Source organism: Psychrobacter sp. NPDC064578, assembly GCF_044901245.1.
GTDB lineage: Bacteria > Pseudomonadota > Gammaproteobacteria > Pseudomonadales > Moraxellaceae > Psychrobacter > Psychrobacter cibarius_C.
In genome coordinates this window covers 354,591-412,261 of record NZ_JBJDPI010000001.1, presented here as the reverse complement: position 1 = coordinate 412,261, position 57,671 = coordinate 354,591, and the positions used below count along the sequence as shown (strand labels likewise).

General features: G+C 43.0%; 50 protein-coding genes, 2 tRNA genes and 1 riboswitch (2 of these 53 cut by a window edge). Of the genes, 35 read left to right on the top strand and 17 right to left on the bottom strand.

The window, feature by feature from the left end; all coding sequences use genetic code 11:
- Positions 1–1,449, bottom strand: the 5' portion of a protein-coding gene (recN, locus tag ACI2JM_RS01725) for a DNA repair protein RecN (RefSeq protein WP_198330478.1). It extends 231 nt beyond the left edge of the window; the window shows 1,449 of its 1,680 coding nt (coding positions 1–1,449); it begins with the start codon at positions 1,447–1,449; its stop codon lies beyond the left edge, outside the window.
- A gap of 733 nt (positions 1,450–2,182) precedes the next feature.
- On the opposite strand from recN, the gene ACI2JM_RS01720 reads away from it, so the two are divergent.
- Positions 2,183–2,518, top strand: coding sequence for a pyrimidine/purine nucleoside phosphorylase (locus ACI2JM_RS01720; protein ID WP_198330479.1), 336 nt, complete (start codon positions 2,183–2,185; stop codon positions 2,516–2,518).
- 212 nt (positions 2,519–2,730) lie between these two features.
- A complete protein-coding gene (gene rlmB / locus ACI2JM_RS01715; protein ID WP_198330480.1) occupies positions 2,731–3,501 on the top strand; it encodes a 23S rRNA (guanosine(2251)-2'-O)-methyltransferase RlmB in 771 nt (256 codons plus the stop codon).
- Here the strand turns inward: rlmB and coaE are convergent.
- The 4 genes from coaE to pilB all read right to left on the bottom strand — a co-directional run bounded on the left by coaE (position 3,464) and on the right by pilB (position 8,529).
- Positions 3,464–4,150 carry a dephospho-CoA kinase gene (gene coaE, locus ACI2JM_RS01710; RefSeq protein ID WP_404641630.1) on the bottom strand — a complete coding sequence of 229 codons (687 nt, stop codon included), beginning with the start codon at positions 4,148–4,150 and terminating at the stop codon, positions 3,464–3,466. The genes rlmB and coaE overlap by 38 nt on opposite strands.
- A gap of 124 nt (positions 4,151–4,274) precedes the next feature.
- Positions 4,275–5,177, bottom strand: a complete 903-nt coding sequence (locus ACI2JM_RS01705) for an A24 family peptidase (RefSeq protein WP_198330482.1) — start codon at positions 5,175–5,177, stop codon at positions 4,275–4,277.
- Between the two features lie 25 nt (positions 5,178–5,202).
- Positions 5,203–6,426, bottom strand: coding sequence for a type II secretion system F family protein (locus ACI2JM_RS01700; protein WP_045443014.1), 1,224 nt, complete (start codon positions 6,424–6,426; stop codon positions 5,203–5,205).
- 393 nt (positions 6,427–6,819) lie between these two features.
- Positions 6,820–8,529 (bottom strand): type IV-A pilus assembly ATPase PilB, encoded by a 1,710-nt coding sequence (pilB, locus tag ACI2JM_RS01695; protein WP_198330483.1) that lies wholly within the window; start codon positions 8,527–8,529, stop codon positions 6,820–6,822.
- Between the two features lie 628 nt (positions 8,530–9,157).
- On the opposite strand from pilB, the gene tpiA reads away from it, so the two are divergent.
- The 14 genes from tpiA (at position 9,158) to pnp (ending at position 23,071) form a co-directional block, all read left to right on the top strand.
- Entirely contained in the window at positions 9,158–9,970 is an 813-nt protein-coding gene (gene tpiA, locus ACI2JM_RS01690) for a triose-phosphate isomerase (RefSeq protein ID WP_087814885.1), read from the top strand.
- A 214-nt stretch (positions 9,971–10,184) separates the two neighbouring features.
- Positions 10,185–10,493, top strand: coding sequence for a preprotein translocase subunit SecG (gene secG, locus ACI2JM_RS01685; protein ID WP_025652589.1), 309 nt, complete (start codon positions 10,185–10,187; stop codon positions 10,491–10,493).
- Positions 10,494–10,679: 186 nt separating this feature from the next.
- A tRNA-Leu gene (locus ACI2JM_RS01680) sits at positions 10,680–10,763 on the top strand.
- A gap of 125 nt (positions 10,764–10,888) precedes the next feature.
- Positions 10,889–10,965, top strand: a tRNA-Met gene (locus ACI2JM_RS01675).
- Between the two features lie 446 nt (positions 10,966–11,411).
- Entirely contained in the window at positions 11,412–11,912 is a 501-nt protein-coding gene (gene rimP, locus ACI2JM_RS01670; protein WP_045454872.1) for a ribosome maturation factor RimP, read from the top strand.
- A 158-nt stretch (positions 11,913–12,070) separates the two neighbouring features.
- Entirely contained in the window at positions 12,071–13,555 is a 1,485-nt protein-coding gene (gene nusA / locus ACI2JM_RS01665) for a transcription termination factor NusA (RefSeq protein WP_055123697.1), read from the top strand.
- Between the two features lie 151 nt (positions 13,556–13,706).
- Positions 13,707–16,433 carry a translation initiation factor IF-2 gene (gene infB, locus ACI2JM_RS01660; protein ID WP_198330484.1) on the top strand — a complete coding sequence of 909 codons (2,727 nt, stop codon included), beginning with the start codon at positions 13,707–13,709 and terminating at the stop codon, positions 16,431–16,433.
- Between the two features lie 203 nt (positions 16,434–16,636).
- Complete coding sequence (locus ACI2JM_RS01655; RefSeq protein WP_045443024.1) at positions 16,637–17,041, top strand: ribosome-binding factor A; 405 nt, start codon at positions 16,637–16,639, stop codon at positions 17,039–17,041.
- Positions 17,042–17,057: 16 nt separating this feature from the next.
- Positions 17,058–18,137, top strand: a complete 1,080-nt coding sequence (truB, locus tag ACI2JM_RS01650; RefSeq protein ID WP_404641625.1) for a tRNA pseudouridine(55) synthase TruB — start codon at positions 17,058–17,060, stop codon at positions 18,135–18,137.
- A gap of 376 nt (positions 18,138–18,513) precedes the next feature.
- Complete coding sequence (locus ACI2JM_RS01645; RefSeq protein WP_045454877.1) at positions 18,514–19,038, top strand: type 1 glutamine amidotransferase domain-containing protein; 525 nt, start codon at positions 18,514–18,516, stop codon at positions 19,036–19,038.
- Between the two features lie 75 nt (positions 19,039–19,113).
- Positions 19,114–19,275: a hypothetical protein gene (locus tag ACI2JM_RS01640; protein ID WP_157292328.1), complete on the top strand. Its 162-nt coding sequence runs from the start codon at positions 19,114–19,116 to the stop codon at positions 19,273–19,275.
- A 135-nt stretch (positions 19,276–19,410) separates the two neighbouring features.
- Positions 19,411–19,587 carry a hypothetical protein gene (locus tag ACI2JM_RS01635; RefSeq protein ID WP_404641622.1) on the top strand — a complete coding sequence of 59 codons (177 nt, stop codon included), beginning with the start codon at positions 19,411–19,413 and terminating at the stop codon, positions 19,585–19,587.
- Positions 19,588–19,954: 367 nt separating this feature from the next.
- Entirely contained in the window at positions 19,955–20,221 is a 267-nt protein-coding gene (gene rpsO / locus ACI2JM_RS01630) for a 30S ribosomal protein S15 (RefSeq protein ID WP_045443035.1), read from the top strand.
- Positions 20,222–20,968: 747 nt separating this feature from the next.
- The gene (pnp, locus tag ACI2JM_RS01625) at positions 20,969–23,071 is read left to right on the top strand and encodes a polyribonucleotide nucleotidyltransferase (protein ID WP_404641619.1); all 2,103 of its coding nucleotides are present in this window, start codon (positions 20,969–20,971) and stop codon (positions 23,069–23,071) included.
- Positions 23,072–23,200: 129 nt separating this feature from the next.
- On the opposite strand, the gene ACI2JM_RS01620 is transcribed toward pnp, so the two are convergent.
- The 4 genes from ACI2JM_RS01620 to ACI2JM_RS01605 all read right to left on the bottom strand — a co-directional run bounded on the left by ACI2JM_RS01620 (position 23,201) and on the right by ACI2JM_RS01605 (position 26,916).
- On the bottom strand, positions 23,201–23,791 hold the full coding sequence (locus ACI2JM_RS01620; RefSeq protein WP_404641617.1) for a hypothetical protein: 591 nt from the start codon (positions 23,789–23,791) through the stop codon (positions 23,201–23,203).
- Between the two features lie 33 nt (positions 23,792–23,824).
- Entirely contained in the window at positions 23,825–24,349 is a 525-nt protein-coding gene (locus ACI2JM_RS01615) for a hypothetical protein (protein WP_055123692.1), read from the bottom strand.
- Positions 24,350–24,462: 113 nt separating this feature from the next.
- Entirely contained in the window at positions 24,463–24,720 is a 258-nt protein-coding gene (locus ACI2JM_RS01610) for a YheV family putative metal-binding protein (protein ID WP_055123691.1), read from the bottom strand.
- On the bottom strand, positions 24,721–26,916 hold the full coding sequence (locus ACI2JM_RS01605) for a M3 family metallopeptidase (protein ID WP_404641614.1): 2,196 nt from the start codon (positions 26,914–26,916) through the stop codon (positions 24,721–24,723). It abuts the gene before it with no gap.
- Between the two features lie 456 nt (positions 26,917–27,372).
- On the opposite strand from ACI2JM_RS01605, the gene ACI2JM_RS01600 reads away from it, so the two are divergent.
- The 4 genes from ACI2JM_RS01600 to ACI2JM_RS01585 all read left to right on the top strand — a co-directional run bounded on the left by ACI2JM_RS01600 (position 27,373) and on the right by ACI2JM_RS01585 (position 31,257).
- Positions 27,373–28,485 carry a hypothetical protein gene (locus ACI2JM_RS01600; RefSeq protein ID WP_045454884.1) on the top strand — a complete coding sequence of 371 codons (1,113 nt, stop codon included), beginning with the start codon at positions 27,373–27,375 and terminating at the stop codon, positions 28,483–28,485.
- Positions 28,486–28,649: 164 nt separating this feature from the next.
- Positions 28,650–29,402: a M949_RS01915 family surface polysaccharide biosynthesis protein gene (locus ACI2JM_RS01595; RefSeq protein ID WP_404641612.1), complete on the top strand. Its 753-nt coding sequence runs from the start codon at positions 28,650–28,652 to the stop codon at positions 29,400–29,402.
- 4 nt (positions 29,403–29,406) lie between these two features.
- Positions 29,407–30,165 carry an endonuclease/exonuclease/phosphatase family protein gene (locus ACI2JM_RS01590; RefSeq protein WP_045443058.1) on the top strand — a complete coding sequence of 253 codons (759 nt, stop codon included), beginning with the start codon at positions 29,407–29,409 and terminating at the stop codon, positions 30,163–30,165.
- Positions 30,166–30,252: 87 nt separating this feature from the next.
- Complete coding sequence (locus ACI2JM_RS01585; RefSeq protein WP_201602701.1) at positions 30,253–31,257, top strand: NADP-dependent oxidoreductase; 1,005 nt, start codon at positions 30,253–30,255, stop codon at positions 31,255–31,257.
- A gap of 191 nt (positions 31,258–31,448) precedes the next feature.
- On the opposite strand, the gene ACI2JM_RS01580 is transcribed toward ACI2JM_RS01585, so the two are convergent.
- Genes ACI2JM_RS01580 through ACI2JM_RS01570 form a run of 3 tightly spaced genes read right to left on the bottom strand, consistent with a single transcriptional unit; the run spans position 31,449 to position 34,948 of the window.
- On the bottom strand, positions 31,449–32,081 hold the full coding sequence (locus ACI2JM_RS01580) for an alpha-ketoglutarate-dependent dioxygenase AlkB family protein (RefSeq protein ID WP_404641610.1): 633 nt from the start codon (positions 32,079–32,081) through the stop codon (positions 31,449–31,451).
- Positions 32,082–32,098: 17 nt separating this feature from the next.
- On the bottom strand, positions 32,099–32,989 hold the full coding sequence (locus tag ACI2JM_RS01575; RefSeq protein ID WP_404641608.1) for an alpha/beta fold hydrolase: 891 nt from the start codon (positions 32,987–32,989) through the stop codon (positions 32,099–32,101).
- Between the two features lie 51 nt (positions 32,990–33,040).
- Positions 33,041–34,948 (bottom strand): ABC transporter ATP-binding protein, encoded by a 1,908-nt coding sequence (locus tag ACI2JM_RS01570; protein WP_201501767.1) that lies wholly within the window; start codon positions 34,946–34,948, stop codon positions 33,041–33,043.
- 318 nt (positions 34,949–35,266) lie between these two features.
- Here ACI2JM_RS01570 and ACI2JM_RS01565 point away from each other — a divergent pair, with 318 nt between their 5' ends.
- From ACI2JM_RS01565 to ACI2JM_RS01555, 3 genes are all read left to right on the top strand, one after another.
- Positions 35,267–36,115 carry a hypothetical protein gene (locus ACI2JM_RS01565; RefSeq protein ID WP_045454888.1) on the top strand — a complete coding sequence of 283 codons (849 nt, stop codon included), beginning with the start codon at positions 35,267–35,269 and terminating at the stop codon, positions 36,113–36,115.
- Between the two features lie 192 nt (positions 36,116–36,307).
- Positions 36,308–37,210 (top strand): fructose bisphosphate aldolase, encoded by a 903-nt coding sequence (locus tag ACI2JM_RS01560; RefSeq protein ID WP_404641605.1) that lies wholly within the window; start codon positions 36,308–36,310, stop codon positions 37,208–37,210.
- A 94-nt stretch (positions 37,211–37,304) separates the two neighbouring features.
- Positions 37,305–38,057: a hypothetical protein gene (locus ACI2JM_RS01555; protein WP_404641603.1), complete on the top strand. Its 753-nt coding sequence runs from the start codon at positions 37,305–37,307 to the stop codon at positions 38,055–38,057.
- A gap of 85 nt (positions 38,058–38,142) precedes the next feature.
- Here ACI2JM_RS01555 and thiC read toward each other — a convergent pair whose 3' ends face one another.
- Positions 38,143–40,020, bottom strand: a complete 1,878-nt coding sequence (thiC, locus tag ACI2JM_RS01550; protein ID WP_404641601.1) for a phosphomethylpyrimidine synthase ThiC — start codon at positions 40,018–40,020, stop codon at positions 38,143–38,145.
- A gap of 248 nt (positions 40,021–40,268) precedes the next feature.
- A riboswitch (TPP riboswitch) is annotated at positions 40,269–40,411 on the bottom strand.
- Between the two features lie 292 nt (positions 40,412–40,703).
- Between thiC and pstS the strand changes: the two genes are divergently transcribed.
- The 5 genes from pstS (at position 40,704) to phoU (ending at position 45,933) form a co-directional block, all read left to right on the top strand.
- Complete coding sequence (gene pstS / locus ACI2JM_RS01545; RefSeq protein WP_404641599.1) at positions 40,704–41,867, top strand: phosphate ABC transporter substrate-binding protein PstS; 1,164 nt, start codon at positions 40,704–40,706, stop codon at positions 41,865–41,867.
- A 174-nt stretch (positions 41,868–42,041) separates the two neighbouring features.
- Positions 42,042–42,995 (top strand): phosphate ABC transporter permease subunit PstC, encoded by a 954-nt coding sequence (gene pstC, locus ACI2JM_RS01540; RefSeq protein WP_404641598.1) that lies wholly within the window; start codon positions 42,042–42,044, stop codon positions 42,993–42,995.
- A 91-nt stretch (positions 42,996–43,086) separates the two neighbouring features.
- Positions 43,087–43,983 carry a phosphate ABC transporter permease PstA gene (pstA, locus tag ACI2JM_RS01535; protein ID WP_404641596.1) on the top strand — a complete coding sequence of 299 codons (897 nt, stop codon included), beginning with the start codon at positions 43,087–43,089 and terminating at the stop codon, positions 43,981–43,983.
- A gap of 97 nt (positions 43,984–44,080) precedes the next feature.
- Positions 44,081–45,007, top strand: a complete 927-nt coding sequence (gene pstB / locus ACI2JM_RS01530; RefSeq protein ID WP_087814967.1) for a phosphate ABC transporter ATP-binding protein PstB — start codon at positions 44,081–44,083, stop codon at positions 45,005–45,007.
- A 119-nt stretch (positions 45,008–45,126) separates the two neighbouring features.
- The gene (gene phoU, locus ACI2JM_RS01525; RefSeq protein WP_055123676.1) at positions 45,127–45,933 is read left to right on the top strand and encodes a phosphate signaling complex protein PhoU; all 807 of its coding nucleotides are present in this window, start codon (positions 45,127–45,129) and stop codon (positions 45,931–45,933) included.
- A gap of 89 nt (positions 45,934–46,022) precedes the next feature.
- Here the strand turns inward: phoU and ACI2JM_RS01520 are convergent, their stop codons facing one another.
- Both ACI2JM_RS01520 and argH read right to left on the bottom strand, forming a co-directional pair.
- Complete coding sequence (locus ACI2JM_RS01520; protein ID WP_045443086.1) at positions 46,023–46,313, bottom strand: oxidative damage protection protein; 291 nt, start codon at positions 46,311–46,313, stop codon at positions 46,023–46,025.
- A 306-nt stretch (positions 46,314–46,619) separates the two neighbouring features.
- Complete coding sequence (gene argH / locus ACI2JM_RS01515; protein ID WP_404641718.1) at positions 46,620–47,993, bottom strand: argininosuccinate lyase; 1,374 nt, start codon at positions 47,991–47,993, stop codon at positions 46,620–46,622.
- 125 nt (positions 47,994–48,118) lie between these two features.
- Here argH and ACI2JM_RS01510 point away from each other — a divergent pair, with 125 nt between their 5' ends.
- From ACI2JM_RS01510 to ACI2JM_RS01485, 6 genes are all read left to right on the top strand, one after another.
- Positions 48,119–49,270 carry a sensor histidine kinase gene (locus ACI2JM_RS01510; protein ID WP_404641593.1) on the top strand — a complete coding sequence of 384 codons (1,152 nt, stop codon included), beginning with the start codon at positions 48,119–48,121 and terminating at the stop codon, positions 49,268–49,270.
- A 304-nt stretch (positions 49,271–49,574) separates the two neighbouring features.
- A complete protein-coding gene (locus tag ACI2JM_RS01505; protein ID WP_404641591.1) occupies positions 49,575–50,312 on the top strand; it encodes a LytR/AlgR family response regulator transcription factor in 738 nt (245 codons plus the stop codon).
- A gap of 217 nt (positions 50,313–50,529) precedes the next feature.
- Positions 50,530–51,564 (top strand): hydroxymethylbilane synthase, encoded by a 1,035-nt coding sequence (gene hemC, locus ACI2JM_RS01500; RefSeq protein ID WP_404641589.1) that lies wholly within the window; start codon positions 50,530–50,532, stop codon positions 51,562–51,564.
- A gap of 98 nt (positions 51,565–51,662) precedes the next feature.
- Complete coding sequence (locus ACI2JM_RS01495; RefSeq protein WP_404641587.1) at positions 51,663–52,646, top strand: uroporphyrinogen-III synthase; 984 nt, start codon at positions 51,663–51,665, stop codon at positions 52,644–52,646.
- A 101-nt stretch (positions 52,647–52,747) separates the two neighbouring features.
- The gene (locus tag ACI2JM_RS01490) at positions 52,748–53,725 is read left to right on the top strand and encodes a hypothetical protein (RefSeq protein ID WP_404641585.1); all 978 of its coding nucleotides are present in this window, start codon (positions 52,748–52,750) and stop codon (positions 53,723–53,725) included.
- 58 nt (positions 53,726–53,783) lie between these two features.
- Positions 53,784–54,272 carry an acyl-CoA thioesterase gene (locus ACI2JM_RS01485; RefSeq protein ID WP_404641583.1) on the top strand — a complete coding sequence of 163 codons (489 nt, stop codon included), beginning with the start codon at positions 53,784–53,786 and terminating at the stop codon, positions 54,270–54,272.
- A gap of 93 nt (positions 54,273–54,365) precedes the next feature.
- Here the strand turns inward: ACI2JM_RS01485 and ribBA are convergent, their stop codons facing one another.
- Both ribBA and ACI2JM_RS01475 read right to left on the bottom strand, forming a co-directional pair.
- A complete protein-coding gene (gene ribBA / locus ACI2JM_RS01480) occupies positions 54,366–55,478 on the bottom strand; it encodes a bifunctional 3,4-dihydroxy-2-butanone-4-phosphate synthase/GTP cyclohydrolase II (protein ID WP_055123670.1) in 1,113 nt (370 codons plus the stop codon).
- A gap of 329 nt (positions 55,479–55,807) precedes the next feature.
- Positions 55,808–57,097, bottom strand: coding sequence for a replication-associated recombination protein A (locus ACI2JM_RS01475; RefSeq protein WP_404641581.1), 1,290 nt, complete (start codon positions 57,095–57,097; stop codon positions 55,808–55,810).
- A 430-nt stretch (positions 57,098–57,527) separates the two neighbouring features.
- Between ACI2JM_RS01475 and ACI2JM_RS01470 the strand changes: the two genes are divergently transcribed.
- On the top strand, positions 57,528–57,671 hold the beginning of the coding sequence (locus ACI2JM_RS01470; protein WP_404641716.1) for a type IV secretion protein Rhs. Its footprint extends 363 nt past the window's final position; the window shows 144 of its 507 coding nt (coding positions 1–144); it begins with the start codon at positions 57,528–57,530; its stop codon lies off the right edge, out of view.

The following is a 57,671-nucleotide window of genomic DNA, read 5'->3' as shown; positions in this document are numbered from 1 at the left end:
GCGCAGTAGCTCACCGACCACTTGCGCCGTGCCGCCACTGATACCCACGTCGACTTCATCGAATACTAGCATGGGTTTTGCGGCATTATTATCGGCATTGGTTGCTTGCAGTACTTGCATCACCAGTGCCATTCGTGACAGCTCACCGCCTGAGGCAATCTTATGTAGCGGCTGCATCGGCATACCGACATTGGCGCTAAATAATAAATCAATATCATAGCAACCTTGCGCACTATATTGGCTAGCATCGGCTTTTTTGGTAAAGACAAACTCGCAGCGGGCGTTGGGTAGCGCGAGCGGTTGTAGCTGCTGCATTAATTGTTTGCTGACGATCGGCGCGGCTTTCGAGCGCTCTTTATTTAACTGAGTGGCGAATGCAAGATAGTCTTGCCAAGCCTGTTCAATTTGTGCCGCCATCGCATCACTGCTTGGCTCGTTTTCTAGCTGCTCTAATTGCGCTTCCCACCCCTTTGCTTCATCGATTAAGTCGCTCGTTGGCAAGCTATGTTTACGTGATAAGCGATGTCCTAAGCTGATAAGACTGTCTAATGTCTGCAAACGCTCAGGATCAGGCAATTGTTGCTCAGCATAATCTGACAGTAAGCCTGTTACCTCAGTAATTTGTTGCTGTGCTAAATGCAGCTGTTCGGAGGCTTGCTCAAAAGTTTGGCTGACACTCATTTGGTTATCACAAAGCTTGATCGCTTGCCCAAGCAAGGTCATGACGTCTGGCTCATCCGTGTCATTATCAAGAAGATGTAAGCCATGACTGGCCTCGATCATCAAAGCTTCGATATTAGACAGCTCTTCGTGCTCCGCTTCAACTTCTGCATAATCAACCGCCAATAACGGCGCAATATCAGCAAGTTGGCTTTGCAATAGTTGCATACGGTCTTGGCGCTGTGCCTCACGGCTCGCAATGTCGTCAGCACGGCGTTTGAGCTGCTGATAGGTTTGATAGCTACTGGCAGTTTGTAAAGCTAGAGACGTAATTTGCGCCATCTCGTCCAACCATTGCACCACAAACTGCGGCTTGAGGAGCGCTTGCTGAGCGTGCTGACTATGGATATTAACTAACAATGCACCTAAGCTTTTGAGCTCTGCCAAGCTGACAGGCGTGCCATTTAACCACGCTTTTGAGCGTCCGGTATTGCTGAGCTGACGACGAATGAGGACTTCAGGTTCTTCTAGTGCTCTATCATTTTTGGCAAACCAATCAGCAATTACGGTATTGTTTTCTACGTCAAACTGCGCATAAATATCGGCTTGCGCCGCCCCGTGTCTGACCATCGCACTGTCTGCGCGCTCGCCGACACATAAAGACAGCGCATCGAGTAAGAGCGATTTGCCAGCACCGGTCTCACCCGTGATGACATTGAAGCCTTCAGCCACACTCAGCTCATGCTGAGCGATCAACGCAAACTGATGTAAAGTTAATGATACTAGCATCAATGCCTCTCATGACAGACAATAGACTTCATATACATCTCAAGAAGCCATATATAAAATAGGGTAGATAAGGGAATGAAATTATTCATTTAACCGTGTTAATGAGATAAATATTATAGGCAAATAGTATGGTGTTAAACGCGCTTAAATACAAACTTTCAAGCGATGTATAATAGATTTTATTATTGGAAGATTACCATAAAACTGTCGAAAACTGGCTATGAGTCATCATCATAATATTCACAATATCAATCATTAAGATGACTAAGCCTGTCAAAATGATGGCGTTAGACTAAGAATGGTTGCGGATCAAATGTATAAAAAAAGCCCCATTATAGTGATAAGGTGCTGACTCAAAAAAAGATGAGTAAGTAAGTTTAAGATTCGCATCAAACAGCATTTTCCTAGTCGCTTTAACAAACTTTATAGATATAATGTGGTAGCATAATCTCACATAATGATAAACTCTTCTGATTAGATTAGTGCAGTGTAATACACGATAACGAGTCATAATTTTGTAAAATGATAGGCGTATAGTTGGAAGAGTATGCCACTCGGTCATTATTCTAAAGTATTTTCATAGAACCTGTGGCTAGCTCTAGCGCACAGATATCTAGTACAGAAGGATACAGTACGTAGTACAGAAGTGTCGGTTAACGACGCAACTCTGGCGGTACTCTAACCAATTACTTATTTTTTAGTTTCGTAATGATTATTTGATAAGGAAGCCACTATGACAGCGGCGCAATTTACTAATGTAACAGTCAATGCTCAAGCGACGATATCTTATGATGGTCGTTGTTCAAGCCACACTATTATGTTCGAAGATGGTCGACATAAAACATTGGGCGTTATCTTGCCTTGTGATAATTTGGTTGAGCATTATCATTTTAGCACCAATACCTCCGAGCGTATCGAAATCACGGGCGGTGAATGTGAGGTTAAAATTAATGGTGACGAAGAATTCAGCTATTACCGCGCTGGTCAATCATTCGTGGTTGAAGGCAATAGTGGTTTTAATTTGCGAACAGAAGAAATTGTTCAATATATTTGCCACTTAGAAGGGTAAGTTTGCTAAAGCTGTTATTAAGTGATTGATGACAGCAAAGAGCCTTTTACTCAAAAAAAGAAAAACCTTATCGGATTGGTAAGGTTTTTCTTTTTCTGCTGATATTATTTATATGCAGATATCCATTTATTGATACAATTACTGTCATCTCTTTTTATCGCCTAGTTTTTATCATATAGCGCGATACCCACTTTATAATCAATAGGCCTATTATGGCAAAACCTACCTATTTTTATGGCATTCATGCGATTGATGCCTTACTCGAATATCGTCCTTTAGATGGGCTAAGCTTGTTTGTGCAGCAAGGTCGTGAGACTGATAGCCATGTACAAGCGATCATGGCGCAAGCACGTGACAATGGTATCAGTATCCAACCCACGCAAAAAGACAAACTCACGCAATTGTGTGGCAGCCCGCAGCACCAAGGCGTGGTGCTAAATGCGCGTCCTCTAGGCTTTGCTGATGAAGGCTTGCTTGCTACCCTTGCTGGGCGTGACCAATGCTTATTACTGGTCTTGGATCAAATTACTGATGCACATAACTTTGGTGCTTGCTTGCGTACCGCCGTGGCGATGGGTGTGGATGCCGTGGTTTGTCCGAAACATCATGCGGCAAGTCTGACACCAACAGTGGCTAAAGTATCGGTCGGTGCAGCAGAGATGATGCCGATTATTAGTGTTACGAATTTGGCACGTACGCTCACGCAAATCAAAAATGCCGGGGTATTTGTGTTTGGTACGGCTCTTAATGCGGATGCCAAACCTATTCATGCTGCTGATCTGACTGGCAAAACAGCCATTATCATGGGTTCAGAAGGTGAGGGGATGCGTCGCCTGACTATGGAGAGCTGTGATGAGCTGGTGTATATTCCGATGTCAGGAAATGAGCATGGCAACCTTCAAAGTCTAAATGTGAGTGTTGCCACTGGTATGGCGCTGTATGAAGTCAATCGACAGCGTACTTTAGCTGTTGGGCAAGCTTAAGATAGTCTTGGTGTAATGGCGCTAGTTGCACATACAGAGCCGCAAGATCACTTTCGTTGAGCACCACATCATCTGCATGACGATTACGCTCTTCGCGGCTCAGCTGATTCACCATGATGGCCTTGATTTTTTGTATACTTTGTTCGTCGCGCTGACTGGCACGCGCAATCTGCGTTTCCTCGGTGGCATCCATTACTAAGATACGTTGGCATAAATTGGCAAGCCCTGCTTCTGCTGCTTCAATAAGTAGAGGCGCTGACAATATCACGTAAGGCGAAGTACTGGTAGCCAACTGTGCTTTTGCTGCTTCGCGTATCGCTGGGTGGGTGATTGCTTCTAACTCAATCAATGCCTCAGGATGTGAAAAGACGTGCGTTCTTACTGCCACTCGATCCATTGATCCATCACTATTCAACACCCAATCACCAAATTTTTTCTGGATTTTGTGCAGAGTGGTGCTACCTTTAGCGACGATTTCATGGGCAATCACATCCGCATCGATAATATCAATGCCTTGCTCAGCGAACCAAGCACTCGCAGCGGACTTACCACTACCGATACCACCCGTTAAGCCAACTACTAAGGTTTTACTTTTCTTTTGCGGGGTCTGGGGCTTATGAGAATAAGGTGAAGATGCTTGTTTTGACATAATAATGACTTATCTGCTCGATATAATGACAGTGATGGTTATAAGCTAAGAAAGTATTTTGGTGCCTATTTTAAGATTTGGTGTTTGTTTAAAAAGGAGCGACCGAAATACTTTCTAGAACAATTTAGTAAGTATACATGCCGAGATACCAGTTGACGATATCTGAGCCATATAATAAAGCAACAATACCAGCGATAGCGATATAAGGACCAAAGGCAAACGGCTTGCTTTCACCCTGTTTCTTCATCAAAATAATCCCAACAATTGAGCCTAATAGAGAAGACAATAAAATAATCAATGGCAACATCATGGGCCCAAGCCAAGCACCTAATACTGCCAATAATTTGAAATCTCCCTGCCCCATACCATGCTTTTTAGTGATTAGATAAAATATCTTAACCACTATCCACAATGACAAAAATCCTAGCAATAAGCCCCAAATTGACTGGGTAGGTGAGACAAACCAGCCTTGTGAATTCACTGCTAATCCTAAACCCGCTAATGGAAAGGTCAAGCGATCAGGCAGTAATTGGGTATCAAAATCAATACCAGTTAATGCAACCAGCGTCCATACCAAAATCAGGGCTGACAAGCCAGCTGCAGTTACGCCAAACTGATAAATTACTAACATTGATAGTAGGGCTGTTGCTAGCTCAACCAGTGGATAACGTAGTCCAATCGCAGCTTCACATTCTGAGCAACGGCCACGTAGTATTAACCAGCTAATTAATGGTATGTTTTCGTACCACTTTATTTTGTGGGCGCAATGAGGGCAGCGTGAGGCTGGTCGACTCAAAGTAATCGGCTGGTCAGCTGCTACGATATTTGTTAGGGGCAGAGTGTGTTCGCGAGGCATGTCTGCTTGTTCTGACATAAACTGGCTGCACTCTTGTCGCCAGCTATAAACCATCATCAGCGGAATACGGTGGATCACCACATTTAAAAAACTGCCAACACAAAGACCTAATAGGCCGAATATGCCTAAAGCGATAGGCATATTATCTTGTAATAACTCTATAAATTGCATGAACAAGCTGTCCTTTAGTTAGCTTTTAGCCTACTACTGCGCCCATCTGGAAAATCGGTAAATACATGGCAATCACCAGGCCACCGATCAATACGCCTAAGACTGCCATAATCAAAGGTTCCATCAAGCTGGTCAACCCATCAACAGCGTTATCTACTTCATTTTCATAGTAGACGGCAACTTTGTCTAACATCTCTTCCAAACTACCGGATTCTTCACCAATGCCAACCATTTGAATGGCTAAGCTTGGGAAAAGGTTGGTCGAGCGTATTGAAAACTGTAATTGTTGACCAGTAGAAACATCATTTTTGATTTGCTGAGTGGCATTATAAAATACAACATTATTAGTGGCACCAGCTGTAGAGTCGAGGGCATCAATAAGTGGCACGCCCGCAGCAAAGGTCGTCGATAGTGTACGAGCGAAACGTGCGATAATCGCTTGATAGGCAATATTGCCAAATATTGGTGCTTTTAAAACCGCACGGTCTAAGAAGTCACGGAATTTCTTAGAGCGTTTTTTCGTCTCTGAAAAGCCAATGATAGTACCGCCAATAATAATAATTAAAATAAACCACCATGCTTGCATCCACTCAGACATATTGACAACCATTTGGGTAAAAGCAGGCAGCTCTGCACCAAAAGATTCAAATAAACCAGAAAATACAGGTACTACTTTAATTAGCAGGATGATAGTCACAATAATAGCAACGACGATAACCGCGATAGGGTACTTCATTGCTTTCTTAATTTTGGCTTTAAGTAATTCACTTTTTTCTTTATAGGTAGCAACGCGTTCAAGCATGGTTTCCAGTGCACCTGACTGCTCACCAGAATCGATGAGTGAACAAAACAGATCGTCAAAATAACGTGGGTGCTTGCGTAATGCTGAAGCAAAAGTCCCACCCGCTTCAATGTCCGATTTTATTTGTAATACCAGATCTTTCATACTGGGATTATCAAGTGAGTCAGCAACAATCTCAAAGGATTGGGTCAATGGTACGCCCGCTTTCATCATGGTCGCCATTTGCCGAGAAAAAATAGCAATATCAATAGGTTTGATGGATTTCTTGAAAGTGTAAAGCGGCTTCGGTTTTTTCTTAATACCTTTGACACTGATACCTTGTTTGCGTAAAGTCGCTTTTGCCAACTCTAAGCTACGGCTGGTGGTCTCCCCTTTTACTTTTTGTCCGCGTCGATTCACCCCATCATAGACAAAGTCTAACAGCATGTCGGTCTTCGCTTTTGCCATGTTACTACCCTCAAAGTATTGTCTAATATAGATATTGCAAAGATGTACAACGATGCCTGACTCATTACATAAAAAAGGCATACTTTATTTTAACGTAAAAAACCAGTATAACTCTGTTTTATATTTAAGTATATCTGGTAGAGATTATTGCTGATTTATAAAAGTCCGTACAATTAACGCCCATCATCTCAGTCCTCATATAAATAATGGCATTACTCATATAAGGACAGTTTTAAATTTCCAAACACCCTTTTATCAGTGCATTACTAAAAGCTGTTTTTTCGACAATTCAACATTAAAAAGTAGTTGGTTTAGTCACTTCAAACGTTCCTCTTTAGTGATCAGCAGTGTCTGTATTTTTGTGCGTATGCAACATACGCATAGCCAGTATGTTTACTCAGAAGTGACGCGCATCATTTCTTGAATACTGGTTACGCCTTGTAAAACTTTTAAAATCCCAGAGCGACGCAGGTCTCGGAAGCCATTTTTAAGTGCAGCGTCTTTGATATCTATCGCGTTACCGTCTTCCATGATGATGCGTGAGATATCAGGGCTGACTTTCATGACTTCATAGATACCGACTCGTCCTTTATAACCTTCACGGCATTCATTACAGCCTACTGGCTCGTGAATGATGTTGTCTGGATTGTCCAAATCAGCGTCTGTAAAGCCGAGCTCAAGCAGACTTTGCTTAGGGATGTTAATAGGTTTTTTGCAGTTTTTACACAAACGTCGTGCTAGGCGCTGGGCAATGACCAAGTTCACTGAAGTCGCGATATTAAAGGAGGCCACACCCATGTTACGCAGCCGCGTCAGTGTTTCAGGTGCTGAGTTGGTATGTAGGGTTGAGAGCACCATGTGCCCTGTTTGCGCTGCTTTAATTGCAATTTCAGCAGTTTCAAGGTCACGAATCTCACCAACCATGACAATATCAGGATCTTGGCGTAAAAAAGATTTGAGGGCATTTGCGAAAGTTAGACCCACTTTTGGATTGACGTTGACTTGATTGATCCCCTCCAAGTTAATCTCCACTGGATCTTCAGCAGTGGATATGTTGGTCGCGCCAGTATTTAAAATATTAATACCAGTATAAAGCGACACGGTCTTACCAGAACCAGTTGGTCCCGTGATAAGCAACATACCTTGCGGTTTATGCAGTGCCTCTAAAAACATATCTTTCTGATCAGGTTCATAGCCGAGCGCTTCAATACCCAACATTGCTGAAGAGGGATCCAAAATACGAAGTACAAGTTTTTCGCCAAATAGGGTAGGTAGACAGCTTACTCGAAAGTCGATGGCTTTATCTTTAGATATCTTGAGCTTGATACGTCCATCTTGTGGCACACGGCGCTCTGAAATATCCATCTGCGACATGACTTTTAAACGGGCCGCAATTTTCCCAGCCAGTTGTACAGGTGGATTGGCCATTTTTTGCATCACCCCATCGACACGAAAGCGAACGCGATAGGTTTTTTCATAGGGCTCAAAGTGCAAGTCAGAGGCACCCATACGAATGGCATCAACCAGCATTTTATTGACAAATTTTACAACGGGTGCTTCCTCGACACCATCACTAAGCTTGGTCTCGCCTTCCTCTTCTTCACCTTCATCAAAGCCAACATTTAAATCGCTATCAGAGAAGCTATCAAAATTTTGCATAGCATCAGCGTAAAGACTTTCAATACGCTTTTTTAACTTATCTTCTTCGACGACAATAGTTTCAATAGACAGCCGTGAATTAAAAGCAATAGCGTCAATTGCATCCACACGAGTTGGATCACTCAATGCGACGAATAAACGCTGTCCTCGTTTGAATAGTGGCAACGCATTAAATTTACGAACGATTTTTTCATCTACTAAGTCTTTTGGAATGACATCAATATGTAAGGCATCAAGGTCGAAAAGAGGATCACCAAAAGCTTGTGACAACATCTGCGCAAGATGATAAGCATCTGCCAATTTATTGTCGACTAGGTAGGACACTAGTCCTACTTGTTGCTGTTGCGATTCGGTCTGCGCGATTTTCATATTCGCTTCGCTGACGATACCTTCGCTGATTAGCTGGTGCGCTAAACCACCATATTTGCTCGTGGTGATAGACATTACGACTTCTCCTTAATACCCAATATGCTATATATTTGTCTAAAATCCATATACTTCTGAGAGCCACTTACTATTATAATTTTTAACAAATACCTGCTGTAAGTCATTGTTAGCCTTTGGGCTATTTATTAGTAACAGTCAATGCAGAGATGCTCTTATAAGAGATTTAGCAGAGAAAGCGTTTTAATAGTGTAGGTTATCAGTAGCTTGGTCATTAGATTATTGATAATGTTCTGTTATATATAGACACAATACTATAAAACATTACTTGAGTTTAAAGATTTTATATGGACGATTGAGTGTTTGACCCAAAAAATCATAGCTTGAGACAATGTCTAGGGCATATCCTCAATTTAATAGACTATCCTCTAAATAAGCTGAAAATGGCTGAATTTTGCCAAACATCGTTAAACAGCCTATCAATATCTGCGCTACTTTCCTTGTTTGACAGTAATTTATCTCATTTTTATCATTATTTTTTAGAGTGAGGACACGCCCTAGTCAATATTTGCATTGACTGTCTGTTTTTCTGCTGGCGGCAGCATACTATAGCACTTGAGAATTATTTGTTATACTGGCGCGCATATTAGCCAAATTGGCAAGAATAGATGAAACAAGGTAGATGAGTATGCAAGCTTGGGTAATTGGTAATTGGAAACAAAATCCAGCAACGAGTCACGACGTCGATTTATTGTTGAATAATTTGTTGACTACGATTGATGCTAAAGAGCAAGCCGACACAGAACGGTCAAGTAGTCGCTGTCAGTTGATGGTGGCACCAAGCTGTATTCATCTGGCAGCTGTCAGTGCGCGTTTAGCTGGTAGTTCGATATTGAGTGCAGCGCAAGACGTCAGTGCGCATAGTGCCAGTGTTGGCGCTTATACGGGTGATTGCTCAGCACAGCAAATAGCAGACGCTGGGGCAACTTGGACGATACTGGGTCATTCTGAGCGTCGCCAGTATCATAGCGAGTCTCACGATACGTTATTGCAGAAAGTGACTCACGCACTCACCCAAGGTTTGGGCGTGGTATTTTGTATTGGCGAAACTCAGGCTCAATATGATGATAAGCAAACCCTTGACGTAATTGACACTCAGTTATCAGTAATAAAAGAAGTGATTACTATCCAACCAGATCTCATGTCATCACTATCTAATCGACTGATCATTGCTTATGAGCCAGTGTGGGCGATTGGTACTGGCAAAGTCCCAACCGTGAGCGAAGTCAGTCAAACGCATCAGCATATTAAGCAAACCATCACAGGCTTTGCAGAATCACTAAAGATAATGAGTGTGCTATATGGTGGTAGTGTCAATGCGGACAATGCCGATAGCTTCGCTGCAGATCCTATGATTGATGGGGCATTGGTTGGCGGCGCATCATTAAAGGTAGAGAGTTTTTTGGCAATTGCCAATGCCTTTAGTCGAGCTAAAGACTAGTCAATAAAGATAAAACGTGCATTTCATGGCGGTCTCGATTATAAAATGTCTTTATCAGTTGGCAAAAGTAGGTTTAACAGTGCCCTTGCAATCGTGTACAATGCGCCTTATTTATATAATCGATTTGGCAGCATTACCCGTCAATTGCTATTCCTATTAACCGTAAGATTTATTTTCCGTTATCAGTCGTCATTACGCGGCAAAAGAGGCCACCATGTTTACGTTTATATTAGCCCTGCATATTATCGTGGCGATTGCCATGATCGGCTTGATTTTGATACAGCATGGTAAAGGGGCAGACGCTGGAGCTTCTTTTGGCGCTGGCTCGTCAGGTACGGTCTTTGGTGCGGCAGGAACAGCGAACTTTTTAACGCGTGCGACAGCAGTATTAACAGTGATATTTTTTATCACCAGTATGACGCTAGCCGTTCATGCGCGCAAACAGGCTGAAGATCAGTTCCGTTTAGATGCACCTGTGTCAGCACCACAAACGCCGCGTCCATTGACACAGAATCCTCAATAACTGTACTTTAAAGACACTTGCCTTTACTAGCTGTCTTTAGTCATTGCCTTTTAATTGAGGCAGCTCTTGCTATTTTAAGGCGTTAGATTTACAATGCTTTTCTGTTTTAGCAGTCTGATTCTATCGATGCCTACCTTAAGCATCTATTATGATAGATTAGATGGTAATAGTAGAGCAGTGAAAAATGCGATTGTGGTGGAATGGTAGACACGCCATCTTGAGGGGGTGGTGGCGCAAGCTGTGGGGGTTCAAGTCCCCCCAATCGCACCAAGTTTTTAAAGTTGTAACGTATTAAGTACGGCGTTAGTAATATAGGTAAGAAATTTAGTTTAATTTATTTAAAATAAAGATTGACACTTATATAAAACCCCCATATAATACGCACCATAGATTGATGCGGGGTGGAGCAGTCTGGTAGCTCGTCGGGCTCATAACCCGAAGGTCGTTGGTTCAAATCCAGCCCCCGCTACCACTTTTTATACTGATGTTTTGTACACTAAATTTGTCAGTAACGATTAGCCCACCATTATGTTTGTGGGTTTTTTTGTATCTGACGGTCAGTGGTATCGCGGTATCTATCCTACTTATGCTAAGCTCTAGTTCTATAGAGTGCGATATTATTCGTTATTGGTTGTCACCTGCCGCTATCGGCGCGCTGCTTCTTAAGCACACTATCCTTTATTCCTCACTCCTTTATCGATAGTACTGCTTTGTGAATAATAAAAGCATTGTCTGGCTGAGCTTGATGTTTTTTGTGCTCATCCCTATATAAGCGCATATCATATAAAATAATATGTTTGTGATTTAAGATAATATAATGACTGTGTCTCTTACTAATAAATAAATTCCATGAGTGAGCGACAATTACGCGGTTTACTAAGTACGATAGATACGTGAATAGGAAAAGATAAATAGATTATGAAGCTTTCAACCAAAGTTACAGAACTGACCAATATTATTGCTCCTGCCGTCGCGGCTTGCGATGTGGCATTATGGGGTATCGAGTTTGCACCGCAAGGTAATCGCTCTTTATTACGCATTTATATTGAGGCATTGCCAGAAGAGCAGGCCCAAAATAAACAAGTAACCATTGAAAACTGTGCAGCAGTGAACCATCAAGTGAGCGGTATTCTTGAGGTTCATGATCCGATTGCTGGTGAGTTTATCTTAGAAGTCTCTTCACCAGGTTTCGACCGTGCATTCTTTTCAGATGAGCAGATGCATGCCTATGTTGGTCAAACCGTCAGCTTGCGTTTAATACAAGCGATTGGTGAAGGTGATCAAAAACGCCGCAAAGCGACAGGTACTTTAGATAGTATTGATGCAAATGTCTTAAATCTGACATCAAGCGATGGTCAGCAGTTTGAGATTGCGCTGAGTAATATTGATAAAGCCAATTTGATTTATGAAGATGCCTAAGCTTTTGTACAGCTTGGTTTGATTTGAAAACTTGAAGTAACAAATCATCCATCAGCATTTTAATATCCAAACAGCTTATATAGCTTACGGTGAAAATATAATAGCAATACATAAATTATAAAATTTAAGTCAATTAAAAATGATAGGACAGGTATAGCATGAGTCGTGAAATCTTAACGGTAGTAGAAACTGTCAGTAATGAAAAGGGCTTAAATCCTGAAGATATCTTTGAAGCGATAGAAGACGCTTTGGTGGTATCGACTAAGAAAAAAGTATACACCGAACAGCCAGAAGTGGCAGTACGGGTTGCTATCGACCGTACAACGGGCGATTATGATACTTATCGTTACTGGACAGTGGTTGCAGATGAAGACCATGAAATGCCTGCTTGTCAGCTAGCCATCAGCGATCTTGATCCAGAAGAATGGTCAATCGGCGATGTCAAAGAAGAACAGATTGAATCGATTGAGTTTGGTCGTATTGCTGCGACGCAAGCCAAACAAGTCATCATCCAAAAGATTCGTGAAGCTGAGCGTAATTTAGTAGCAGATGCTTTTGAGCCACGTGTTGGCGAGATGATGTATGGCGAAGTCAAGAAGCAGACCCGTGATGGCTATATCATTGATCTAGGTGACAATGCCGAAGGCTATTTGTCACGTGATCAGATGCTGCCGCGTGAGCAATTACGTGCAAAATCACGTATCAATGCCATTTTGTATCATGTCAACCGTGAAAACCGCGGCGCTCAGTTGTTACTGTCTCGTACTCATCCTGAAATGCTTTCAGCATTGATGCAAAAAGAAGTGCCTGAGATTGCCGAACAAATTATTGAAATCCGCAACGTCGCGCGCTTGCCGGGTACTCGTGCTAAAATAGCTGTGAAAACCAACGATCATCGTATCGATCCAGTTGGCGCTTGTATTGGTATGCGTGGTACACGTATCCAAGCCGTACAGCAGGAGCTTGATGGCGAACGCATTGATGTGGTGGTGTGGTCAGACGATCCAGCACAGTTCATTATCAGTGCTTTAGAGCCAGCTGACGTCAGTAGCATCATCTTGGATGAAGATACGCAAACGGCTGATATTATCTTTAGCACCAATGATCAGTTGGCGCGTGCGATCGGTTCACAAGGTCAAAACGTACGTTTAGCGTCTGAGCTAACGGGTTATAAGCTTAATATGATGCTAGAAGAAGAATATCAGCAGCGTCAACAAAACGAATCTAAAGCCTTTATCGAATTATTCTATGAACGTTTAGAAGTAGATAAAGACTTAGCGCAAGCACTTGTCGATATTGGTTTTACCAGTATTGAAGAAGTGGCTTACGTACCAGTTGAAACCTTTTATGATATTGAAGGTCTAGATGATGAAGCGATTGAGATGATTCAAGAGCGTGCAAAAGAAGTCGTCATCGCTGATGAGCTGGTCAAACAACAGAACATGAAAGAGCCAAGTCAAGAGCTACAAGAGCTTGAAGGTATGACAGTCAATTGGGCCTATAAAATGGCACAAAAAGACATTATTACCGTTGATGATTTGGCAGAACAAGCAGTCTTCGATCTCGAAGATATCGAAGGTTTAGACTCTGAAACCGCAGGAAAACTCATCATGAAAGCTCGGGAATCTTGGTTCAATGAATAAGCGGTAACTGCATATCGCTGTCTTTTAGTGATATGCTATCGATAATAAAGTGCTGGTATGAACGCAGTACCAATACCAGCCTTACCCCAATCATTTGTAGCCAACAACTGAATTGAACATATAGCAAATAATAGACAGTAGGTGATAATAAATGGCAGATAAGACCGTCAAAGAACTGGCAGATATGGTAGGCAAAACCGCAAGTGCTGTACAACAGCAATTGGTAGATGCTGGACTGCCTGCTCGTGCAGAGGGTGACCTAGTCACTGAGCTTGAGCAAGAGAAGTTGGTGACGTATTTAAAGCAAAGTCATGGTCAGCAAGAAAAGCGTCGTATTAGTCTTAAATCTAAGACAACTAGCACTGCGCGCGTGACCGGCTCTTCAGGTAAATCTAAGAGCGTCAATGTGGAAGTGCGTAAAAAGAAAGTATTTGAAAAGCCTGATCCAGAAAAAATGGCTGAAGAGTTGGCTGCGCGTGAGCAAGCGATGATTGAGTCGCAAGAACGTGCTGCTAAAGATGCTGAAGAGCGTGCTGCTACCAAGAAGAAATCTGAAGAACGTCAAGCTGCAACCTTGGCGGCAATGCGTGCAAGCTTAGGCTCTAGCAAAAAGTCAGATGATAAAAACGACGATATCTCAACCTCAGTGGTTGTGAAAAAAGGTGGCAAAACCACTGTCGAAGTAAAACCTAAAGACCAACCGAAGAAAAAAATTGCAGCGACGAAACCGAAAGTTGAAACGGCGGTTGAGCGTAAAGCGCGCGAAATGCGTGAGAAAGAAGAAGCTCGTTTACGTGAAATCGAAACAGAAACACGCCGCGCTCAAGCTGAAGAAGCACAGAAACGTACGCTTGAACAAATGCGTAAAATGGCTGGAAAATATACAGATCAGCCTGCATCTGAAGTTCGTAAAGATGAGCCACTAGCAGAAGGTTTGGTTGGTGATGCCTTAGAAGAATCGTTTGAAAAAGAACGTCGTGAAATCAAGCGTGGCACCAGTAGTACTAGTGCTCGTGGCCGTGGTCGTCGTAAGAATCAAGATGAGCGTGAAATCAAAAACCGTAAAAACGGTTTGCGTTCAACGCAAGCATCACAGCATAAGTTCGAAAAACCTGTTGAAAAAATTGTTTACGATGTTGAGATTAGTGAACAAATTACAGTTGCAGATCTTGCTCAACGTATGGCAGTTAAAGCGCGCGAAGTCACCAAATTGCTTATGAAAATGGGTGAGATGGCTCGTGAGTCAGATACGATTGATCAAGCGACAGCAAGTTTACTCGTCGAAGAGATGGGTCACAATCCAGTACTGGTCAGTGATACTAAGGTTGAAGACGATCTACAAGACGCCGTTGATGAGCGTAGCAGTAACGTTCAAACTCGTCCGCCAGTAGTCACGATCATGGGTCACGTCGATCACGGTAAGACATCATTACTTGATAAAATTCGTGAAACAAAAGTGGCAACTGGTGAAGCGGGTGGTATTACTCAGCATATCGGTGCTTATCACGTTAAAACCGATCGTGGTGTGATTACCTTCCTTGATACTCCAGGTCACGCGGCCTTTAGTGCTATGCGTTCACGCGGTGCACAGGCGACTGATATTGTTGTGTTAGTTGTTGCCGCTGATGATGGTATGATGCCGCAAACAGCAGAAGCTATTGATCATGCTCGTGCTGCTGGTACGCCAATTATCGTTGCAATTAATAAAATGGATAAGCCAAGCGCTGATCCAGATCGCGTCCTTAATGAATTGACTGCTAAAGAAGTCGTTTCAGAAGAGTGGGGCGGCGATACCCCAATGGCTCGCATCTCAGCCAAAACCGGCGATGGTATTGATGAGCTGCTAGAACTTATTAGCCTACAAGCTGAACTAATGGAGCTAGAAGCACCGTTAGATGGCGCTGCTCAAGGTGTGGTCATTGAATCAAGACTTGAAAAAGGGCGCGGTCCGGTTGTTAGTGTCTTGGTTAAAAAAGGCACATTGAAGCAAGGTGACTTGGTCTTGGCTGGCGAGCATTATGGTAAAGTTCGTGCGATGACTGATGAACATGGTAAGCGTATTCAATCAGCGGGTCCTTCTATCCCTGTGGAAATTTTAGGCCTACCTGAAACGCCAGCAGCTGGCAGCGAGTTCTTAGTCTTAACCGACGAGAAAAAAGCTCGCGAAGTGGCAGAGTTTAGAAGTAACCGTGAGCGTGAGCGTCAACTTGAACGTCAGAATGCCATGCGTTTAGAAAGCATGTTTGATCAGATGGAACAAGGTGATGTGTCATTCTTGAATATCGTATTGAAAACGGATGTTCGTGGTTCGCTTGAAGCACTGCTTTCTGCATTGAATGAGCTATCAACTGATGAAGTTAAAGTCAGAGTAATTAGCTCAGGCGTCGGTCCTATCTCTGAATCTGATGTGACACTTGCAGAATCTAGCGAAGCGGTATTGTTAGGTTTCAACGTTCGTGCTGATGCGACCGCACGTCGCAAAGCGGACGCCGCCAATATGGATATCCGTTATTACAGCGTTATCTATGGTTTGATTGATGATGTGAAAGCAGCTATGAGTGGTATGCTTGCGCCAGAACATCGTGAGAAAATCCTTGGTGTTGCAGACGTTCGTGAAGTATTCCGTTCTAGTAAGTTCGGTGCTGCTGCTGGTTGTATGGTGGTTGAAGGTACAATTTATCGCAACAAACCTATCCGCGTATTGCGTGATGACCAAGTTATCTTTACCGGTCAATTGCAATCATTGCGTCGCTATAAAGAAGACGTTAATGAAGTACGTACTGGCATGGAATGCGGTATGGCTGTTCGTGGCTATGATGTCGAAGCTGGCGATAAGATCGAAGTCTTTGAAATCCAAGAGTTTGCACGTACTATCTAACGTTACAGTTCGATAGCAGGATATCTAATCATGCAATATGCTTAATCAGCTGAGCAGATTAGTATCTTCTTAATATCTAGCTGTACTTAGGCCTAACAGGTACATCCTGCTAGGCCTTTTTTACCAACTATTAGTCCTAAACTTTGTTAATAAGCCAATATATCAATCAGTGAAAATAAGCCATATTAAAGTAAGGTAACAATATGAACCAACGTCTACAACGCTTAGCCGACCAAATTCAACGTGAGCTTGCTGTTCTCATCCGTGATGCAGTCAATGACCCTCGTTTAACTGGTTTTGTCACTATTTCCAGTGTCAAGGTTAGTCCTGACTTAGGATATGCTGATGTCTATGTCACCATCATGGAGCCTGAGCTTAATGATTCCATGAATAAGACCAATCATGAAGAGAGTATCAAAGTACTTAATAAAGCGGCGGGCTTTTTGCGTACTGAATTGAGCCATAGTCTCAAAACACGTACCACACCACGCTTACGTTTTCATTATGACGAAGTGACTGCTCGTGGTAATTACATGATGGATTTAATCAGTAAAGCAGTTATTAAGACTGAAGAAAATGAGTCTGACGAGCAAGAAAACGAAGAGTAGAAGGGTAAAAGTCGTTATGTCTATCGCATCTACGCAAGCGGATAAAAAGTCTAGTAATCACCCTAACAAGATTAAAGTCTCGGGTGTTATTTTAGTTGATAAACCCAAAGGCATGACTTCTCAGCAAGTGGTGTCAAAGGTGAAGTATCTTTTTAAGTCGCCAAATCATGACAGTAAAAAAGCGGGGCATACAGGGACACTTGATCCAATGGCAACCGGTCTATTGCCGATTTGTATGGGTGAAGCGACGAAATTTAGTCATTATCAGCTAGATGCGGACAAATCCTATCAAGCAACTATTTTACTTGGTGGTCAAACTGATACTGGTGATGCCGATGGACGAATAACTGCTAAGGCACCCATTCCAAAATTTGATGATGTACTTTTAGACAAAGTCGCCCAGCAGTTTTTAGGTGCCCAGCAGCAGATACCGCCGATGTATTCTGCACTAAAAAAAGATGGCAAAAAACTCTATGAGTATGCTCGTGCGGGGATCGAGGTAGAACGAGCACCTAGAGATATTGTAATCAAGGCCATTGATTTAAAAGCGCTTGATCATGAGCAAATTCAATTGACAGTGACCTGTACTAAAGGTACTTATGTGCGTGTACTCGGTGAAGACATCGCCAAAGCGATGGGTACATTAGGGCATTTGACTGCATTACGCCGTACGCAGGTTGGTGATTTTAAAATCAATGATGCGATTACTTTGTCAGACTTGGAAGCATTAGCGTTTGATAACAGGCAAGAGCAATTGATGCCGGTAGATGCTTGCATTAATATTGAAGCTGAGATGGTATTGACGGTTGAGCAGTGTGAGCGTATACACATGGGTCAACGTTTGAATGTATTTGAGCAACTGACAGACAGTCTGCGCGACTATATTTCAACTAGTATCAGCCATCAGTCGTCTGTGTCAGAAAACAACGATATTCAACTAGATAGTGATATGGTTAGTAGTGAAGATGACCAACAACCCCTGATCCATGAGATTCCAGCTGATATTCGTTTGATAAATCAGCAAGGTCAGTTTCTTGGATTGGGTGCCGTAAGTCTCAACGGTAGATTGCAGCCTAAAAAATTGATCCAGCGTTAATGTTACGGTTCTTATATAACCCTCGTTTAAACACGATTTAGCTTACTAATAGTTTACACTAATCACATATCCTCACATTTTATTGCAGGTTTCACCTATGGTGGAACCTGTTTTTTTTGTACTTTAGATCTACCGGATAGGAAGTCTGGATAGAAAAATAAATCGAACTAAGACTCTAAGAATAAGAACATAAAAAAATAATAAGATAAAAAGTCATATATCAAAAATAAAAACTAGGTTCGAAAGAGAATATTTAATATGAACAAGATGGGTCAGAGGAAGACTATACAGCCAATAATAACAACAACTCATAAAAATAAAGTATGAATAATAAAACAACTAAAAGAAAATCACTCATAACGAAAAAAGGAATATCATGAAAACCATCGCTTTTTTACTACACAATAACTTCGAGCAAGCAGAATACGAAGAGGTTAATAACCAACTCAAAGATAAAGGTTACAAGACACTTCTTATAACCACAAATAAAGAAAAAGAAGTGCAAGCCATGCAGCAAGATGTAGACAAAGGCGACACCTTTATTGCTGATATTTTTGCAAAAGACGCAAGCATTTCTGATTATGATGCGTTGGTACTACCAGGTGGTACTGTCAATGCGGATACGATTCGTGGCAATGAAGAGGCTCATAGTATTATCAATGCTATCAATGATGCAGGCAAGCCATTAGCTGTCATTTGCCATGCTCCTTGGGCACTTATCAATACAGGTATTGCCAAAGGTAAAACGCTCACTGCTTATCATACGCTGCAGATAGATTTAGAAAACGCTGGTGCAAAATTTGTAGATCAAACAGTACAGGTAGACGGTAATTTGATTACCTCACGTAATCCAGATGATATCAGCAATTTCGTTGATGCTATTGATAAGGCATTATCTTAATTTTTCTACCCACTTACTGAGTAATTAATTACTTATATTTCTTAAATATTCACAACCGTAACTGAGGAAAATATTATGTCAAACTCTAATCCAAACGATACCAAGCTTGAGCAACAACGTTCTGAATCAGCAACTGCAGCGCTTAAAAGCCAAACTGAGAACAATCATACTGAAGATAGTGAAGCGGCAGCAGATCGTATTGCGGACAACCTAGGAAATGCTAAAGAAGACAAGTAGAGTATGTAAAATGTCATCCATAATAGGGTGACACTGATATATTTGCTTATCATCTCAATATCAATGATGACATTTGCATCTCAATGTAAAAAGTATAAAACAGCTACTTCAAAAAATAATAATTCAGGAGCTAATATGAGTAATTCATTGAATAACATGAATGAGCAAGAAAAAGAGATTGAAAGGCTTGCAGAAGATATCAATCCTAGCGAGCATGCTACTTCTGCTAGTTTAGCAGAAGTTACCACAGCTGCACCGCTTGAAGATGATGAGCTAGGCGGTAACGCGACGGAAGATGACGTCAAGAAATAAGCAAATTCTATTGCCTATTGACGGATGATTTAACTATAAAAAATAAATCTGACTTTACAAGTATTATGAAAAACTGCTGCTAGTTCAGCAGTTTTTTGTTATAATCACCGTCACATTTACATTAGGTTGAGATCAGACATTGTGCTTCATATGCTGTCCAAAACGGATAGTTATATTAAGTGGTCTCTCATCGCAGCTTATTCTAAATGGTCGTTATGACTCATTAGCTTGTCGTACACTAGGTCAACTCTAGTAATGCAGGGTTGTCCTGAATGATGTGCAGGCTATTTTATTTACTATTCTACTGCTTTAGATCTTACTCAAATTCGAGAATGTCTTAAAGCTTTTAGCATTGCCGGAGATATTTATGCTAACTAATACCGATCGCGAACAAATCATTGCTCAATACCAACGTGGCGAAAATGACACTGGCTCTCCAGAAGTTCAAGTAGCACTATTGAGTGCTCGTATCAACGATTTGCAGAACCATTTTAAAGCACATAAAGCTGATCATCATAGCCGTCGCGGTCTTATCCGTATGGTTAACACGCGTCGTAAATTGCTTGATTACCTAAAAGGTAAAGATCTTGGTCGTTACACCACGCTTATCAGCCAGTTAGGTCTACGTCGTTAATCTAACGACAATAGTACGAGTGGATGCTAAAATAAAAGAAGCCATCATATGGTGCTATTTTAGAATTTTTGCTGAATCGCTTGGAACTTGCTTGTTGTTATCGATAAAATAGATTTTTCTAAAAACGGTGTGGAATAGTTTCACGCCGTTTTTTTATGCTTATTCATTTTCAAGATTGACTTTGGATAGCATTGGTTATAAAGACCAATTCAAAGTAGGTAATAGAAGTTTTCGTAAAAACAGTAAGACTAGAGCATAGAGCTAAGTGTTTTCTATCGATAATTGCTGTGTTCCGCAATTCATTGGTCAATGGCTATAAATCACTGTAAAATAATGCCTTGTGAGTTTGATAGTATATCTACTACATATATGGTGACTATTTATAAAATACCCGTTTCTTAGCTTATAGAATAGCTAGCTGCGCTAATATCCAACTCTCAAAAGCGCAGAAAAATAGCCTATAGGGTTTTTAGCACCGAAGTCTTTTGACTTAAGGTCTTTTTGATAGTATTTATAGTAAAGCCAAAATTGAATGACCAAATATACACAATAGTACGATGTTTAGCACCGATAGGCATATGGAATAACTAGGTAATGTTATTGGCACTGGTTGAGATGATTTCTGAGAGAAAGACTGTCAATTATTAGTCATATACACTAGTAGTCACATACACAGAATTTTAATGAAAAATATCAGCTTTTTATAATGCTGATATTACTTTCGTCAGTCAACATTAGGAAGATTATATGACAATGTTTAACACCATTAAGCGTGAATTTCAGTATGGCAACCAACAGGTTGTGATCGAGACAGGTCGTATTGCTCGTCAAGCAAACTCTATCTTAGTACACATGGGCGGCGTTACGGTACTTGTCGCAGCAGTAGTAAAATCAGAGGCTAAAGAAGGTCAAAACTTCTTTCCGCTAACGGTCAACTATCAAGAAAAAATGTATGCAGCGGGCAAAATCCCAGGTGCCTATGGCAAACGTGAAGGTCGTGCAAGCGAGTTCGAAACCCTAACCTCACGCTTGATTGACCGCCCGATTCGTCCGCTATTCCCTGAAGGTTATGTTAACGAAATTCAAATTACGGCAACGGTTGTTTCATCAGATAAAACTCAGTCTGCAGATATTGCTGCCCTAATCGGTGCTTCAGCGGCATTGGCCATCTCTGATGCGCCATTCAATGGTCCTGTCGCAGCGGCACGTGTTGGCTTTATCAACGGCGAGTACATCCTGAACCCAACGATTGAGCAGCTTAAAGAGAGCGATCTTGACTTGGTTGTGGCTGGTACGAAGTCTGCGGTACTAATGGTTGAATCTGAAGCAGCAGAGCTGTCAGAAGATCAGATGCTAGGCGCGGTACTATATGGTCATCAGCAACAGCAAATCGTTATTGATAACATTGCTTCAATGGCAGAAGAAATCGGTACTGCTAAGCAGCAGTATACTGCCCCTGAGCGTGATCAAGCGCTTACTAGCAGCATGAAAGAGCAGTTTGGCGAGCAAGTTGCTGACGCTTATACGATTACTGATAAGCAAGCTCGTTATACTAAGCTTGATGAAATCAAGCAATCAATTATCGATACGCTCGCTGGTGATGCTGAGTCGGAAACTTACGCTGATACGGTATCTGAGCTTAAAGAAATTTATAACGATCTTAAATATCGTACGGTTCGTGACAATATCTTGTCAGGCAAGCCGCGTATTGATGGTCGTGATCTTGAGACTGTTCGTGCCCTTGACGTACAAGTTGGTGTATTGCCATACACGCATGGTTCAGCATTGTTCACACGCGGTGAAACGCAAGCATTGGTTACGACCACGCTTGGTAACAGCCGTGATGTCAACATGATTGACTCACTAGGTGGTACGATTCGTGACCATTTTATGCTGCATTACAACTTCCCGCATTTCTCAGTTGGCGAAACAGGTCGTGAAGGTATTCCAAAACGTCGTGAAATCGGTCATGGTCGTCTAGCTCGCCGCGGTGTACAAGCGATGCTACCGGATAGCGAACGCTTCCCGTATGTCATCCGTGTGGTATCAGAGATTACTGAGTCAAACGGTTCATCTTCTATGGCGTCTGTTTGTGGTGCAAGTTTGGCATTGATGGATGCTGGTGTTCCAATAAAAGCACCAGTTGCTGGTATCGCCATGGGTTTGGTTAAAGAAGGCGAGCGTTTCGCTGTACTGTCAGACATCTTAGGTGATGAAGATCATCTTGGCGATATGGATTTTAAAGTTGCTGGTTCTAAAGATGGTATTACTGCGCTGCAGATGGACATCAAAATCGAAGGTATTACGCCTGACATCATGGAACAAGCGCTTAAGCAAGCCCATGCTGGTCGTATCCATATTTTGGACGCGATGAATAAAGTATTGCCTGAGAGCCGTACTGAAATCAATGCTCATGCACCAAACTATGCGGTTATCGAAATCAATCCGGATAAAATCCGTGACGTAATCGGTAAAGGCGGCGCGATGATTCGTCAGTTAACTGAAGAGACTGGTGCAGTTATCGATATCGATGATGGCGGCACGATTCGTATCTTTGGTGAAAACAAAGCGGCAACTAAAGCAGCTATCGGTAGAATCGAAGCGTTGACTGCAGAAGTTGAAGTGGGCAAAACTTATGAAGGTACGGTTGCTCGTATCGTTGATTTTGGCGCGTTTATTAACGTCTTGCCAAACACTGATGGCTTGGTACACATCTCACAAATCGCTGAAGAGCGCGTTGAGAATGTTTCTGACTACCTAAAAGAAGGTCAAATCGTTAAAGTCTTCGTCCAAGACGTCGATAACCGTGGTCGTATTAAATTGACTATGAAAGGTATCGAGCAAAGCTAATCGATATCTAATGTAGTCAACATATAAAAACTGCTTTAAGTCTCTCGTCATGAGTGCTTAAGGCGGTTTTTTTTATGGGTGTAAAATCTTGTTTTCAGTAGAATATCTTATTAAAGTAACTGGCCTATATCAAAGTGATTGGTCTATATTAAAGTCTTTAGGAAGGTGAATATCGATTCGAACTTTAGGCAAATCTTGTAGGTGCTGTAAGAGTAACGGTAAGATATCAGCGTGCCAGTCTAACGCAAGTGAGCCTGTGTTTGCTAAATTAGCTGCGTTAGAAACGTTGGCTGTCTCATTTCGTGAGTGGTTATGAATAAGTGGACGTGCCAGTAGGGCAATTCTACGAATACCTTGATAACGGATGAGCGGGATAAGCTGCTCAGATAAATCATTCAACGCGGCAATCAACCATTGTGACCGTGTGGGGTGGTAAGGATGATTTGATACCACAAGATTAGCGATATAACTGGGCTGATTGCCATTACTGCTGATGCTTAAACCAGCTTGCTCAAGCGCACGTTTATGCAGTAAGCAACTACCTACACGTAAACTGCCATCACGGCATGCGCGATAGTAACGTTGATAATTATCAGCAAATAAAGTCTTAGCTTTTGTGAGAACAGGGTCTAAAAGAATCCCTGCAGTATTGACTGGTAGAATAAGCAGCTGCGCGCTACTATTTAAGATAGGGGCGTGGGTAAGTTGCAAAGTCGCCATTGTCAGCCCCTTGATAAAAGTCTAAATAATGAGCTACTGTTTGTCGCCGTTTGTCTCGGCTTCTAATTGCGCTATTTGTTGTTCAAGTAGGGTGATTTGCTCTGCTTTCATATCAGTTAATTGCTTGTTCATCGTCAGTTGTTCAGCAGCCAGTTTTTCTTGTTCGGCTAAGCGCTTACGCTCGTCTTCTAAGCGATCTATTTCTTCTTTAGCAAGACTATCTGTTTCTGGCAAAGCCGCATTTAAGATCGCATCAGCATTAGGTATTTGATTAACTGTAGTTGTCTCATTAGTATTTGACGTTAAGTCACTATTGTTTAAACTATTGTCATTATTACCTAAGGACGTAGCATCTAATTGAGTAGCGCTATCTTGTTCGGTCGTCGATGGTGTACTTTCGATAGGCGCAGTATTAGTGTCTATCGAATTGTTTTTCCAGACCAAGTAGCCAATCAGTAATGCCGCTAATATAATAATTGACCACCATTTCTGGCGTGACTTAGTGGGCTTTTTTTTCAGTGATTTGGTTGACAGAGGACGCATTTTTTGGCTTTTCATACTATAGTCGATTTATGTTAGAAATATAAGTAGCCATACTATAGCAAACTCAAAATAAAAAGCCTATCTATTGCTAGATAGGCTGGTAGCTATTAAGACTTAACGCTTAATATTTAAGGTTTGAATTTTACTGTGCCGCTGGTACCAGTAGCCATAGCATCACGTATAAGCTGATCTTCGGCATGGTTTTTGGCACTGATGGCATCAGGGTCAGGGCGATGTTCGCTATGTCCACATAATGTGCATTCAATATACTCATCAGGTTCTGGAGTGACGACGTTGATTTGTACCACCGCATCCATCGCTTGACACTTAGGGCAGCGAACACCAGATAAAAACTGCCGCTTTGGTCGCGTTGATTGATAGCGCATTTAGATAACCTCGTGCGTCGTTTGGGCATTGCTTTCAATATTGGCAGCATCGTCATTTTTAGCGTTATCAAAACCGCTATGACGTAATAAAGCATCGATGCTAGCACTACGACCACGGAAATTTTCAAAGTTGGTCTTGGCAGGGAAACTACCACCGACTGATAAGATGGTTTCACGGAAGGCTTTACCAGTGACTGGGTTAAAAATACCTTCTTCTTCAAACTTGCTAAAGGCATCTGCCGATAGCAACTCTGCCCACTTATACGAGTAATAACCTGCCGCATAGCCGCCTGCAAAGATATGACTAAAGCCGTTGGCAAAACGGTTGTAGTCAGGTGTCTGCATGATAGCAATGTCGTCTCGAACGGTATTTAGCGTGGCTAATATACCGTCATAATCTAGCGCTGGCGTCTGCGCATGAATCAATAAGTCAAACAGTGCGAATTCGATTTGACGTAGGGTTTGCATGCCGCTTTGGAAATTCTTCACCGCCAATAACGCTGCAAGTTTGTCTTTTGGTAATGGCGCGCTGGTTTCGACATGACTGCTAATCAGCGCTATACCTTCGGCATCCCATGCCCAGTTTTCCATAAATTGACTGGGCAACTCGACTGCGTCCCACTCAACGCCATTGACACCAGCGACATCACCGACTGTCACTTGGGTTAATAAATGATGTAGGCCGTGACCAAACTCATGGAATAGAGTCAATACTTCATCATGCGTCAATAAGCTTGGTTTGCCATCGAGGGCAGGGGTAAAGTTACCCACCATAAAGCAAACGGGTAGCTGCTGATGATTTTTTTCATCGTAGGTATAACGCGACTGAAAACCACTCATCCAAGCGCCGCCGCGTTTACCACTACGAGCAAATAAGTCAAAGTAAAAGCCACCAAGCACGTTATCATCAGCATCAAACAACTGATAAAAGCTGACATCGTCGTGCCAGCGTGATACGGATTCACTTTGCTCTTGGACTTTGATACCGTACAAACGCTCAACGATGGCAAATAATCCGCTAATTACTTTTGGTAAGGGAAAGTACGGGCGAATCTCTTCTTGCGATAAGCTGAACTCGCTTTGTTTTACTTTTTCGGCGATATAAGCACTGTCCCACGCCTGTAACTCCTCAATACCATAATCCTGCGCATACTTTTGCAACTGGGCCAAGTCTTGATTAGCCGCTGGAGTTGCTTGCGTGGCCAAACTCCGTAAAAAGGTTTCTACTTCTGCCACGTTATCTGCCATTTTAGTCGATAGTGAGACTTCTGCATAATTGTCAAAACCTAATAGCTTGGCTTTTTGCTCACGTAATTGCAGGATTTGACTCATGATATCGGCGTTATTTAGCGACTCACCTTTGGCATTGGTATGCGCATCAAACTCAGAAGCACGCGTGACATAAGCGCGGTATAGGGTCTCGCGTAGTTCGCGGTCATCCGCATGGGTCATGATGGCAAGATAAACAGGGATGTTTAAGCTTGCAACGTAGTAAGGACTTGGCAACGCATCGACTTCTACTTGCGTAAGAGTACCGTTGGCAAGCGCCCGAGCTTTATACTGTTCGCCAGCATCTGCGAGTAGCGCCAGTCCACTTTCTGTTAGACCTGCTAATTGCTCTTGCTGCAGCGGTAAGGCATAAGCTTGGGTGGCGTCTAATACATTGTCTGAAAAGGTCGCTGATAAGGTAGAAAGCTGACTTTGAATAGCCGCAAATTTTTCTTGTTCATCTTTTGGTAATGCGACACCTGACAGCTCAAAACTGCGTAGCGCAAGCTCAATAGCCCGCGCTCGTGCAGGCTCAAGCGCCGCAAAAAATGCTGTGTCATTGACGATAGTTTGATAACGATTAAATAGCGGCTGATGCTGTCCCACACGTGTGCCATAAGCCGATAGTGTGGGTAGCAGTTCATGATGGACATGACGAATGTCATCATTGCTCATGACGCTATTCAGGTGCGATAAAATGCCCCAACTGCGATCCAATGCCAGATTAATATGATCAAAAGTCATAATATCAGCCAGCGCTTGCTCAGCACTGATATTAGCAGCGCTGTTATGGTTATCAGCATCTGCGCTCATCTCATCTAAAAATGTATTGGCTGCATCGATGGCACTGATGACATGGCTTTGTAAGGTACTTGGCGAAACGTTGTCAAAATCGACAAGGCGTAAATCTGCAGGAAGGGTTTTCATAAAAGTATCCGATATCTGATCGTAGTGAATGAATTATTATTGAGTAAACGTCGCTTTATATAAGAGATTGGCTTGCCGTGACATTTAGAACATTATTAGCTTTGTGTTATTTTTCTTTTTTTGCTGTCTTATCGATAAGCTATATAAAAGATGGGTTCGTTTGACGAAAATACAACCTAATTATTGACTATATAAAGTATGAGGCGAGAAGATAGTGACTATTAAACGGGTTTAAAGTCGATCCGTCAGGCTTTTAGAACAATACAGAGTGTTCTACTTACAAAGCGCTATCATTTGCTTGCAAATTAACCCTACAGCGAGTGAGGTTTTACTGCTAGCATCAAGGCAATGGAATAGAAAGATTAAGCACTATTGATAGCAAAAACTATGAATCAGTTGATTAACAGTAAAAATCATAATGTTAAAAGTAAATGATAATAAAACAAGGAGCAATAAATGAAAGCGACTCTCAAAAGTTTACGTGAAACCAAAGCCAATCCTGCGGTTAGTATCTTTGTTAAGACTCATCGCGAGCATCCTGCTAATGATCAAGATCCCATTGCCCTGAAGAACCAATTAAAAGTGGCTGAAGAACGCTTAACCAACGAATACGATAAGCGCACAGCGACTACCATACTCGATAAGATTCATGATAAAACCAAAGAGCTAAATCACAACTTAAATCTTGATACCTTGGCTATTTTTGCTAGTACTGAGGATGTGCAAGTTATCCGTATGCCGATTGACACCACGGAGCGTGTGGTGATTTCACATCGTTTTGCGACTCGAGATTTGGTGCGTGATATGGCAAGCGCGGTGCATTATTACACCTTGGTGCTCACTCGTGATAATGCCCGCTTGATTGAAGCGTCTAATGATCGCGTGGTGAGAGAGTTCGATAAGGACGATGACTTGCAAAAAAACATGGATAATATTCCATTTCCTATTGAAAACAACGGTCTATATACGACAGGCGATGGTGGATCGGATCGCTCGTCTAATAATGAAAGCAGCTATCTAAAAGAGTTTTTTAATCAGGTTGATAAAAGCGTACAAGAGTTGTGGGGTGAGCATAAAATGCCTTTGGTAGTAGTTGGCGATGCTAAAAATATCGGCTACTATAAAGAAGTTTGTGATCGTCCAGACAACATCATTGCCACAGTGTCAAATGCGACCAATCTAGAAGATGGTAGTGCTCAGCATATTATCAATAGTGTGCAAGAGGCGGTGGAAGGCTATCGTACATCATTGCATCAAGCTGCCATGGGTGAGATTGATAAAGCACGCGGTGCCAATATGTTGCAAACAGATCTACAAGAAGTCTACCGCAGTGCCTTCCAAGGTGCAGGCGAGACGCTTTATGTCCGTCGTGGTTATATACAATCAGCCAAAATTGATGAAAAGGCACAGACTTTGAGTCTTGCAGATGATGCGGCTTCAGAAGGCGTTACTGATGATGCCATTGGTGAAATCATTGAGCATGTCATTCATAATGGTGGCGAAGCAGTATTTATGCCACAAGATATTATGGGTGAAGATCAACCAATTGCTTTGGTGACACGCTATTAATTGCTAGATAGTGGCTATTGATGACAATCCTTTGCGAATTCGCCATTGATAGAAGATAGGTATAGTATGGGAGCATTGGTTCGATAAGAATCAATGCTCTTTTTACATTGATGATATATTAAGCCTTTATCTAAAACTTATACTTGATTGCCTTAGGTTGTTAAATGATGCTAAATAACATACCAAATACTCTTATGCAATTTAGCGTCACAGCAATGATAGCCTTTAGCTCCAGTCTCAGTATGGCAGAGACAGATGTGAATAATATATCTGTGAGCCATCTATCATGGGGTCAATTGCCGCCTTCTATTCAAAACTATTATCAAATAAACTCTAAAAAAAATAAAATGAGGTTCAAGACCAAAGATATTGTTGCTATTCGTTCTTGGATTGGCACAGTAGGAGAACAATATTTAGTTCAATTACAGCGTTTCAATTCAACCAATAGCCCTGACGAGCCAGCAGGAGAGGTCTTCACGCATTTATATGTTATAGATGAACAAGAGGCTTTACGAGTATGGCAAATATATGACTATGTACCCTGCGATGGGTTAGATGTAATCGCAGAATTCGCTAAAAACACCGCCGTAGTGACTGATATTAATAATAACGGTATTGTCGAAGTGAGTGTGCCTTATTATCTCGGTTGTCGTGGTGACGTAAGTTATGATGAGATGAAAGTAATCATGTACGAAGGGCAGCAAAAATTCGCCATCCGTGGTAACTCTGCAATTTGTAACGCCAAGATAGGTCAGCCAGTAGACGCTACTGGTTATTATGGTGGCGACTATAAGGTTGATGAAAAATTACTACAGCAATCAGCGCTATCAGCTTCTCAAAAATCAGTATTTAGGCGTCACTTGCAATCAGTGTGGCGAGATAATCAATGTTCCATTTATTTTAAGTATGATGACTAATTTTATGACTACCACAACCTCTTTTGTGCTAACCAGCTATAACATTCATAAAGGCATGTCGCCGATGAATCGCCAAGTTAAAATACAAGGTATCGCCCAAGCGCTTGATATTATTGGCTCCGATGTACTGTGTCTCCAAGAAGTGCAAGGTCAGAATCTTAAGCGCAATATGCAATACAACGAATATCCTGATCAATCGCAACATGAATGGTTTGGGGAGTATTTACAGCTGCAAAATAGCTATGGTAAAAACTCAGAGTATGAAAATGGTCATCATGGCAATGCGGTATTGAGCCGTTTTCCATTGGATCCTAAGCATAACGTCAATATCACCGTTAATAAGCTTGAGCAGCGTGGCGTCTTGCACTGCGAAGTACAACCAGTTGGATGGGATGTACCAGTCGTTGTATTGTGTGCACACCTAAATTTGTTTGAGCGTGATCGCATCAAGCAATATGAAGCCATTGCCAACTATGTTCGTAATGAGATTGCACCTGATCAACCACTAATTTTGGCAGGAGATTTTAATGATTGGAAAAAAATGTCTTGTGATAAGCTGGCTACTAGCTTGGGTATGACCGAAGCTTTCAAGCACTGTCATGGCAAACTGCTGCCAACTTTCCCAGCCAAGCTTCCTGTGCTGAGCTTAGATCGTATTTATGTGCGTAATCTAAGAGTGAAAAATGCCTGGGTGCATACGGGCAAACCATGGTCGACACTGTCTGATCATCTGCCGCTCAGTGCGGAATTGGCACATTTATAAATGATTATTAAATAAGCTTAAGTTATTCACTAAAAATAAAATTGAATGCAAATATAAAGTAATAGATACCTATAAGGATATATAACGATGTCTACTCTTTCTCATAATGTGCTACCAACGACCCAACATGCTGTACTCATACGTGAGTTTGGCGAACCTGAAGTGATGAGCTATCAAGAGGATGTGGCCATTCCTGTGTTAACAGACAATCAGGTGTTGGTCAAAGTTGCTTACGCGGGTATCAATCCTGTCGATTACAAAACGCGTCAAGGCAAAGGCTGGGGCGCTGATGCCATTCAAAAAGACAAGTTTGATAAAAATGAGCCTGCAATTTTGGGGTTTGATATGTCAGGCACTGTGGTCGATAGTCGTAGTGAGCAATTTACTATCGGTACACAGGTCGCTGCCCTGACTTTTCATGGTGGCTGTTATGCAGAGTATGTAGCAGTCGATGCTGACATGCTGGCAAAAGTACCGGATTCTGTCACATTAGAGCAAGCAGGTGCGCTGCCTTGTATTGGACAGACGGCGATACAGTTTGTAGAGTTTGCAGATATTCAAGATGGTGAGCATGTGGTGATAAACGCGCCAGCAGGCGGCGTGGGTCACTTGTTGATTCAGCTGCTCATGGATAAAGTGGCTAAAAACAATATCAAGGTGACCGTCATTTGCTCACCAGAGAAATATGCCAAGCTTGATGAAATAATAGATACCAATCAGCTTACAGGTTGGATTGATTATACCAAAGATGGTGAATTCCCTGAATTAAAGGCAGATGTGCTACTGGATTTGGTCGGTAATGAGGCAGGCGTGCGAGCGCTTAGCGTGCTCAAATCAGGCGGACGCGTGAATGTATTACCAACCATTTGGGTGGATAAACTCAAAGAAGCGGGTAGCCAGAAACAGTTAAAGGTAGCAGGTTATAAGGCGCAGCGTAGTGGTGAAGATATGGCCCGAGTTTTACAGCTCGTTGCAGATGGTAAGCTAACGCTACGTATTCAGCAAACCTATCCACTGTCTGAAGTGGTCGCGGCTCATCATGAGCTGCAAAAAGGTGCTGCTTTTGGCAAGATCGTTTTAAAAGTGAGCTAGAGTATGTGCTTAATCTGAAGGCATGCGACTAAATGGGCTAAAAGTGGTTAAATCTTGCCAGATTGCATCAAATAGCTGGTTAATATTCCGATATTAACCAGCTATTTTTCTTATTTGGCTACCGTTTATCTCATTTTTATCACCATTTTCAAAACGAGGACGCGCTCTAGCTTATATTAAGTTACATTAATTTAATGCGGTAGCACTTTTCGAAACGTGAGGCTGATTCGCCCTGATGTGACAGTTTTAGTTTTTGTAATGGTATGCATCCAAAAATCCTGCGTATCGCCATGCATAACGATAAGCTGACCGGACTCAAGATATAGCTCAACTTTGACGGGCTTGTTCTTTTGTCTAATAGTTTTATGCTTAAAAACAAATTTTCGCCTAGCACCGAGCGATAAAGAAGCAATAATCGGCTGCGCGCCCAGCTCTTTTTCATCGTCGGCATGATAGCCCATACCATCCTCACCAGAGGGATAGTAATTAAGCAAGCAAGAATTAAAATCAACGTTGATGCCACTGCTTGATAACTGCTGCTCAATATGTCGTTTTACGTGCAACATCTGCTTTGTCCATGGAATGGCTCGACGCGTCTGTCCAGAGTAATAATAACTGACATCGTGGTCACCCATCCAGACGATTTGGCGAGTGGTAACATGCGTTTTACCAAACAACGTCACGATGTCAGACTGCCAAGGTAGCTCGGTTAGTAAATTATTATACAGGGCGTTAGCATCATTGATAACTACCCCTAAGTCATTGACCTGACCATCGTAAGGCAACAGATTGTCAGTCGGTGTAGGCGCAAAAAGGTCAGTCATCACTTAGACGGCTCAGCTTATTTATGACTATGATAATGCTCATTGATAACTTGAGCACATAATTCAGGTGCTTCCATCGGCAGTAGATGACCGTAATCTAACAAAGATATCATGCTGTCATCAGGGACGAATTTTTGCCATTGTTGTCGCACTTTATGGTTGATAAACAACGTCGGCTTACCAGTGATAAGTGTATAAGGACAGCTCAATTGCTTGAGGGCGGTATCGATATGTGGCGCGCCGAAATAGTTGGCGAGCTCCTGCTCAGGCGCAAATATCAGCGTGTAACTGCCATTGATATCTTTGGATAAACTTTGCTCTGCAAATACCCGCAAATGCGCATCACTCATTCGTCTATAAGCACGTTGAGCGCGTAAGTTCTCATAATAATCATCGATGCTTGCCCAAGTAGATTGTTTGGTGAGGGTGCTTTTAAACGGTTCGCGGCTGAGCAGAAGCTTACGCGGCAATAGATTATAGAGTCGGGCTTGTGGTTTGGTAAACGTCACAGGCTCTATTAAATAGAGCTGTGAAAACAGATCTGGGCGCTGGGCTGCAGCGATGGCAGTGGCAGTGGCTCCTTGCGAATGACCAATACCAACGATGGGTTTGTCTTGCGTTTTTTCTAAAAATTCAATAAGTATCTCAGCATCCTGCTCGCGCGTAAGACGACGGCGCTGCGGCTTGTCATACCAATAGCCACGAAGCGCAAGCGAGCTGATTTTAAAGTCAGTTGCCAGCGCATTTAATAAGGGACTATAAGTACCAACGGTAAAACTATTGCCACCATAAAAGTGTGCTGGCACGCGAGAGGCAGTATTTGATTGTATCGATGGTGTAAGCTGGCTAAGGTTATAGTAGCGCGCTTGTTTTCCACTAATATTAATATTTTTTGCAAATGCTTTCATAATGTACACACCTCCTTGTGTCTGATTTTTAATGAAAATTAAGGGTTGTACTTAGCTGTCTTCACCTAAAAAACCACCACTTTGACGGTGCCACAAGCGAGCATAAACACCGTGTAGATTTAATAATTCATCATGGCTGCCTTGTTCGATAATTTGACCTTTATCCATGACCACCAATCGATCAAGTGCGGCAATGGTAGAGAGACGATGGGCAATCGCAATGACCGTTTTACCTGTCATAATGTCATTCAGGCTTTCGGTAATGGCAAATTCAATCTCAGAGTCAAGGGCGCTGGTCGCTTCGTCCAATAGTAAGATGGGCGCATTTTTCAGCATAACACGTGAGATGGCGATACGCTGACGTTGACCGCCAGATAGTTTGACGCCGCGCTCACCGACTTGGGTATCAAGTCCTGTATTGCCTTTATCATCATATAAGTCTTTAATAAAGTCCCATGCTTGCGCTTGCTTGGCAGCGGTAATAATTTCTTCATCGGTTGCGTCAGGACGACCGTAAGCGATATTTTCACGTACTGTCCGATGTAGCAAAGACGTATCTTGCGTCACCATACCTATCTGCTGGCGCAAAGACTCTTGGGTGACTTCATCAATTGCTTGTCCATCGATAAGGATTTTACCGCTATCAACATCAAAGAAGCGTAACAATAAATTAACTAAGGTAGATTTGCCGGCACCTGAGCGCCCAACCAAGCCTATCTTTTCGCCGGGTTTAATGTCCAAATAAAAGTTATCGAGCAGTTTAGTCTTCGTAGTAGGCGTTGCTGATGTTTTCACTGTATCTAAGATATCGCCTTCGACAGCGTCGCTATCATTCTCATAACTGAAATCAACATGATCAAAAACGATACGACCTTCGGTGACTTTCAAGGCGGGTGCATTGGGCTTATCAACGATTTTTTGCGGCGCTGATAAGGTACGCATGCCATCTTGTACGGTTCCGATACTTTCAAATAGACTGGCAGTTTGCCACATGATCCAACGAGTCAAACCGTTCAAACGTAGTGCCATGGCTGTCGCGGCAGCAATCGCACCGACACCGACCGCGCCTTGTTGCCATAAATATAAGCCAATAGCTGCAGTGCCACTAACCAAAATCACACTGATTAGATGGGTTGATACTTCTAAGTAACTGACCCAGCGCATCTGTGCATGGACGGTACCTAAAAATTGCCCCATGGCATTTTTGGCATAACTCAGCTCACGGCGTGAATGGCTAAACAGCTTGACGGTCATGATATTGGCATAAGCATCGGTAATGCGGCCAGTCATCAAGGCACGGGCATCGGCTTGCACAATGGCAGTTTGTTTGAGCTTAGGAATAAAGTACCAAATGGTCAGCGCAACCAAGACTAGCCAAACGATAAACGGGATTAATAATAGGCTGTCCAGATTAAATAAAATGACACCTGACGTAATAAAATAAACGGTGACATACATAAACATGTCGGTGACGGTCATGACTGTATCACGTACGGCCAGTGCGGTTTGCATTACTTTGGCTGAGACACGTCCAGAGAATTCATCTTGATAAAACTGCATCGATTGCCCAAGCATCCGCTGGTGAAAGCGCCAGCGCATTTGCATAGGAAAGACGCCTTGCAAGGTCTGAAAATGGATGAATGATGACAATGCAATCCATAGCGGACTCATGATCATGACGGCTAGCATGAGCAGTAGCATATCGCCTTTTTCTAACCACAGATTCTGCGGTGTATAGACGCCTAGCCAGTCAACAATATTCCCAATCCAAGCAAATAGCATCGCTTCATAGATGCCAATGCCCGCAGACAAAATCATAAATATCAATAGCCAGCCACGTAAACCGTTGGTACACGCCCACAAGAACTTTAGCATGCCCTCACGGGGTGAAGGTAGCGGCATAGGGGTTTCAGGAAAGGCAGGGAGGCGAGTTTCAAAAAATCGAAATAGAGCATTCATAGGCAGTCATAAAACATCAATAGCAGTACGCCAAAATCAACGACATTACTCGTTATTTTGAATCTTTACTTTTGTTATTAGGATTGAGTACTATTTTAGCAAACTTCCCAATCAGACCTGCATGCTAATTGTAAATTGAAGGCTAAAGAGCTACTTGTCAGCAGTCGAATAAAAGCCAATAAATAGATTGCTGTGTAAGAAATACTTTGTTACATTCTATGGCTTTATCCTAATTGGCGGTTCGCGCTTTATCTTCAGTATATGAATGATGAGCGAATAATGTCCCCATAAAGCGGCAGTTTAACAAGGTAATAGCTCATGATATATTTGACGATAGCGGTGCTTTGTAGTGTCGCCGTTTCAGTATTGCTAAAAGTGTTACGACAGAAAAATATAGACATACGGCAGACTATCGTCGCAGGCTATCCGGTGGCTTTTCTGCTGACGTGGTTTTTATTGAAGCCAGACGTCAGTGGACTCGGTACGCTTGGCAGTGCATGGGGCATTATTATCGCGCTTGGTATCCTGCTTCCCGCCGTGTTTATTGTCCTTGGAAGGGCGATTGAATCTGTGGGAATGGTAGCAACCGATGCGGCTCAGCGGCTATCGTTGATTATTCCTATCGTCGCGGCTTTTTTATTGTTTGGTGAAATACTGACCAGCACGCGAATATTTGGACTGTTATTGGGCTTTCTAGCACTCGGAGCGTTGATTTATCGTCCACAGCAGGGTCAGATTAGCAGACAATCGAAGCATACACCGCTATGGTTGTTTGGCGTCTGGGCAGGCTATGGCATTATTGATATCTTGTTCAAGCAAGTTGCCAAGCAGGGCGCTGCTTTTCCTCTTACATTATTTGTCAGTTTTGGCTTAGCAGGATTATTGCTGTTTATTTATTTGCTGATTACGCGGGTGCGCTGGCAGGGGAATGCGCTCGCAGCAGGATTGTTATTAGGTGCGCTCAATATGGGCAATATTTATGCTTATGTACGTGCGCATCAATTATTATCCGAGTCGCCTAGCATCGTCTTTACCGGTATGAATGTCGGTGTCATTGCAGTGGCAACCTTGATAGGGGTTGGTGTGTTTAAGGAGTCGCTTAACCGTATTAATGTATTGGGTTTATTATTAGCCATTTGCTGTGTGGCAGTGCTGTTTTTAGCATAAACGTTTAGCCTAGTGAGTTTGCTTATAGGATAGGTGATAATTATTTTATCAACGCGTTAACTTATCAGATATAGGCACAAAGAGCGTCCTATGATAAGGTTGTCTACAAACAGTAAGGCTGATATTAGCCAATAAAAAGCGATTTACTTTGTGACACTTGACCTTAACAAATAACAATAGGACGCACTCTCAATGGAATATCAAAACCAATATAACAAACAACTACAACGTATCAAAAATGGTTCAGGGTTCATTGCAGCACTTGATCAAAGTGGTGGCAGTACACCAAAAGCGTTAGAGAATTATGGTGTCACAGGCGATGATTATGACAACGATGAAGCCATGTTCGACCAAGTGCATGAGATGCGCGCGCGTATCATGACTTGTGAGGCTTTTGATAATGAGCGTGTGCTTGGGGCGATTTTGTTCGAAGATACTATGGAACGTGAGGTCAATGGCAAACCGACGGCCAATTACCTATGGGAAGAGAAAAATATTGTGCCATTTTTAAAAGTGGATAAGGGTTTGGCTGAGCAAATGAATGGTGTCCAAGTGATGCGTCCTATGCCAAATTTAGATTTGCTACTCGATAAAGCCAAAAACTATCCAGTATTTGGTACCAAAATGCGCTCAGTAATTTATGAGCCGAATGTCGATGGCATTGAGCTGGTCGTGCAACAGCAATTCGATGTGGCAAAACAGATACTCTCAAAAGGCCTGATGCCAATCGTAGAGCCTGAAGTCGATATCAACAGTAGCAAAAAACATGAATGTGAAGTCATACTAAAGACCAGCATTTTGCACAACCTAGATCGTTTGACTAACAACCAGCAAGTCATGCTAAAACTGACCTTGCCAGAAGAAGCGGGTTTTTACCAAGAGCTAATCGATCATCCAAAAGTGCTAAAAGTTGTGGCGTTATCGGGCGGCTATAGCCGTGGCGATGCTTGTGCCAAGCTTAAGCAAAACCCCGGTATGATAGCCAGCTTCTCACGTGCCTTTACCGAAGGATTGAGCAAACAGCAAAGTGATGATGAGTTTGCTAATACTATCAACACATCTATCGAAGAGATTTATGAGGCGTCGAAAGTGTAGGTTGTCCCGAATGCTATTAGCTTATAAGTTATTATTTAACCTCAGAAAGCGCTAAGCTTGCTGAGGTTTTTTATTATAAAAGACTAGGATTATCATGGATAAGGTGATAGAAAAAATTAGAACCCTAAGTAAAGACATTGATTTAGAGCAGAGGTTTACTGATAATTTTAATACTAATGTTAGTATTTTCGACTCTTTAAACTTAGAAAAGATTGACAATGCGATCACTATATTTGAGAAAAATATAGAGCTTAAAAATGAATTGGAATATCAATATCAATATCAATATCAGTCTAAAGGAGACAGTTCAGAGTTAGATTTTTGGATTATTAATCATTGGGGCGGTATTCATGGATTTAAAAACACTGAAAATAATATTGATAAAACTAAAAAGTTCAAACAACAGCTAAATGTAGGTAAGTTAACAAAAGACAGCTTTAGTACTATTTCCTCTCTTTCTAAAATTGCATCCTTCATGTATCCAGAAGAGTTTTTCATCTATGATTCTAGAGTGATATATGCGTTAAACTGGTTAATTCTAACTTGTGAAAACAGGGACGAGTTATGCTATTCATACTTTCCTATACCAACCAGTAGAAATAAAATTCTAGTAAACTTTGACATACAAACTATTCTAAATATATATCATTCAGGACAATACACTGATTTTTCAGCCATGTATTATGACCAACAGATAGCATATTTCACCTACTGCAACTTTATAAAAAAAGCGGCTCAAAGCATATATGGAGAATCTGAAAAACCATATCTCATTGAAATGCTGTTGTTTGTTTTAGCTGATAAAGAGATATTTAGTGAGATAAAAAAGGTAAAATTAGTATTTTAATAATTATCTGTATTTACTTGATAAAAAAAGGGGCTCATCTGATGAGTCCCTTTTTTATATCTTAAAAGCTATTGTCTATAAAGTTTTAAGCTTCTTTACTTTTCAGCCCTGCCGCATAATCCCGCACGTTCTGAGTGATCTTCATTGAGCAAAACTTAGGTCCACACATCGAGCAAAAGTGCGCCGTCTTATGCGCGTCTTTGGGTAAGGTTTCATCATGAAATTCGCGTGCGGTATCTGGGTCGAGCGCCAGATTGAACTGGTCGTCCCAGCGGAATTCAAATCGGGCTTTAGATAACGCATTATCACGAGCTTGTGCGCCCGGATGTCCTTTGGCAAGGTCGGCGGCATGAGCAGCGATTTTATAGGTGATGATACCGTCTTTAACATCTTTTTTATTAGGCAGACCTAAATGCTCTTTTGGCGTGACATAGCACAGCATGGCCGTACCGAACCAGCCAATCATTGCCGCGCCAATCGCACTGGTGATGTGGTCATAACCGGGTGCGATATCAGTCGTTAATGGTCCCAAGGTATAAAAAGGCGCGTCGGCACAAACTTCTAACTGCAAGTCCATATTTTCTTTAATACGGTTCATTGCTACGTGACCGGGACCTTCAATCATGACCTGTACGTCATGCTTCCACGCCACTTGGGTCAACTCGCCAAGAGTACGCAGCTCACCAAATTGCGCCTCGTCATTGGCATCTTGCAAACAACCTGGACGTAAGCCATCGCCTAGACTAAACGCCACATCGTACTGCTTCATGATTTCACAAATGTCTTCAAAATGAGTATATAAAAAGCTCTCTTTATTATGAAACATGCACCACTGCGCCATGATAGATCCGCCACGCGAGACGATGCCCGTTAAGCGTCCAGCAGTTAGCGGCACATACCGCAGCAGCACACCGGCGTGAATTGTAAAGTAATCGACACCTTGCTCTGCTTGCTCAATCAGCGTATCACGGAATATCTCCCACGTTAAATCTTCAGCCACGCCATCGACTTTTTCTAGCGCTTGATAAATTGGCACCGTACCAATTGGTACGGGCGAGTTACGAATCAGCCATTCACGCGTTTCATGAATATGATTGCCCGTAGATAAATCCATAATGTTATCCGCACCCCAACGTGTGGCCCATGTCATTTTAGACACTTCTTCATCGATAGACGAACCCAGCGCTGAGTTACCAATATTGGCGTTAATTTTAACCAAAAAGTTGCGCCCAATAATCATTGGCTCAGATTCTGGATGGTTAATGTTATTTGGGATAATGGCGCGCCCAGCAGCCACTTCACTGCGGACAAATTCAGGGGTGATAATCGCAGGCGTATTAGCGCCAAAGTTCTCACCGTCATGCTGACGCATATCGGTCAGCTCATGCTGCTTTTGCGTTTCGCGAATGGCGATATATTCCATTTCTGGGGTGATGATGCCGCGGCGTGCATAGTACATCTGCGTGACGTTGCCAGCTTTGCCATCGACATCTTTGGCGCGGCGAGGTTTGTCGATATGAGCAAATCGTAAATTGGCAGTACTGATATCGCGGGCGCGTGCCATTCCGTAAGAGCTAGACAGTCCGCTTAACTGTTCGGTATCACCGCGCTCAGCAATCCAACCTTCACGAAGCTTTGGTAAGCCTTTGGTCAAATCAATCTCGACGTTGGGATCGGTATAAACGCCTGATGTGTCATAAACATAAAATGGTGGGTTCTGTTCCCATTCGTTCTCAGAAACGCCTTGTACAGGGGTAGGATCAAGCGTGATTTCACGCATGGGTACTTGAATATCGGATCTAGAGCCTTCGATATAGACTTTACGGGAGGCGGGGAGTATGCGGTGTAAATCGCGAGCGTCTTCTTCGAAACGAGCATCACTAGCACTGCGGTGAGCAGGGGTCTTTAACGCGTCTGTCTTAGAAGGTTTTTGAGAAGGAGAAGTGGCTAATAAAGTTGTCATATGCTGTCCTAGCGTGTTGGTTTTTGAATAAAAGCAACACCGCCAGTAGCTGCGGGGGTAGCATCTGTGATCCAGACAAATTCAGCTCATGAGCATCAGCCTACGACCAAAAAACATAGTCGCGGATGATGCTCATCAAACGTTGGACGCAGCTTTATATCAGTCTTCACTACTTAATAGTACATCACGCATATTAAGGTAGTAATGAGGATAAAAAAGGCATTTCTGCACGTCCTTTGCCATAAATAACAAAGTGCTTAAGACTTCCCTGCGTCGGTACTAACCGCATCAGGTTCGGCGGGTGATCTCTCAGCGAATGTATAAAGGCGACTACTTTAATAAAGAAAGCTTAAAAGTGAGTCGATAATACACCGCACCCCGAGTCTGTCAGTGTTGTAAATCAACTCAATACTAACAAAGTTCTGCAATGAGGGCTAATGATATTTAGATGAAAATATCAGGCGTTGATTTTGAGGTTCGATGTTTTTATGAGAACGACTCTAGAGTACCAGTGATTGAAATCACTTGATATTACTGAGCTGTAGATAGCTTATCTAAATATTATGTAAAGCGAATGAAAGATTCTGGAGGTTGTCATTAAACTGTCATAAAGATTTGGCAAGATAGCACGCATGTCACAAACAATACTTTTTTGTATCGTTGTTAAACTTTAGGAGTCCTACATGCGTTATTCGTTATTAGCAGTGGCCGTTAGTTGTACATTAGTGCTTACGGCATGTAATAAATCGACTGAAACGACAGAGCCAGCTACGGATAGCAGTAGCGCTGTCACCACCACTGAAGCAACCACTCAGACAACCTCTGCTTCTGCAGCAGGTTTTAAATCTGCTGAGAATATCGCTATGAATATCACGGGTGCAGGGGCATCGTTCCCGCAGCCTATCTATGCTAAATGGTCTTACGACTACAACGCTGCTACCGGTGGTCAAGTCAATTACCAGTCGATTGGCTCTTCTGGTGGTATCAAACAAATCGAATCAAAGACAGTCGATTTTGGGGCGTCTGACGCGCCGATGACGCCTGAAGAGCTAGATGCAGCAGGCTTGATTCAGTTTCCGACGGTTATCGGTGGCGTCGTGCCAATCGTTAACATTGACGGTGTCGAGCCGGGCGCGTTGAAATTAGACGGTGCAATGTTGGCAGAAATCTATTTGGGTAAGATTAGCAATTGGAATGACCCAGCCATCAAAGCCATGAACCCAGATTTGACCTTGCCAGATGCCGCTATTACGACAGTATTCCGCTCAGACGGTTCAGGGACAACGTTTAACTTTACGGATTATCTAGCCAAAGTTTCACCAGACTGGAAAGACACAGTTGGTGTTGATAAAACAGTCAAATGGCCAACGTCTGCGACTGGTGCTGGCGGTAAAGGTAACGAAGGGGTTTCAAGCTACGTCAACCGTATGAAAAACTCTATCGGCTACGTTGAGTATGCTTATGCCAAGCAAAACAACATGTCACATACTGCATTGAAAAACGCTGCTGGCAACGTCGTTCAGCCATCTGCTGAGACATTTGCTGCGGCAGGTGATATCGACTGGTCAAAACAAGCAGGCTTTTATAAAGTCATCACCAACTCTGAGACTGAGCAAGCATGGCCGATCGCTGCTGCGACCTTTATCTTGGTACATAAGCAACCAGAGAATCCTCAGCAAGTGGCTGGCGTGTTGAACTTCTTTGATTGGGCTTATACCCAAGGCGACGATGATGCCATGGCACTCGATTACGTACCATTCTCTGATGCAGCGGTTGCCTTATTCAAGGAAAAATGGAACGAGGTAAAAGGCAGTGATGGACAGCCTGTTTATAAACCTGCTCAGTAACCTATCCATGCTAATCATGAGTCAATAATTTTCTAACTATCCTCTCGAAAAACTATTCTCCGGTAGTTATTTGAGAGGTTTTATCACAGCAAATTTGATGACAAGTTTGTTGTGATAAAACCGAATGAATGCTTCTACTATTTTGACTTGATTCTATTTAATGCTGAGACACTTATGAATGATTTAAGGTCCCAACTGGCTAAACAAAAGCGCTATGACTTATTGTTTGTGAATGCTACTAAGGCTTTTGCCATATTAGTACTCTTATCGTTGGGCGGCATTTTAGTCTCCTTGATCATTGGAGCGTGGCCGAGCATTCAAACATTTGGTCTTGGATTTTATACCAGTAATAATTGGGATACGGTCGCCAATGAATACGGTGCTCTTGCCCCTATTTATGGCACGCTAGTAACGTCATTTATAGCTATTCTCATTGCAGTACCAATCAGTTTTGGCATTGCCATATTTTTGACCGAGATGTGCCCAACATTCCTCAAAAAACCACTTGGTATTGCCATTGAGTTATTAGCGGGTATCCCTTCTATCATTTACGGTATGTGGGGTTTGTTTGTCTTTGCGCCTTTCTTCGGTGATCACATTCAGCCATGGTTTATCGAGCATATAGGGCCATTGCCTATCATCGGTAAGCTATTTACGGGTGCACCAATGGGACTGGGTATGTTTACGGCATCCCTTGTACTCGCCATTATGATTATTCCATTTATCGCCGCCACCATGCGAGATGTTTTTTCGGTCGTGCCAGACCTGCTTAAAGAATCAGCATATGGTATGGGCGCGACGACGTGGGAAGTGATGTTTAAGATTATCCTGCCGTATACCAAAGCTGGCGTGGTTGGTGGCGTTATCTTAGGACTGGGTCGGGCATTGGGTGAGACGATGGCAGTGACTTTCTTGATTGGTAATGCCTTTAACATCAGTCCGAGTCTGTTTACCTCAGGTGTCACTATTACCTCAGCATTGGCTAACGAGTTTGCCGAAGCGTCGAGTGAGCTACATTTGGCTTCTTTATTACATTTAGGCTTAATCTTATTTGTCATCACCTTCATTGTACTATCTCTAGCAAAACTCATGCTCATGAGCATGGATCACAAGGCAGGCAATCGGTAGTCGTTTGACAATCTCGATAGGTCTTTTACGGATTTATTGGACGTCGATAAACATTGATGGATATTGATAAAAGATATGGGAAATAAATAGTATGGCTGCGATCAATGCACCACTACCGACTCAGCCAAACAGCGCTAACCGCTACAACCAAAGTCTTTATAACAAGCGCCGTTTGACCAACAAATTAGGTCTAGGCTTTGCCATGTCGGCGATGGTTTTTGGACTGTTTTGGTTGTTTTGGATTTTGTTGACGTTATTTGTTGAAGGCTTTCAAGGTATTGTGCAGCTGCCTATTTTTACTGCTGACACACCGCCACCGATGAGTGCGGGCGGGCTGCGTAACGCCATTGTCGGTTCAGTAATGCTCGCGTTTTCAGGATTGTTTATCGGTGCCCCTATTGGTCTTATGACCGGTATTTATTTATCCGAGTTCGCTCAAGGCAGTATGCTTGGCAAGGTAACGCGTTTCTTAAATGATATTTTGTTATCCGCACCCTCGATTGTGATTGGTCTTTTTATTTATGCATTGATGGTAAAAGGTCAAAGTTTCTCTGGTTGGGCAGGCGCGTTGGCATTGGCATTAATCGTTATTCCTGTGGTCGTACGTACCACTGAGAATATGCTCAATCTGGTTCCTAATAGCATTCGTGAAGCGGCTTACGCACTTGGCACACCCAAGTGGAAAATGGTGACTCAAGTAACGATTAAGGCCGCGAGAGCAGGACTGACCACTGGCGTGTTACTGGCATTTGCTCGAATCACCGGTGAGACAGCACCGTTGCTATTTACGGCGCTTAACAACCAGTATTTCAGTACCGATATGGGTCAGCCTATTGCCAACTTGCCCAATACCATCTATCAGTTTGCGATGAGTCCTTATGATAACTGGCATACCTTAGCGTGGGCGGCAGCGTTGCTAATCACGACCTCTGTCTTGGTATTAAATATTTTGGCAAGGTTTATCGGTAGTAGAGGTCAGGCTAAATAAAGGCTGATGGTAAATTAAGGCTTGTCCTAGATTACCTCGAGCATTTACTTCCATTTATATTCATTGAGCTGGATTGGAACATATTATGAATGACGTCATGAGCAAAATCCGTACAAAAAAGCCTGTCGATAAATTCAATGCGGCAGATAAATTTAATCCAACAACAGACAGTTTATTAAACAGACCGATGTCGACAGCAGCACAAATGGAGCAGCCAGATATTGCCAGCCTAACCAAACAGACGCTTCATGATATTCCCAAAAACATGCCTGCAGCAAAAATGCAAATTCGGGATCTGAATTTTTATTATGGTGACTTTCAGGCGCTAAAAAATATCAATATCGATATTCCTGATAAAAAAGTCACTGCTTTCATTGGTCCTTCAGGTTGCGGCAAATCGACGCTGTTGCGTACCTTTAATCGGATGTATGATTTATATCCAGGGATGCGGGCAGAAGGCAATATTAATCTTGATGGCAACAATATCTTGGGCAAAGATGTCGATGTTAATTTGCTACGCGCCCAAGTCGGTATGGTCTTTCAGAAACCAACCCCGTTCCCGATGTCAATCTATGACAATGTCGCCTTTGGAGTACGCCTTTATGAAAAGTTGAGCAAGGCTGAGCTAGACAATCGGGTAGAGTGGGCACTCAAAAAATCTGCATTATGGCCAGAAGTAAAAGACAAGCTCAAAGCATCAGGGCTTTCGTTATCAGGCGGTCAGCAGCAACGCTTGTGTATTGCGCGTAGCGTCGCGACCAAGCCTGAAGTATTGCTGCTTGATGAGCCGACATCAGCGCTTGACCCTATCTCGACAGGTGCTATCGAAGATTTGATTGAAGACTTAAAACAGGATTACACCATTGCCATCGTTACGCATAATATGCAACAGGCTGCACGAGTGTCAGATTACACCGTCTATATGTACTTAGGCGATATGATTGAGATGGGCGAGACCGACCAGATATTTACCAAGCCTGCCCAAACCGCCACGGAAGATTATATTACCGGTCGTTATGGCTAACATCGCGGTCTGAGCAAGGACGACGTGCTCGATACGTTCAATAAGATATCGTGAGCCAATCTGTTCGACTCAACAGCCACACCGCGCTACCAAAATATGGATTTTAGGGAATACCTCTTATGCAAAGCGATAAGCATATCTCCAAAAGTTTTGACCAAGATCTTGATGAAGCTATCCGTTTGTTTTTATACATGGGCGATAGCGCGGCCAACCAAGTGGCGAAAGCGATCCATGCGCTTATCGATAAAAATGAGACACTGGCGCAAGAGGTGATTGATATGGACTTTGATATCAATCGAATGGAAGTCGAGTTGGATGAGCATATCTTGCTATTGGTCGCCAAACGTCAGCCCGCCGCCAGTGATTTACGCTTGGTCATGTCCATCAGTAAAGGCGTGGTTGATTTAGAACGCATCGGTGATGAAGCCGTCAAAATTGCTCAGATGGCCAAAAAAATTGCGGCACAAGGTAAACTGTCGTATGGTTATGCAGAAGTTCAACATCTTAGCAATCAAGTGCGTCTCATGCTACACAATGCACTAGAGGCATTTAGCCAATCGAATGCTGAGCAAGCGTTTGAGGTCATGCGTAACGATAGCATGGTCAATGATGAGTATCAGTCAGCCATCCGTGCTTTGATGACCTATATTATGGAAGATTCACGGCACGTTTCAAAAGTCATTAATATTATGTGGGTATTGCGCGCGCTTGAGCGGGTAGGCGATCATGCACAAAATATTGCAGAACTGGTGATTAACTATATTAGTGGGCAAGATGTGCGTCATTCCGACTATGCGCTGGTAGAAAAAGCGGTGCAAGAAGCCAATGACCGTATGGCGGCGCGCCAAGTCAGCACCCTGTCTGCCACTAAACCTGCCGTCAAGTCAGCCACGGATTTTGTAGACTCAAACGGTGATGAGGGCTGAAAAAAACAGTTCATCGTAAATTTTACATCCAAAAAAACGCGCGATATTAAATAGCGCGTTTTTTATATTGTGGCAATAATAAAAAATAACTAGCTCTCTGGCGTCCAACCTTGTGCACGCTCATAATCTTCATTATCTAAAAATTTATCTCGTTGTTCGGTGAGGAATTTTTTGGCAGCAGGATCTAACATACTTAGATGATTTTCGTTAATCAGCATCGTTTGCTGTTCAAGCCATTCTTTCCACGCTTTGTCAGATACGGTTTCTTGTAGCTCCTGACCTTTTTTATTAGGGAAAGGCGGGTGCGGCATTTTTGGCAATTCTTGCTGATATTTACGGCAAAATACCGTATTGGCTTGTGGATTAAAAGTCTCAGTCATAAGGCGTTCCTTATTATGGTTTGGTTATTATAAAAATATGTTATTGAATCACTCATGAGAATAGTTATACCAAACCCAAAAAGTAAGATTAGCTGTGTCAAACTCGCTTAGCCTACAAGACGTAGTACTTTCACTCGTTTTCCTTGCTACTCTAATTTCTGTGAATGGTATTAGTTAGCACTTATTCAGCATAAGTGACTTAAATATTATTAGCTGAATTGACTTTACCTCATCATGGTATCAAAAACACCCGCAGCAGGGGCGGGTGTTTTTTATGGTAGAAGCTGTCTGGTCAACAATGCGCTTTTACGCGAATACCTCTAAACGGCTACGACCGCGAGCAACGGCTTGCTTAACTTGATTTGGCGCTGTACCACCTAAGTGGTCACGGGCTGCTAATGAGCCTTCTAACGTTAAATATTCAAAGACATCATCACCGATTGCATCGCTAAATTGTTTGAGCTGTGCCAATGATAAATCACTCAAATCAACGCCCTCGGCAATACCCAAAGCAACGGCATTACCGACCACTTCATGCGCATCACGGAAAGCCACACCATTACGTACCAAATAATCTGCAAGGTCAGTGGCAGTAGCATAGCCTTTCATTGTGGCAGCGCGCATGTTTTCTTTATTTGGGGTGATATTCGGTAGCATATCAGCAAAAGCCAATAAACAGCCGGTGAGGGTATCGACGCAATCAAACAGTGGCTCTTTGTCTTCTTGGTTGTCTTTATTATAAGCCAGTGGCTGACTCTTCATTAGACTTAATAGTGTCATTAATTGCCCAAAGACACGTGCCGCTTTACCGCGCACCAACTCTGGTACATCAGGATTTTTCTTTTGCGGCATGATAGAGGAGCCAGTACAAAAGCGATCAGGGATTTGCACAAAGTTAAACTGCGCTGACATCCATAGGATAATCTCTTCGCTCATCCGTGACATATGCATCATCAAGATAGAAGCGGCTGAGGTAAATTCAATCGCAAAGTCACGATCTGAGACGGCATCAAGCGAGTTTTGGCAAATACCTTCGAAACCTAACAGCTCAGCAGTAATGGTACGATCGATGGGGAATGTCGTGCCAGCAAGGGCAGCACTACCAAGTGGCATCTGATTAATACGGCGGCGCGCATCGACCAGACGTTCGGTATCGCGGTATAACATCTCAAACCACGCCATGACGTGATGACCAAAGCTCACTGGCTGCGCCGTTTGTAAATGCGTAAAGCCGGGCATAATAGTGTCCGTATGCTGCTCAGCCAAATCAAGCAAACCACTTTGCAAGCGTACTAATAAGGCAATGATATTATCAGTCTCTTCGCGTAGCCAAAGACGAATATCGGTGGCAACCTGATCGTTACGGCTACGACCTGTATGCAGTTTTTTACCAACTGCACCGATGATGTCAGTCAAGCGCGACTCAACATTCATGTGCACGTCTTCTAGCGCGATTGACCATTTAAACTCGCCAGCCTCAATCTCGCGCAGTACCTGATGCAGACCATAAATAATGGTGGCTACTTCGTCAGCGGTCAAAATGTCACATTCTTTAAGCATGGTCGCGTGGGCGATTGAGCCTTGAATATCGTGACGCGCAAAGCGTTGGTCAAAGCCAACAGAGGCGGTGAAGGCAGCGACAAAGCTGTCCGTCGCTTCACTGAAGCGTCCGCCCCACATCTGCTGGCCTTGGCTGTTTGAAGGGCTGCTTACAGGGTTGTTTTGTGCAGCGTTATTTGTTATCGGAGCATCTGTGCTAGAATCAGAGACAGATGGGTTTACATTTGATTCGGGACTACTAGGTTTTGAAGAATTGGCGTTCATATCGGTACAAGACAAGTCAGCAGAATAAGAGCTCAAGTATAGCAAAGGATGAGGTTGCCTTACTAGCGGAGCGCTTAGAGTTTTTTATTCCTAAGCTCATGGAAGTCATGAAGCCTTGGCAGTGGTTCATTTATATCTTTTTTTGGTCGCTATTTGTCACGGTGACGAATCGCTATGATATTGCCACGTGGTCAGATTTTTTGATTCAGCTGTTCAGCAGAGTCCTGCAAAACACCTTAAACATTATTCCTGCGTTATACATCATTGATTATTTGCGCCCCATTTTTAAGGGCATGAGCATACCTAAAGCCAGCATGTATGTGCTTGCCTTACTAATGATTACCTCCATCATATCCATGATCTTAGTCATGCTGGTGATGATTAATGTTGGTTGGTTTGAATATGATCGTCAAACTTTTATTCTAAATATATTGTTTGATGTAATGATTAGTGGTGGCTTTACCTTAGTGTTCTTACTGTATTTTTTACGTCGTTATCGTGAGACGAATGCGCTCAAACAATCTTTTGAGCAGAAATTGAGTGCACAAAACGATGTGATCAAAGCACGAATCGCTCCGCATTTTTTCTTTAATACCATTAATACCCTTGTGTCACTGATAGAGTCCAATCCAGCAAGAGCTTCCGCTTTATTACAGCACGTTTCTGCCTTATTCCGCGCCAGTTTCAATGGGGCACGAGAGATTAGCTTTGAAGAAGAAATTGCTCTTTGTGAGCACTATCTAGCGATTGAGTCTAGCCGCTTAGCGGATAAGCTTGAAGTGAGTTGGCAATTGCCTGACGAAGATGTCATGTATGACATGGTGATTACCGCCTTGACCTTACAGAGCGTGCTAGAAAAAATGCTGCTGAATGTGGTGGAGATGACCACTGAAACCATTTATATCAATATTAGAGTCACTTGGCAGCAGCATCGGGTTGTGATTACGATTGGTGTCGAGCTGCCGAAAAAAACCATGATTATTAACCATGATTTACGTCAGCACATGAATTTTTATATTCAAGCGGAACGCTTACGGGCTTATTTCGGCCAAAGTGCGGATATTAAAAGTAGCGTTACCAGTAGTCAAATTATTACTGTCATCGACTATCCGCTGCAAGATGTTAGTTTATGACCATTTTTTTTTGGCTTAATTTTGTATTTTATTTCTCAATAAATAGGTATGGCATACTTATTGCACCATCTTTATAGCTAATGGGTTGTTTTACTTTATATTTAGCCATGATTCCCCATAAAAATTATTATCGATAAATGCATCGCAATAAAACTCAATGCATAAGACTATCAACGTCAATATAGCCAGTTATTGTTTTATGAAATAATTAAAGGTTTTTATGCTAAGTGATTGGTAATGAGTGCTAATATGTTGGTAAGGCCATTGAAAAAAATACTAAGTTTATCCTGGGATTGGAGTTTGCATGCGTATCGTAGTTTGTGATGATGAGCCACTAGCACGTGAGCGTTTGGTTAGAATTGTACAGGAGTCAGGTCATCAAGTCGTTGCTCAAGCAACCACGGGTGCAGAAGCCATTATCGCTGTCAAAACTCAGCAGCCAGACATCATATTATTAGATATTCGTATGCCTGAGATGGATGGGGTGCGCTGTGCGCAAGAGCTTGCCAAGCTTGAGCATCCGCCAGCTATTATATTTGTCACCGCTTATGATCATTATGCCATTGCCGCGCTAAAAGCCAATGCGATTGGTTATTTATTAAAGCCTGCCAATAAAGATGAGTTGCTAGAAGCACTAGATAAAGCGAAAAATTTGAACGCGGCGCAGTTAAATGAGATTCGTAAACTCGAAGACCCAACAGCGCGTCCAGTACGTGAGCATATCGCTGCTCGTACTCACCGAGGCGTTGAGCTCATCAAGCTCAAAGATATCTATTATCTTACCGCCGATCAAAAGTACGTCAAAGTCCGTCACAAAGATGGCATTGTCCTGATTGATGAGACGCTAAAAGAGCTTGAACAAGAATTTGAGGATCGGCTGTTTCGAGTACACCGTAATGCCATCATCAACCTTAGCTTTTTGGACTTTTTAGAAACGTTGGATGCAGGACAATATCAAATACGCTTTAAAGGCATTGATGAGACACTCGCGGTTAGCCGCCGTCACTTACCTGCATTACGTGACAAGATTCAAAGTATGTAAGCTGCGGTTTGCATAGTGAAATAACAGCAAAATAACCGTGAAATAATCATCCCATATCATCAAACCCTTATTTATGCTTAAATAGGGGTATTTTTTTGCGTCAGCATTGACTATATATGGTTTATATCGCCCATTTTTTGTGGAAAATTTGCAGTATTGTCTAATACTGACCTGCATAGTACTGACGTAAACAGTATCGAATTTATTGAGGCCCTTTATGAGCAATCCGCAGCAAACTGCTTTGACTACCTTGAATATCGCCACGCGTCAGAGCCCTTTAGCATTATGGCAAGCTGAGCATATCCGTGCTCGTCTACTAGATTTGTATCCTGAATTGACGATTAACTTGCTAAAAATTGTCACTAAGGGTGACAAGATTTTGGACACACCTTTGGCTAAAATTGGCGGTAAAGGTTTGTTTGTCAAAGAGCTTGAGCAAGCGCTATACGACAAACAAGCGGACATCGCGGTACATTCATTAAAAGACGTACCGATGCAGCTTCCTGAAGGCTTGATGCTGGGCGTCTATTGCAAACGCGCCTCACCGACTGATGCTTTTGTGTCTAACACCTATAATAGTATTGATGAATTGCCGCAAGGGGCAGTCGTTGGCACGTCAAGTTTGCGTCGTCAGTGTCAGCTTAAAGCCTATCGCCCAGACCTACAAATCAAAACCTTACGCGGTAACGTCGGTACACGTTTGGGCAAGCTGGATGCTGGCGAGTATGATGCGATTATTTTAGCAACCAGTGGTTTGCAGCGTATCGAGCTGGATGAGCGCATACGCGGCGAGCTTGATATCAATGCCTGCCTGCCTGCGGTTGGTCAAGGCGCCTTAGCGATTGAATGCCGTGAAGGTGATGATGAGGTGTTAAAATTACTGGCACCACTGAATGATGATAAAGCTCGTATCCGCCTCATTGCTGAGCGCGCGCTGAACCATCACTTAGAGGGTGGCTGCCAAGTGCCGATCGCCGCTTATGCCGTGTTACAAATGGCGGATGAAACGAGCAGCAACAATGATGATAACAGTGACAATGGCAATAACGACAACGGCAATGTGTTATGGCTACGTGGCCGCGTCGGTCAAGCGGATGGCAGCGAGCTGCTAAAAGCAGAAAAACGCGTCACGTTGATTGGCACACAAGCCGAGCAAGAAGTACAGGCTAATCAGCTTGGTATTGATGTTGCCAATATACTGCTTGCCGATGGCGCGGGTGATATCTTATCCGCGATTTATCATCCTGAATAACAGGCCAGTATTTTGATTATCTTAGTCATAGCCCCAGTATTATTGATGCTAGGGCTATCGTTAAGCCAATTCTATCAGTCTTTTGTCATGGTACGTCTATGTCATCAACATTAAATCACGCCCAGCTTATTGCTAACAGTCAATCAAATAATGAGTCATCACCCACGCAAGTAGTCATCAATACTCGCCCAGTGGAGCGTGCCGCTGCATTGACAGATCATCTACAAGCAGCAGGGCTGACGGTGGTAGAGATACCGATGTTGACGTTACAATCGCGCCCAACGACTGAGCAAGACATGACGCTGATGCGCCAGTGGCTAGCAGGCGATTATAAGGCGCTTGTGATTGTTAGCCCAACGGCGGCCGCTTCAGGACTGGCTGTTTGGCAAGCGCTTGAAGATAAGCGTCAAGCTCAAAACCATGACGATGATAATGACGGTGAGCGAAAAGATATAGCAATTAATGCTCTGCAAGCTCCGAGCTACTTGATTGCCGTGGGTGAAGCGACTGCGTCAGTATTAAATCATGCCAAAATCGAGGCAACGAATTACCAAGTGCTTCAGCCTCACATTGCCAATAACGAAGGTATGCTAGCGATGCCTGAGATTGAGCGTTTGCAAGCAGGTGACAAGTTGCTCGTGTGGCGCGGATTGGGTGGTAGGCGATTATTGGTCGATACGTTGCTGGCACGCGGTGTGCATATCGATAGCATTGCTTGGTATGAGCGCATAATGCCAGTCGAGGCGATGACTCAATACGAGCAGTGGCTACAAGGGGTTTTAGCTCGCAATGGTATGCAAGATACATCAGCTAGTCAGCCAAAGCCAATCGTTGTGGTCAGTAGCGGTACAGCCTTTGAGCATTGGGAAAGCGTCGTTCGGGCTGTAGCAGAAAAGGCATTAAAGCAAGAAACAGCCAGAGAAACCCCCGCTATTTTGCCCTATAAATTGTCAGACTTTTCTTATGTGGTGTTGGGTGAGCGTTTAGCCAATATGGTCGCTGAGCAGCAGTTAAGTTATTGGCGTGTAGAAGATTTGGCGCCAGAAACCATTCTTGCTGCTATCCATGCTAAAGCCTCTTGAATGTATAAATGTACCAACCGATGACCTGTCCTTATCTATTACGTTTCACTTTTTATTTATTCGCTTTAAACCTGTTTTAACCAAAATAACGGTGCTGCCTTATGTCAATCAATTCTGAATCGTTATCTCAGGAACCTTCTGCTACTCAGCAGCGCCGACAAGCAAATGTGTTTTTGTTGCGCCTGCAGTGGCTGGTTATCTTGTTGCTTATCGCCGCTCTATTGTGGCTCTACATCAGCCAGCAGCGTTTCCAGCATAGTGTTAATGAGCGTTTGCAAAGCAACGAGCAAGTCGTCAGCCGTTTGAATGAGATGGATGACCGTCTATTTGCGATGAGTCAGCAGACGCTGCCAGAGCCTCGATCTGCCGCCAGTAGCCAAGCGCAAAACCAGTTAGATTTATTGCGTATTCAGATACAAGCCGCTGATAGATTGTTGGCAGACAATAACGACAGTGCAGCGATTGATTTGTTGCGTGGTCTACACTGGCAGCTTTCGCAAAGCAGCAATGAGATTGCTCCAGCGCTAACGGTTGTGATCAAACAAAGCTTGATGAAAGACATCGAACGTTTGCAGGCGAGCAGCACTCAGCCCAGTCCTTGGCAGCTACAAAACCTCGCCATCCAAAATATTCAAGAGTTTTTGCACAGCTATGAGCGTGTGAGTAGCGAGGCGACACCGCACAATAGCGCTGATAATAATATGAGCCTCTCGCGCAAACAACTGACCATTCACGAAGTGATTATGACCTTAAATCTGGCCAGTCAAGCCAGTAATATGCGCGAACAAGAGCAGCTGATTGGTTATCTGCGTCAAGCACGAAATCAACTACAAACCTTGGTGCCGAAGTCTGCTATTCCTCAAGAGTCAGCGCCAAAGGCAGCCATGACTAATACTGAAAGTACCTCTAATGCTGCGTCCGTAGACAAAAAGCAAACCTCTACCGACAAGAACCTACAAACCAGATCCTCTCCGACAAATATCGCAGAAGTCATAGATTGGTTAGATAAATTGATTGCCAATGCACCGAAACCAACGCCATTGTTGACCACTCAGATTTTGGATAAATCTCAGCGTTAGTGGTTCAGTGGATGTTGATGGATAGATTTATGAATATAAAAATAAGAGAAATGACGTTATGAACAGTTTGAATCAAGCAGCACATGCAGCCTCTAATATCGCAGATAATCATCCTGACGAATTGTCTCATTATCCCATTATTCATCACCAGCCCATTCACTGGGGCGAGATGGATGCGTTTAACCATTTAAATAACGTGATTTATTACCGTTACGCTGAATCAGCACGAATTGGCTATTTGCAGGCGCTAGGTATGTTTGATGGCAGTATGGTGACGGTATTGGCACAATCTAGCTGCCAGTATTTACGCCCAGTGACTTATCCTGATACTTTGCTATTAGGAGTGCGCTGTCAGCGTTTAGGGAATACGAGTATCGTGATGGAATACAGCTACTATAGCACCGCGCAAGCGGCCATCGTCGCGACGGCTGAGGCAGTCGTGGTACGGCTCGATAGTGAGGGAAAGCGTAAGTTAGCTTGGACAGAGGAAGAGCGCGCTCGGCTATTGGCATTAGAAGCAAAAGTTGGTCATATACCAAAGCTTTAGCACTGAATATTAAATAAATGAAAAAAAGGCACGCTAACGTAACGTTAGCGTGCCTTTTACTATTTGACTGGTATCTAATCAAACAGTCAAACACTAATCTTGCTTTGGCGCATGTACGAAATCGATGACGTTCAAGTCAAAGCCTGATAATGCGTAAAACTTCATGGGTGATGATAATAAACGCATATCACGAACGCCTAAATGACGCAAAATCTGTGCGCCAACACCAATGCTGCGATACGGCTGCTGAGTAATGGTCGATTGCGACTCATTGTCTGCCGCTTTGTCTAACGCCTCTCCTAAATCTATTGGCTGGTTGCTACCAATCCAAACTAATACGCCGCGATCTGAATTACTGATTTCCTCCAGTGCTGAGCGCACGCTCCAGCCACTACGACCCGTCATATCATTTTTGGCAGCAAACAAGTCGCGTAGTGGGTGAAAACCATGGACACGGACGGTGCTGACGCCTTCGCTCACATCGCCTTTTACCAAAGCCAAATGCGTTTCATCAGCGCCAAATTCGCGGAAGCGATGTAGCGTAAAGGTGCCGTATTCCGTTTCAAAAGGACGCGACTCAATTTCTTCTACCGTTTGCTCGTTCGCGATGCGGTAGTTGATGAGGTCAGCAATTGTACCCATCTTGATGCCATGCTCTTCGGCAAATATCTCAAGGTCATCACGGCGCGCCATCGTACCATCAGCATTAATGATTTCGACAATCACTGCTGCGGGCTCAAGCCCTGCTAGGCGTGCTAAATCACAACCAGCTTCTGTATGCCCAGCGCGATGCAAGACGCCACCATTTTGAGCCATGATTGGGAAGATATGTCCAGGCTGGACGATGTCTTCAGGTTTTGCCGAAGAAGAAACCGCGGCTTGAATCGTACGAGCGCGATCAGCAGCAGAGATACCTGTCGTAACGCCTTCAGCGGCTTCGATAGAAACCGTAAAGTTGGTACTAAATTTTGCCTCGTTACGATCAGACATCAGCGGCAATGCTAACTGTTGACAGCGTGCTTGTGACAAGGTCAAGCAGACCAAACCACGTGCATGAGTAATCATAAAGTTAATATCTTCAGGGCGCACATGGGTCGCTGCCATAATGATATCACCTTCATTTTCACGGTCTTCATCATCCATCAAGATGACCATCTTGCCAGCACGAATGTCTTCGATAATCTCAGGAATCGTATTTAAACTCATAGTAAGTCTCAATATTTTATTATTTATAGATAGGTGTGATGGGAAATATAAAGCATTCTCTGTCTATTGTAGCAGTAGATGCTACAGGGCGCTGTTGCGGTTAGGCAAAGTGCATTGGATTAAATTGATCCACCGTAGACAGACATTATGGAATCATTGCTCATATATCAATATGAGGACATTTTAACGCTTTTCAGCCCACTGTGCTGATTCATCTCAAAACTATATGGACTAGTCTGTCAAATATAGTGATAAGTATTATTAATGGTAAAGCCGATTCACGTATTCAATGACATAGTAAGCAATGTGCTAACCTATATTGCGAGCCATCAGTCGTTGCTGGCTGCTTGGCTTTTTAGCCAATCCATAAACTGTTTACTGTGTTGCTCGCGCTGGTTGTCAGCAAATTCATAAAAGCTGGTATCAACTAAATTGTCTGGCAAATAGCTTTGCGGATAATAGTGATTGGGATAATCGTGTGGATAGGCGTAACCTTGACCATAGCCTTGATTACGCATCAGTTTGGTCACGCCATTACGTAGGTGTAGCGGTACTGGAGAGGCATCTTTTTCTGCTAACGCCATCGCAGCGTTGATGGCTTTATAAGTGCTGTTACTTTTGGCACTGGTCGCCAGATAAACCACTACTTGCCCCAAGATAATACGCGCTTCTGGCATACCAATTGATTGCACACTACGTAATGCTGCATCGGCAAGCAATAAAGCATTAGGGTTGGCATTACCAATATCTTCACTGGCCAAGATGACCAAACGCCGCGCGATAAAATCGGCAGGCTCACCGCCAACTAACATCCGCGCCATCCAATAAAGCGCGGCATCAGGGTCTGAGCCACGTACGGACTTTATCATCGCCGAGATAATATCGTAATGCTGCTCGCCATCTTTGTCATAGCGTACCAGCGCGGTCTGAGCGACACGGGCGACCAATTCATCGTTAATGACGAGCGGTGATTGCTTAGTGTCCGCCGTTTGAATAGCCAGCTCTAATAAATTTAGCGCCTTTCTAGCATCGCCATGCGCAAGTTGGCTGATAGTGTCCTGTGCTTGTAAATCAACCGTCAAACTCTTCAGAACTGAATCTTCTGAAATTGCCCTTTGCAATACCGCACTGATTTGCTCAGGCGTCAGTGGCTCTAAACGATACACTTGGCAACGTGATAGCAGAGCATTATTGACACTAAAAGAAGGGTTTTCAGTTGTCGCACCAATCAAGGTAATATCACCAGATTCGACCGCGCCCAGTAAGGCATCCTGCTGAGCCTTGTTAAAGCGGTGTATCTCATCGATAAAAACCACTGGCGATTCAAATGCCAATGAGTCCTTATTGTCTAACACTTCTCGCAGCTGTTTGACCCCAGTATTCAAGGCAGACAAGGCATGAAAAGGTCTGCCAACAGCATCAGCCAACAGCATGGCAATAGTCGTTTTGCCGATGCCAGCTTCACCATGCAAAATAATCGATGGCAGATGCCCTTGTTCGACCAAACGCCGCAAGGGCGCACCTGCCGCCAGTAGATGTTCTTGACCAATGATTGCATCAAGTGTCGTTGGGCGCATACGCTGGGCAAGGGGTGTATCAGCATGAAAATTAGGCGGCATAGAAATCTCTATTATCAATTTAAACAGCTATCAATTAGTTCATAACGACAGTGATTAATGGGTTTTTATTGCTGCATCTAAATGACTACATCCTAGATTACATTCATCATTTGTATGGAAAAATATTATATCTGTCTGTTTGGCATGATTTTCGCACTAATAAATATTAGACATGAGTAGTAAAAGTAGGCTAATTTATAAAGATGCTATTTGGTATGTGTCTTGGTATGTGGCATACACAATAGGCTAACGCAGATTTACGTTAATAAAAGTCAATCAAGTGTACAGCTTATGTCCCAAATACTTTGATTTTTATGCTTTTATCCCTATTAACGGTTCAACAGCATTGATAGATCGCAGATATCACGCGCGATTTACGACCTATCATTTGTGATCATCCATTCGTTAGGCATAAGGTATTACCGTCATGATGTCTCCGCCGATATTGCAGCGCTTGTTCGCTCGCTATTTATATCGCAGTGCCAAGCAGCAATCACGTTTGCTTACTACAGGTGAGATAGCGCTGGCGCGTTCAGTATTTGGCGACAGTATCAATCTCGATGAGGTTCAGCTC

Bases quoted from the DNA above. Each gene is read 5' to 3' on its own strand.
- ACI2JM_RS01720 (WP_198330479.1), top strand. From the start codon at position 2,183: ATGACAGCGGCGCAATTTACTAATGTAACAGTCAATGCTCAAGCGACG.
- rlmB (WP_198330480.1), top strand. From the start codon at position 2,731: ATGGCAAAACCTACCTATTTTTATGGCATTCATGCGATTGATGCCTTA.
- coaE (WP_404641630.1), bottom strand. From the start codon at position 4,150: ATGTCAAAACAAGCATCTTCACCTTATTCTCATAAGCCCCAGACCCCG.
- ACI2JM_RS01705 (WP_198330482.1), bottom strand. From the start codon at position 5,177: ATGCAATTTATAGAGTTATTACAAGATAATATGCCTATCGCTTTAGGC.
- ACI2JM_RS01700 (WP_045443014.1), bottom strand. From the start codon at position 6,426: ATGGCAAAAGCGAAGACCGACATGCTGTTAGACTTTGTCTATGATGGG.
- pilB (WP_198330483.1), bottom strand. From the start codon at position 8,529: ATGTCTATCACCACGAGCAAATATGGTGGTTTAGCGCACCAGCTAATC.
- tpiA (WP_087814885.1), top strand. From the start codon at position 9,158: ATGCAAGCTTGGGTAATTGGTAATTGGAAACAAAATCCAGCAACGAGT.
- secG (WP_025652589.1), top strand. From the start codon at position 10,185: ATGTTTACGTTTATATTAGCCCTGCATATTATCGTGGCGATTGCCATG.
- rimP (WP_045454872.1), top strand. From the start codon at position 11,412: ATGAAGCTTTCAACCAAAGTTACAGAACTGACCAATATTATTGCTCCT.
- nusA (WP_055123697.1), top strand. From the start codon at position 12,071: ATGAGTCGTGAAATCTTAACGGTAGTAGAAACTGTCAGTAATGAAAAG.
- infB (WP_198330484.1), top strand. From the start codon at position 13,707: ATGGCAGATAAGACCGTCAAAGAACTGGCAGATATGGTAGGCAAAACC.
- ACI2JM_RS01655 (WP_045443024.1), top strand. From the start codon at position 16,637: ATGAACCAACGTCTACAACGCTTAGCCGACCAAATTCAACGTGAGCTT.
- truB (WP_404641625.1), top strand. From the start codon at position 17,058: ATGTCTATCGCATCTACGCAAGCGGATAAAAAGTCTAGTAATCACCCT.
- ACI2JM_RS01645 (WP_045454877.1), top strand. From the start codon at position 18,514: ATGAAAACCATCGCTTTTTTACTACACAATAACTTCGAGCAAGCAGAA.
- ACI2JM_RS01640 (WP_157292328.1), top strand. From the start codon at position 19,114: ATGTCAAACTCTAATCCAAACGATACCAAGCTTGAGCAACAACGTTCT.
- ACI2JM_RS01635 (WP_404641622.1), top strand. From the start codon at position 19,411: ATGAGTAATTCATTGAATAACATGAATGAGCAAGAAAAAGAGATTGAA.
- rpsO (WP_045443035.1), top strand. From the start codon at position 19,955: ATGCTAACTAATACCGATCGCGAACAAATCATTGCTCAATACCAACGT.
- pnp (WP_404641619.1), top strand. From the start codon at position 20,969: ATGACAATGTTTAACACCATTAAGCGTGAATTTCAGTATGGCAACCAA.
- ACI2JM_RS01620 (WP_404641617.1), bottom strand. From the start codon at position 23,791: ATGGCGACTTTGCAACTTACCCACGCCCCTATCTTAAATAGTAGCGCG.
- ACI2JM_RS01615 (WP_055123692.1), bottom strand. From the start codon at position 24,349: ATGAAAAGCCAAAAAATGCGTCCTCTGTCAACCAAATCACTGAAAAAA.
- ACI2JM_RS01610 (WP_055123691.1), bottom strand. From the start codon at position 24,720: ATGCGCTATCAATCAACGCGACCAAAGCGGCAGTTTTTATCTGGTGTT.
- ACI2JM_RS01605 (WP_404641614.1), bottom strand. From the start codon at position 26,916: ATGAAAACCCTTCCTGCAGATTTACGCCTTGTCGATTTTGACAACGTT.
- ACI2JM_RS01600 (WP_045454884.1), top strand. From the start codon at position 27,373: ATGAAAGCGACTCTCAAAAGTTTACGTGAAACCAAAGCCAATCCTGCG.
- ACI2JM_RS01595 (WP_404641612.1), top strand. From the start codon at position 28,650: ATGATGCTAAATAACATACCAAATACTCTTATGCAATTTAGCGTCACA.
- ACI2JM_RS01590 (WP_045443058.1), top strand. From the start codon at position 29,407: ATGACTACCACAACCTCTTTTGTGCTAACCAGCTATAACATTCATAAA.
- ACI2JM_RS01585 (WP_201602701.1), top strand. From the start codon at position 30,253: ATGTCTACTCTTTCTCATAATGTGCTACCAACGACCCAACATGCTGTA.
- ACI2JM_RS01580 (WP_404641610.1), bottom strand. From the start codon at position 32,081: ATGACTGACCTTTTTGCGCCTACACCGACTGACAATCTGTTGCCTTAC.
- ACI2JM_RS01575 (WP_404641608.1), bottom strand. From the start codon at position 32,989: ATGAAAGCATTTGCAAAAAATATTAATATTAGTGGAAAACAAGCGCGC.
- ACI2JM_RS01570 (WP_201501767.1), bottom strand. From the start codon at position 34,948: ATGAATGCTCTATTTCGATTTTTTGAAACTCGCCTCCCTGCCTTTCCT.
- ACI2JM_RS01565 (WP_045454888.1), top strand. From the start codon at position 35,267: ATGATATATTTGACGATAGCGGTGCTTTGTAGTGTCGCCGTTTCAGTA.
- ACI2JM_RS01560 (WP_404641605.1), top strand. From the start codon at position 36,308: ATGGAATATCAAAACCAATATAACAAACAACTACAACGTATCAAAAAT.
- ACI2JM_RS01555 (WP_404641603.1), top strand. From the start codon at position 37,305: ATGGATAAGGTGATAGAAAAAATTAGAACCCTAAGTAAAGACATTGAT.
- thiC (WP_404641601.1), bottom strand. From the start codon at position 40,020: ATGACAACTTTATTAGCCACTTCTCCTTCTCAAAAACCTTCTAAGACA.
- pstS (WP_404641599.1), top strand. From the start codon at position 40,704: ATGCGTTATTCGTTATTAGCAGTGGCCGTTAGTTGTACATTAGTGCTT.
- pstC (WP_404641598.1), top strand. From the start codon at position 42,042: ATGAATGATTTAAGGTCCCAACTGGCTAAACAAAAGCGCTATGACTTA.
- pstA (WP_404641596.1), top strand. From the start codon at position 43,087: ATGGCTGCGATCAATGCACCACTACCGACTCAGCCAAACAGCGCTAAC.
- pstB (WP_087814967.1), top strand. From the start codon at position 44,081: ATGAGCAAAATCCGTACAAAAAAGCCTGTCGATAAATTCAATGCGGCA.
- phoU (WP_055123676.1), top strand. From the start codon at position 45,127: ATGCAAAGCGATAAGCATATCTCCAAAAGTTTTGACCAAGATCTTGAT.
- ACI2JM_RS01520 (WP_045443086.1), bottom strand. From the start codon at position 46,313: ATGACTGAGACTTTTAATCCACAAGCCAATACGGTATTTTGCCGTAAA.
- argH (WP_404641718.1), bottom strand. From the start codon at position 47,993: ATGTGGGGCGGACGCTTCAGTGAAGCGACGGACAGCTTTGTCGCTGCC.
- ACI2JM_RS01505 (WP_404641591.1), top strand. From the start codon at position 49,575: ATGCGTATCGTAGTTTGTGATGATGAGCCACTAGCACGTGAGCGTTTG.
- hemC (WP_404641589.1), top strand. From the start codon at position 50,530: ATGAGCAATCCGCAGCAAACTGCTTTGACTACCTTGAATATCGCCACG.
- ACI2JM_RS01495 (WP_404641587.1), top strand. From the start codon at position 51,663: ATGTCATCAACATTAAATCACGCCCAGCTTATTGCTAACAGTCAATCA.
- ACI2JM_RS01490 (WP_404641585.1), top strand. From the start codon at position 52,748: ATGTCAATCAATTCTGAATCGTTATCTCAGGAACCTTCTGCTACTCAG.
- ACI2JM_RS01485 (WP_404641583.1), top strand. From the start codon at position 53,784: ATGAACAGTTTGAATCAAGCAGCACATGCAGCCTCTAATATCGCAGAT.
- ribBA (WP_055123670.1), bottom strand. From the start codon at position 55,478: ATGAGTTTAAATACGATTCCTGAGATTATCGAAGACATTCGTGCTGGC.
- ACI2JM_RS01475 (WP_404641581.1), bottom strand. From the start codon at position 57,097: ATGCCGCCTAATTTTCATGCTGATACACCCCTTGCCCAGCGTATGCGC.